47 protein-coding genes, 2 tRNA genes and 1 pseudogene (2 of these 50 only partly in view) are annotated in these 57,671 nt (G+C 61.9%); 23 read left to right on the top strand and 27 right to left on the bottom strand.

All coding sequences use genetic code 11. From position 1 onward, the window contains the following. The 6 genes from AC1Q67_RS20635 to AC1Q67_RS20610 form a co-directional block, all read left to right on the top strand. Positions 1–1,089 carry the 3' portion of a D-alanyl-D-alanine carboxypeptidase family protein gene (locus tag AC1Q67_RS20635; protein WP_492236533.1) on the top strand. Its footprint begins 162 nt before the window's first position, so the window shows 1,089 of its 1,251 coding nt (coding positions 163–1,251); its start codon lies off the left edge, out of view; the stop codon is at positions 1,087–1,089. Position 1,090: 1 nt separating this feature from the next. Then, on the top strand, positions 1,091–1,783 hold the full coding sequence (gene tmk / locus AC1Q67_RS20630) for a dTMP kinase (protein WP_492236534.1): 693 nt from the start codon (positions 1,091–1,093) through the stop codon (positions 1,781–1,783). Continuing rightward, positions 1,780–2,829, top strand: a complete 1,050-nt coding sequence (locus tag AC1Q67_RS20625) for a DNA polymerase III subunit delta' (RefSeq protein WP_492236535.1) — start codon at positions 1,780–1,782, stop codon at positions 2,827–2,829. The genes tmk and AC1Q67_RS20625 overlap by 4 nt, the downstream gene beginning before the upstream one ends. An 83-nt stretch (positions 2,830–2,912) precedes the next feature. Next, the gene (metG, locus tag AC1Q67_RS20620) at positions 2,913–4,856 is read left to right on the top strand and encodes a methionine--tRNA ligase (protein WP_492236536.1); all 1,944 of its coding nucleotides are present in this window, start codon (positions 2,913–2,915) and stop codon (positions 4,854–4,856) included. Positions 4,857–4,861: 5 nt separating this feature from the next. Continuing rightward, entirely contained in the window at positions 4,862–5,656 is a 795-nt protein-coding gene (locus AC1Q67_RS20615) for a TatD family hydrolase (protein ID WP_492236537.1), read from the top strand. Next, the gene (locus tag AC1Q67_RS20610) at positions 5,653–6,453 is read left to right on the top strand and encodes an MBL fold metallo-hydrolase (RefSeq protein ID WP_492236538.1); all 801 of its coding nucleotides are present in this window, start codon (positions 5,653–5,655) and stop codon (positions 6,451–6,453) included. The genes AC1Q67_RS20615 and AC1Q67_RS20610 overlap by 4 nt, the downstream gene beginning before the upstream one ends. A gap of 1 nt (position 6,454) precedes the next feature. Here AC1Q67_RS20610 and AC1Q67_RS20605 read toward each other — a convergent pair whose 3' ends face one another. Then, on the bottom strand, positions 6,455–8,104 hold the full coding sequence (locus tag AC1Q67_RS20605; protein WP_492236539.1) for an acyl-CoA synthetase: 1,650 nt from the start codon (positions 8,102–8,104) through the stop codon (positions 6,455–6,457). A 353-nt stretch (positions 8,105–8,457) separates the two neighbouring features. Beyond that, a complete protein-coding gene (locus AC1Q67_RS20600; RefSeq protein ID WP_492236540.1) occupies positions 8,458–10,050 on the bottom strand; it encodes an alpha-amylase family glycosyl hydrolase in 1,593 nt (530 codons plus the stop codon). Positions 10,051–10,314: 264 nt separating this feature from the next. Between AC1Q67_RS20600 and AC1Q67_RS20595 the strand changes: the two genes are divergently transcribed. Beyond that, positions 10,315–10,818 (top strand): thermonuclease family protein, encoded by a 504-nt coding sequence (locus tag AC1Q67_RS20595; RefSeq protein WP_492236541.1) that lies wholly within the window; start codon positions 10,315–10,317, stop codon positions 10,816–10,818. Between the two features lie 10 nt (positions 10,819–10,828). On the opposite strand, the gene AC1Q67_RS20590 is transcribed toward AC1Q67_RS20595, so the two are convergent. After that, positions 10,829–11,080, bottom strand: a complete 252-nt coding sequence (locus tag AC1Q67_RS20590) for a DUF1272 domain-containing protein (protein ID WP_034473809.1) — start codon at positions 11,078–11,080, stop codon at positions 10,829–10,831. A 136-nt stretch (positions 11,081–11,216) separates the two neighbouring features. On the opposite strand from AC1Q67_RS20590, the gene AC1Q67_RS20585 reads away from it, so the two are divergent. Further along, positions 11,217–12,050, top strand: a complete 834-nt coding sequence (locus tag AC1Q67_RS20585) for an enoyl-CoA hydratase/isomerase family protein (RefSeq protein ID WP_492236542.1) — start codon at positions 11,217–11,219, stop codon at positions 12,048–12,050. A gap of 2 nt (positions 12,051–12,052) precedes the next feature. Here the strand turns inward: AC1Q67_RS20585 and AC1Q67_RS20580 are convergent, their stop codons facing one another. After that, a complete protein-coding gene (locus AC1Q67_RS20580; RefSeq protein WP_024577935.1) occupies positions 12,053–12,610 on the bottom strand; it encodes a VUT family protein in 558 nt (185 codons plus the stop codon). Then, positions 12,610–13,335 carry a 7-cyano-7-deazaguanine synthase QueC gene (gene queC, locus AC1Q67_RS20575; RefSeq protein ID WP_024577934.1) on the bottom strand — a complete coding sequence of 242 codons (726 nt, stop codon included), beginning with the start codon at positions 13,333–13,335 and terminating at the stop codon, positions 12,610–12,612. The genes AC1Q67_RS20580 and queC overlap by 1 nt, the downstream gene beginning before the upstream one ends. 93 nt (positions 13,336–13,428) lie before the next feature. On the opposite strand from queC, the gene mazG reads away from it, so the two are divergent. Continuing rightward, on the top strand, positions 13,429–14,244 hold the full coding sequence (gene mazG / locus AC1Q67_RS20570; RefSeq protein WP_492236543.1) for a nucleoside triphosphate pyrophosphohydrolase: 816 nt from the start codon (positions 13,429–13,431) through the stop codon (positions 14,242–14,244). 4 nt (positions 14,245–14,248) lie between these two features. On the opposite strand, the gene hflX is transcribed toward mazG, so the two are convergent. The 8 genes from hflX to dusB all read right to left on the bottom strand — a co-directional run bounded on the left by hflX (position 14,249) and on the right by dusB (position 24,492). Next, positions 14,249–15,625, bottom strand: a complete 1,377-nt coding sequence (gene hflX, locus AC1Q67_RS20565) for a GTPase HflX (RefSeq protein ID WP_492236544.1) — start codon at positions 15,623–15,625, stop codon at positions 14,249–14,251. Between the two features lie 12 nt (positions 15,626–15,637). Continuing rightward, positions 15,638–15,886: an RNA chaperone Hfq gene (gene hfq, locus AC1Q67_RS20560; protein WP_006020546.1), complete on the bottom strand. Its 249-nt coding sequence runs from the start codon at positions 15,884–15,886 to the stop codon at positions 15,638–15,640. 170 nt (positions 15,887–16,056) lie between these two features. Next, on the bottom strand, positions 16,057–16,914 hold the full coding sequence (locus AC1Q67_RS20555) for a D-amino-acid transaminase (RefSeq protein WP_492236545.1): 858 nt from the start codon (positions 16,912–16,914) through the stop codon (positions 16,057–16,059). 4 nt (positions 16,915–16,918) lie between these two features. Beyond that, positions 16,919–18,289 carry a nitrogen assimilation response regulator NtrX gene (ntrX, locus tag AC1Q67_RS20550; RefSeq protein ID WP_492236546.1) on the bottom strand — a complete coding sequence of 457 codons (1,371 nt, stop codon included), beginning with the start codon at positions 18,287–18,289 and terminating at the stop codon, positions 16,919–16,921. A 17-nt stretch (positions 18,290–18,306) separates the two neighbouring features. After that, a complete protein-coding gene (locus tag AC1Q67_RS20545; protein WP_492236547.1) occupies positions 18,307–20,577 on the bottom strand; it encodes a sensor histidine kinase NtrY-like in 2,271 nt (756 codons plus the stop codon). A gap of 262 nt (positions 20,578–20,839) precedes the next feature. After that, on the bottom strand, positions 20,840–22,282 hold the full coding sequence (gene ntrC, locus AC1Q67_RS20540; protein WP_024577928.1) for a nitrogen regulation protein NR(I): 1,443 nt from the start codon (positions 22,280–22,282) through the stop codon (positions 20,840–20,842). A 6-nt stretch (positions 22,283–22,288) separates the two neighbouring features. After that, positions 22,289–23,470, bottom strand: a complete 1,182-nt coding sequence (locus tag AC1Q67_RS20535; RefSeq protein WP_492236548.1) for a two-component system sensor histidine kinase NtrB — start codon at positions 23,468–23,470, stop codon at positions 22,289–22,291. Continuing rightward, the gene (dusB, locus tag AC1Q67_RS20530) at positions 23,467–24,492 is read right to left on the bottom strand and encodes a tRNA dihydrouridine synthase DusB (RefSeq protein ID WP_492237148.1); all 1,026 of its coding nucleotides are present in this window, start codon (positions 24,490–24,492) and stop codon (positions 23,467–23,469) included. Before dusB ends, AC1Q67_RS20535 begins: the two co-directional genes overlap by 4 nt. A 257-nt stretch (positions 24,493–24,749) precedes the next feature. Between dusB and AC1Q67_RS20525 the strand changes: the two genes are divergently transcribed. Then, positions 24,750–25,955: a bifunctional 2-C-methyl-D-erythritol 4-phosphate cytidylyltransferase/2-C-methyl-D-erythritol 2,4-cyclodiphosphate synthase gene (locus AC1Q67_RS20525; RefSeq protein ID WP_492236549.1), complete on the top strand. Its 1,206-nt coding sequence runs from the start codon at positions 24,750–24,752 to the stop codon at positions 25,953–25,955. Beyond that, a pseudogene (locus AC1Q67_RS20520) lies at positions 25,952–26,422 on the top strand (CinA family protein); the annotation flags it as partial. The gene AC1Q67_RS20525 and the pseudogene AC1Q67_RS20520, both read left to right, overlap by 4 nt. 34 nt (positions 26,423–26,456) lie before the next feature. Here the strand turns inward: AC1Q67_RS20520 and AC1Q67_RS20515 are convergent. Further along, the gene (locus AC1Q67_RS20515) at positions 26,457–26,927 is read right to left on the bottom strand and encodes a type II toxin-antitoxin system RatA family toxin (RefSeq protein ID WP_024919242.1); all 471 of its coding nucleotides are present in this window, start codon (positions 26,925–26,927) and stop codon (positions 26,457–26,459) included. Positions 26,928–27,066: 139 nt separating this feature from the next. Beyond that, positions 27,067–28,026, bottom strand: a complete 960-nt coding sequence (lipA, locus tag AC1Q67_RS20510; protein WP_492236550.1) for a lipoyl synthase — start codon at positions 28,024–28,026, stop codon at positions 27,067–27,069. Between the two features lie 139 nt (positions 28,027–28,165). Between lipA and AC1Q67_RS20505 the strand changes: the two genes are divergently transcribed. Further along, complete coding sequence (locus AC1Q67_RS20505) at positions 28,166–28,762, top strand: DNA-3-methyladenine glycosylase (protein WP_492236551.1); 597 nt, start codon at positions 28,166–28,168, stop codon at positions 28,760–28,762. Between the two features lie 230 nt (positions 28,763–28,992). Here AC1Q67_RS20505 and AC1Q67_RS20500 read toward each other — a convergent pair whose 3' ends face one another. The 5 genes from AC1Q67_RS20500 to AC1Q67_RS20480 all read right to left on the bottom strand — a co-directional run bounded on the left by AC1Q67_RS20500 (position 28,993) and on the right by AC1Q67_RS20480 (position 36,569). Next, positions 28,993–30,162 (bottom strand): MFS transporter, encoded by a 1,170-nt coding sequence (locus AC1Q67_RS20500; protein WP_492236552.1) that lies wholly within the window; start codon positions 30,160–30,162, stop codon positions 28,993–28,995. Next, positions 30,159–33,017 (bottom strand): valine--tRNA ligase, encoded by a 2,859-nt coding sequence (locus AC1Q67_RS20495; RefSeq protein ID WP_492237149.1) that lies wholly within the window; start codon positions 33,015–33,017, stop codon positions 30,159–30,161. Before AC1Q67_RS20495 ends, AC1Q67_RS20500 begins: the two co-directional genes overlap by 4 nt. A 235-nt stretch (positions 33,018–33,252) precedes the next feature. Further along, positions 33,253–34,047, bottom strand: coding sequence for a PopZ family protein (locus AC1Q67_RS20490; protein WP_492236553.1), 795 nt, complete (start codon positions 34,045–34,047; stop codon positions 33,253–33,255). 250 nt (positions 34,048–34,297) lie between these two features. Further along, complete coding sequence (locus tag AC1Q67_RS20485; RefSeq protein WP_492236554.1) at positions 34,298–35,710, bottom strand: TolC family outer membrane protein; 1,413 nt, start codon at positions 35,708–35,710, stop codon at positions 34,298–34,300. 193 nt (positions 35,711–35,903) lie between these two features. Then, positions 35,904–36,569, bottom strand: a complete 666-nt coding sequence (locus tag AC1Q67_RS20480) for a protein-L-isoaspartate O-methyltransferase family protein (RefSeq protein WP_492236555.1) — start codon at positions 36,567–36,569, stop codon at positions 35,904–35,906. A gap of 198 nt (positions 36,570–36,767) precedes the next feature. On the opposite strand from AC1Q67_RS20480, the gene AC1Q67_RS20475 reads away from it, so the two are divergent. The 7 genes from AC1Q67_RS20475 (at position 36,768) to AC1Q67_RS20445 (ending at position 40,329) form a co-directional block, all read left to right on the top strand. Beyond that, entirely contained in the window at positions 36,768–37,415 is a 648-nt protein-coding gene (locus AC1Q67_RS20475) for a hypothetical protein (RefSeq protein WP_492236556.1), read from the top strand. 80 nt (positions 37,416–37,495) lie between these two features. Then, positions 37,496–37,675, top strand: coding sequence for a hypothetical protein (locus AC1Q67_RS20470; RefSeq protein WP_492236557.1), 180 nt, complete (start codon positions 37,496–37,498; stop codon positions 37,673–37,675). Between the two features lie 125 nt (positions 37,676–37,800). Beyond that, a tRNA-Cys gene (locus AC1Q67_RS20465) sits at positions 37,801–37,874 on the top strand. Positions 37,875–37,980: 106 nt separating this feature from the next. Next, positions 37,981–38,055 (top strand) — tRNA-Asn (locus tag AC1Q67_RS20460). A 121-nt stretch (positions 38,056–38,176) separates the two neighbouring features. Further along, positions 38,177–38,473: a hypothetical protein gene (locus AC1Q67_RS20455; RefSeq protein WP_492236558.1), complete on the top strand. Its 297-nt coding sequence runs from the start codon at positions 38,177–38,179 to the stop codon at positions 38,471–38,473. A 28-nt stretch (positions 38,474–38,501) separates the two neighbouring features. Further along, a complete protein-coding gene (locus tag AC1Q67_RS20450) occupies positions 38,502–38,663 on the top strand; it encodes a hypothetical protein (protein WP_492236559.1) in 162 nt (53 codons plus the stop codon). Between the two features lie 130 nt (positions 38,664–38,793). Then, entirely contained in the window at positions 38,794–40,329 is a 1,536-nt protein-coding gene (locus AC1Q67_RS20445; RefSeq protein WP_492236560.1) for a porin, read from the top strand. 46 nt (positions 40,330–40,375) lie between these two features. Here the strand turns inward: AC1Q67_RS20445 and AC1Q67_RS20440 are convergent, their stop codons facing one another. The 6 genes from AC1Q67_RS20440 to AC1Q67_RS20415 all read right to left on the bottom strand — a co-directional run bounded on the left by AC1Q67_RS20440 (position 40,376) and on the right by AC1Q67_RS20415 (position 52,351). Beyond that, positions 40,376–41,131, bottom strand: coding sequence for a tRNA-uridine aminocarboxypropyltransferase (locus AC1Q67_RS20440; RefSeq protein ID WP_492236561.1), 756 nt, complete (start codon positions 41,129–41,131; stop codon positions 40,376–40,378). Between the two features lie 68 nt (positions 41,132–41,199). Next, entirely contained in the window at positions 41,200–43,131 is a 1,932-nt protein-coding gene (locus tag AC1Q67_RS20435) for an ABC transporter ATP-binding protein/permease (RefSeq protein ID WP_492236562.1), read from the bottom strand. A 58-nt stretch (positions 43,132–43,189) separates the two neighbouring features. Continuing rightward, positions 43,190–46,297: an efflux RND transporter permease subunit gene (locus tag AC1Q67_RS20430; protein WP_492236563.1), complete on the bottom strand. Its 3,108-nt coding sequence runs from the start codon at positions 46,295–46,297 to the stop codon at positions 43,190–43,192. After that, positions 46,297–49,449 (bottom strand): efflux RND transporter permease subunit, encoded by a 3,153-nt coding sequence (locus AC1Q67_RS20425; protein WP_492236564.1) that lies wholly within the window; start codon positions 49,447–49,449, stop codon positions 46,297–46,299. Before AC1Q67_RS20425 ends, AC1Q67_RS20430 begins: the two co-directional genes overlap by 1 nt. A 165-nt stretch (positions 49,450–49,614) precedes the next feature. After that, complete coding sequence (locus AC1Q67_RS20420; RefSeq protein WP_492236565.1) at positions 49,615–50,967, bottom strand: efflux RND transporter periplasmic adaptor subunit; 1,353 nt, start codon at positions 50,965–50,967, stop codon at positions 49,615–49,617. Continuing rightward, complete coding sequence (locus AC1Q67_RS20415; protein ID WP_492237150.1) at positions 50,957–52,351, bottom strand: efflux transporter outer membrane subunit; 1,395 nt, start codon at positions 52,349–52,351, stop codon at positions 50,957–50,959. The genes AC1Q67_RS20420 and AC1Q67_RS20415 overlap by 11 nt, the downstream gene beginning before the upstream one ends. A 361-nt stretch (positions 52,352–52,712) precedes the next feature. Between AC1Q67_RS20415 and AC1Q67_RS20410 the strand changes: the two genes are divergently transcribed. The 4 genes from AC1Q67_RS20410 (at position 52,713) to AC1Q67_RS20395 (ending at position 57,312) form a co-directional block, all read left to right on the top strand. Continuing rightward, positions 52,713–54,026, top strand: coding sequence for an NAD(P)/FAD-dependent oxidoreductase (locus AC1Q67_RS20410; RefSeq protein ID WP_492236566.1), 1,314 nt, complete (start codon positions 52,713–52,715; stop codon positions 54,024–54,026). A gap of 2 nt (positions 54,027–54,028) precedes the next feature. After that, positions 54,029–54,880, top strand: coding sequence for a DUF1365 domain-containing protein (locus AC1Q67_RS20405; RefSeq protein ID WP_029659574.1), 852 nt, complete (start codon positions 54,029–54,031; stop codon positions 54,878–54,880). Between the two features lie 12 nt (positions 54,881–54,892). After that, the gene (locus AC1Q67_RS20400; RefSeq protein ID WP_492236567.1) at positions 54,893–56,122 is read left to right on the top strand and encodes a class I SAM-dependent methyltransferase; all 1,230 of its coding nucleotides are present in this window, start codon (positions 54,893–54,895) and stop codon (positions 56,120–56,122) included. A 149-nt stretch (positions 56,123–56,271) separates the two neighbouring features. Further along, positions 56,272–57,312: a cysteine synthase A gene (locus tag AC1Q67_RS20395; protein WP_492236568.1), complete on the top strand. Its 1,041-nt coding sequence runs from the start codon at positions 56,272–56,274 to the stop codon at positions 57,310–57,312. Between the two features lie 147 nt (positions 57,313–57,459). On the opposite strand, the gene AC1Q67_RS20390 is transcribed toward AC1Q67_RS20395, so the two are convergent. After that, positions 57,460–57,671 carry the final stretch of an amino acid ABC transporter ATP-binding protein gene (locus AC1Q67_RS20390; protein ID WP_492236569.1) on the bottom strand. The gene runs 529 nt beyond the window's last position, so only the last 212 of its 741 coding nucleotides appear in the window; its start codon lies off the right edge, out of view; the stop codon is at positions 57,460–57,462.

Below are 57,671 nucleotides of genomic sequence, written 5' to 3'. Positions count from 1 at the left end.
GATGCGCCGACTGCGATCCTGATCGAGGCGAAGTCCGGCAGCATCCTGTTCGAGAAAAACCCCGACGAACTCCGCGCGCCCTCCAGCATGATGAAGCTGATGACGGCGGAGGTTGTTTTCAACGCGCTGAAGAAGGGCGACATCAAGCCCACCGATGAGTACCGCATCAGCGAATATGCCTGGCGAAAGGGTGGCGCGCCGTCCGGCGGTTCGACCATGTTCGCGGCAATCAACAGCAAGGTCAGCGTCGACGATCTTCTGCGCGGTGCGCTGATCCAGAGCGGCAACGATTCCTGCATTGCGCTGGCGGAAGGCATGGCGGGCAGCGAGCGCGACTTCGTTGCGATGATGACCAAACGCGCACGAGAGCTTGGCCTGACGAAATCCACGTTCGGAAACTCCAACGGCCTGCCGGATCCCGTCAACAAGATGACCGTGCGCGAACTGGGCATGCTGGCCCGGCACATCATTCTGACCTATCCGGACAACTACAAGCTGTTCGGCGAGCGCGAATTCACCTGGAACAAGATCCGGCAGCAGAACCGTAATCCGCTGCTGACGATGCTCGAAGGCGCGGACGGACTGAAGACCGGTTACACCAAGGAGGGCGGCTTCGGCATGGTCGGCTCGGCGGTGCAGAACGGCATGCGGCTGATCGTGGTGGTCAACGGACTTGAAGATGCCGATGATCGTGCAGCCGAGGCCAAGAAGCTGCTCGAATGGGGGTTCCGTAATTTCGAGGCGCGGACGCTGTTCGCCAAGGATCAGACGGTCGGCTATGCAAAGGTGTTCGGCGGCAGCGCGCGTTCCGTCAAACTGGCAAGCCCGGAGCCCATCAAGGTCATGGTGCAGCGGAACGGCAACGACAAGTTGCTTGCTCGAATTGTTTACACAGGGCCGGTGCGCGCACCGATCCAGCCGGGTCAACGGATTGGGACGCTCAAGGTCTGGCGCGGCAGCAACATCGCACTGGAATCTCCGTTGGTCGCGGCGGAAGCGATCGAGACAGGTTCGACAACCCGCCGCGCGTTCGACGGCGCCAGCGAGCTCGTCATTGGCCTGTTCCGCGCCGGCGCGGAGAAGCTTTGACATGAGTGACGCTGTCAGACCGAGACAGCCGCCGCGCGGCCGCTTCATCACTTTTGAGGGCGGAGAAGGTTCCGGTAAATCGACGCAAATCCAGCTGCTGGCGGATCGTCTCAACGCAGCCAAACTGCGAACGATCACAACGCGCGAACCTGGCGGTTCGCCCGGTGCGGAAATCGTGCGGCATCTGCTGCTCTCGGGAATGGCCAAGGCATTCGGTCCCGAGACGGAGTCCTTGCTGTTTGCTGCCGCACGCGACGATCATGTCAGTCAGGTAATTGAACCGGCGCTTGCGCAGGGACTCTGGGTGGTGTGCGACCGGTTCACGGATTCGACACGCGTCTATCAGGGCGAATTGGGCAAGGTCGATCCGACACTGATCCGGGCGATGGAGCGTGTCACCATCGGAAACCTCAAGCCCGATCTTACGATCATTCTGGACGTTCCTGTTGCAGTCGGGATGGAGCGCGCGCTCAAACGGCGAGGGACCGCCGTACCAGATCGTTTCGAAGGTGAGGGCGTGAGCTTCCATGAGAAGCTGCGAGAAGCCTATCGCAAGATAGCCGAAGGCGATCCGCAGCGCTGCGCGCTGGTTGACGCAGATGCCGATCCCAAGATTGTCGCGGAGCGGGTCTGGAAAGCGCTGCGCGATCACCTGTTCTCCGTAGCGACCGTTCGCGAGACCACCAAGGCATGAGCGCTCGCGCGGCTGAATCCGAGACATCAATTCCGGCGCCGCGCGAAACGACGGCGCTGTTCGGTCATCGCGATGCCGAGCAGACATTGCTGATGGCCTATCGCAGCGGACGCATTCCTCATGCGTGGCTGATCGGCGGTGCGCAGGGCATCGGCAAGGCGACCCTGGCCTATCGCATGGCGCGGTTCGTGCTCGCACATTCCGATTCCTCCGCACGATCCGTGCAGGATGCGGATAGTCTGTACGTTGATCAGGATCATCCGGTGGCGCGCCAGGTCGCGAACGCCAGTCACGGCGGATTGCTGACGCTGGAGCGCACCGCGAACGAGAAGGGCACGATGCGAACCGTCATCACGGTTGACGAGTCGCGCGAAACCATTGGATTCTTCGGCTCGACCGCAGCTTCTGTCGGTGGCTGGCGTGTCTGTGTGGTCGACACCGTCGACGAACTCAACGCCAATGCCTCCAATGCGCTGCTCAAGATTCTTGAAGAACCGCCAGCGAGGTCGCTGTTTCTTCTCATCAGTCATGCTCCCGCGCGTGTGCTCGCCACCATCCAGTCCCGTTGCCGGAAACTCCCATTGCGGCCTCTGGCGACGCAGGATGTGATTCAAGCAGCAGCTGAGGCCGCCGGATTAACCCGCGGCGATACCGCACTTGCCGAGGCAGCAGACGCAGCTGAGGGGAGCGTAGCACGCGCGCTTACGTTGCTCGGCGGCCAATCGCTCGGGCTGCACCAGCGCACGCTCGAATTGCTGAATCGCCTGCCGCAGCTCGATCAGCGCGCGCTTCATGCTCTCGGTGATGCGTTGCCGCTGAATGATCGCGTCGGACTGAAAGCTTTCGTCGACACCATTGACCGTTGGCTCACAGGGCATCTGCATGCCCCCGATGCAGGCGCAAATCTGCCCCGCCTTGCACGACTTGCCGAGGTATGGGAAAAGATCAACAGTGCCGCGCGCGACACAGAAAGCTTCAATCTGGAACGGAAGCCGCTGGTTTTCTCAGTGTTCGGTATGCTCTCAGAAGCCACCGCAACTCGCTGACCGGGCAATCCCAGCGGTCTCGCAGACCACATCACGAATGAGTGCGCGCACGTCAGCGCTGTTTTGAATTTCAAGGAAGCCTAATGGCCACCAGGAAGACCGCCGTTAAGAAGAAAAAGAAAGCAACCAAGAAGGCCGTCAAGTCGGCACGCAAGGCTGCGGCCCGGCGCGCATCTGCTTCGTCGAAGAAAGGACGCAAGGCGGTTGCGAAAAAGACGGCCAGGAAACCCGGAAAGAAAGTTGCCAAGAAAACGGCAAAGAAGGCCGTAAAGAAGGCTGCGACCAAGCGCGCCGGCAAGAAGGCCGCTGGCAAGAAGAGCGGCGCGAAGGAGAGCGCTGTCAGGAAATCCGCGGTAAAGAAACCTGCCACCAAACCGACCGTTGTGACGACCGCGCCGGACGTCAAGCCGGTAACAAAAAAGGCGCCGCCGAAGCCGGCCAAGGTGGCTGCCGTGCCGCAGAGTGTTGCAAGCGCGCGCGCGAAGAACTCATTCTACATCACAACCGCCATCGCTTATCCCAACGGCGCGCCGCATATCGGCCACGCCTATGAGGCGATCGCGACCGATGCGCTGGCGCGATTCCAGCGTCTCGACGGCAAGGACGTGTTCTTCCTGACCGGCACCGACGAGCATGGCCAGAAGATGATCCAGACGGCGCAGAAGGAAAACATGACGCCCCTGGATCTGGCGACACGAAACGCCGCGCGTTTCAAGGAGATGGACCAGCGCCTGAATATTTCGTTCGATCGCTTCATACGCACGTCCGAGAAGCAGCACCATGAGTCGACACAGGAAATCTGGAAGCGGATGGTCGCGAACGGCGACATCTATCTCGACAGCTACGCCGGCTGGTATTCCGTGCGCGACGAAGCTTATTACGCCGAGGACGAAACCGTTGTCGGCGAGGATAACGTGCGGCGAGGGCCGCAGGGGACACCTGTCGAGTGGGTCGAGGAAAAGAGCTATTTCTTCGAACTCTCGGCCTATCAGGACAAGCTGCTTGCGCTGTACGAAAGTCAGCCGGACTTCATCGGGCCGGACTCGCGCAAGAACGAAATCATCAGCTTCGTTAAAAGCGGTCTGAAAGACTTGTCTATCTCGCGCACCACGTTCGACTGGGGCGTGAAGGTGCCGGGTGACGAAAAACACGTGATGTATGTCTGGGTTGACGCACTGACCAACTACATCACCGGCGTTGGCTTCCCGGACGAGGGCGACAAGAACTGGAAGTACTGGCCGGCGGACGTGCACATCATCGGCAAGGACATCATCCGTTTTCATGCGGTTTACTGGCCGGCGTTCCTGATGTCGGCGGGCATCCCGGTGCAGAAGCGTGTGTTCGCGCACGGCTTCCTGTTCAACCGCGGCGAGAAGATGTCGAAGTCTGTCGGCAACGTGGTCGATCCGTTCAGCCTCGCCGATGCCTATGGCGTTGATCAGCTTCGCTACTTCTTCCTGCGGGAGGTGCCGTTCGGTCAGGACGGCAACTACAATCATGAAGCCATCGTGGCGCGCACCAATGCCGATCTCGCCAACGACTTCGGCAACCTGGCGCAGCGCTCGCTGTCGATGATCGCCAAGCAGCATCAGGGCGTGCTGCCGGACCCCGGCGAGTTCAGTGACAACGACAAGGCTATCCTTGCAATGGCGGACGGCATGCTCGAGCAGGCACGTACCGCCATGGCCACGCAACAGATTCATCAGGCGCTCAACGCGATCTGGGCCGTGGTGGCGGAGGCCAACCGCTATTTCGCGGGCGAGGCGCCGTGGGCGCTGGCCAAAACCGATCCAGCGCGCCAGAAGACGGTTCTGTATGTTACCGCTGAAGTCGTCCGTCAGATTGCGATCCTTGCGCAGCCGGCTATGCCGGATGCTTGTGCCAAGCTGCTCGACATTCTGGGAATTGCGCCGGACGCGCGCGATTTCGCCGCGCTCAGTAACCGGATCAAAGGCGGCTCGCAATTGCCGCCGCCTGCGCCGGTTTTCCCGCGTTATGTCGAACCAAAAGACGACGCGGTGAGTTAAGCCAGATGCTTGTCGACAGTCACTGCCATCTCGACTTTCCGGACTTTGCGGACGATCTCGATGCGATCGTCAAGCGCGCTGAGGCCGCAGGCGTTGGCCGTATTGTCACCATCTCCACGCGGGTGCGGAAGGTCGATGGATTATTGAGCATCGCGGCGCGGTTTCCGAATGTCTATTGTTCCGTAGGCACTCATCCGCACAACGCGGATGAGGAGGACGGCATCACCCCTGACGAACTGATAGCGCTCACAAGGCATCCAAAGGTGGTGGCGCTGGGCGAAGCGGGGCTCGACAATTTCTACAAGGATGGATCGCCTGAAGCGCAGGAGCGGGGCTTTCGTGCTCACATCGCGGCGGCGCGCGCGACCGGATTGCCGCTGGTGATCCACACCCGCGAGGCCGATGAGGCCTGCGGCCGCATTCTTGAGGATGAAATCGCGAAGGGGCCGTTCAAAGCCGTGCTGCATTGTTACACAGGCGGACGCGAACTTGCGATGAAGGCTATCGGGCTTGGGTTGTCAATTTCCTTCACCGGAATCCTGACGTTCAAGAACTCGCAAGCGATCCGTGACATCGCTGCCGAACTGCCCGCGGACCGCATCATGGTGGAAACCGATGCGCCATACCTCGCACCGGGGAAATTCCGCGGCAAGCGCAATGAGCCGTCCTTTGTCACGGAGACTGCAAGGGTGCTGGCGGAAACACGCGGCGTTTCACTCGACGAGATCGCGCACCAGACCACGGAAAATTTCTTCCGGCTGTTCGATAAAGTGCCGCGCCCGGACGCAAAAGCTGCATGACGGTGATACTGACAATCCTCGGCTCCGGATCGTCCGCCGGCGTGCCGCGCCCCGCGCTTGGTTGGGGCGCATGTGACCCGAACAATCCGAAGAACCGCCGCCGCCGTTGTTCGCTGCTGGCCGAAAAGGGTGGCGCCAACGGCCTGACGCGCGTCCTGATCGATACCTCGCCGGATCTGCGCGAGCAGTTGATCGATGCCAACGTGGATCATCTCGAAGCGACGTTCCTGACCCACGAACATGCCGACCAGACCCACGGCATCGACGACCTGCGTTCCGTCGTCCTGCATCAGCGCAAGCGGATTCCTGTCTACCTGAACAAATCAACGGCCAAGGATATCCTGAGGCGCTTTGCCTATTGCTTCGAGCAGGCGCCCGGCAGTGACTATCCGGCGATCCTGGAAAAGCGATCAATCGAGGCCGGTGAAACCGAGCGCGTCGAGGGGAAGGGCGGCTCCCTCGCCCTGACCGCGTTCCTGGTTCAGCACGGCAACATACCGGCGCTCGGTTACCGCATCGGCAATGCCGCCTATACGCCTGATCTCCACGACATTCCGCCGGAGAGCTTTCCCGCGCTGGAAAACCTAGATCTGTGGATCATCGATGCCCTGCGCTATGCGCCGCATCCGAGTCATCTCAGTCTCGACGACGCGCTGTCGTGGATTGCGAAATTCAAGCCGCGCCGCGCGGTTCTGACCAACCTGCATTCGGATCTGGACTACGACGTGCTGCAAGCCAAATTGCCGCCGGGTATCGAGGCGGGCTATGACGGCATGCGGCTGGCGATCGAAGCATAAGCTACGCCGAAATCGCCTTTGCCGAATTGGCCTGATCGCGCAGCGCGAATTTCTGGATCTTGCCGGTCGACGTCTTCGGGATCGCGCCGAACACCACTGACTTCGGTGATTTAAATCCCGGCAATATGCCCTTGCAGTAGCTCAGGATTTCCGCCTCGGTTGCGCTGGCGCCTTCCTTGAGTTCGACGAAAGCGCAGGGCACCTCACCCCATTTCGGGTCCGGCTTGGCAACCACGGCTGCGAACAGCACGGCCGGATGCTTATACAGGACGTCCTCGACCTCGACCGACGAGATGTTTTCACCGCCCGAGATGATGATGTCCTTGGAGCGGTCCTTGATGATGACGTAGCCGTCCTTGTCGAGCACGCCGAGGTCGCCCGTATGAAACCAGCCGCCCTCGAAGGCTTCCCTGGTCGCCTTCTCGTTCTTCAAGTAGCCCTTCATGACGATGTTGCCACGGAACATGACCTCGCCGATGGTTTCGCCATCGCGCGGCACCTCGCGCATCGTTTCCGGATCGAGCACCGTGACGGCTTCCTGAAGCGGATAGGGCACGCCCTGCCGGCGCTTCAGCTGGGCGCGCTGGTCTGCCGGAAGCTCGTCCCAGCCGGGTTGTTCGGCGCAAACGGAGGCGGGGCCGTAGACCTCTGTGAGGCCGTAGACATGGGTCAGCTTGATGCCGATGCTCTCGGCGCCCTCAAGCACGGCTACCGGCGGCGCCGCACCCGCAATCAGTCCCACGACGGGCTTCGCCGACTTGCCCTTGGGAGCATCCGGCGCATTGATCAGCGTGTTGTAGACGATTGGCGCGCCGCACATGTGGGTCACGCCGTGAGCCTTGATCAGCTCGAAAATCTTGGCCGGATCGACCTTGCGCAAGCAGACGTTGATCCCGGCAGACGCCGCGATGGTCCACGGAAAGCACCAGCCGTTGCAATGAAACATTGGCAACGTCCAGAGATAGATCGGATGCGTACCGAGATTGCCCGCGAGGATGTTGCTGACGGCGTTGAGATAGGCGCCCCGATAATGCGTGACGACGCCCTTGGGATTGCCCGTGGTGCCGGACGTATAGCCGAGCGCGATGGCGTCCCATTCGTCGTCCGGCGTCAGCCACGCGAACTCCGGGTCACCGGACGCGACCGCCGCCTCATACTCGAGTTCGCCAATGCGCTTGCCACCGGCAAACGCAGCGTCGTCGACATCGATCACCAGCGGCCTCGGGCCTTTCATCAAGCCCAGTGCATCCGAGATCACGCCGCCGAACTCAGGGTCGACCAAAATAATCTTGGCGCCGCCGTGATCGAGCTGGAATGCGATCGAGGCCGCATCGAGCCGGATATTGAGCGCGTTGAGAACGCCGCCGGCCATCGGTACGGCAAAATGCGCTTCGTTCATCGCCGGGATATTCGGCAGCATAGCCGCCACGGTATCGCCACGCTGAATGCCGCGCTTGGCAAGAAACGACGCAAACCGCTTGCAGCGCTCATAGGTCTGCGACCAGGTGAACCTGCGGCCTTCATAGACCGCGCTGGTGTGATTTGGATACACGCTGGCGCTGCGGGCCAGGAAGCTCAGCGGCGACAACGGGACATAGTTGGCGGCGGTTTTGTCCAGACCGGTGCTGTATTGGCCCTGATCGCTGCTCATGTCCCTGACTCCTTGATTTGTCCGACGCGGTGAGCACCAACGGCGTCTGCCGGTCAGACACGTGCATCGTTCTACAATGACAGTTCACGCGGTCAATCATCTGGCCGATGTCTGACGCGGATGAACCTCACGGGCCTGCCTGACGCCAGGCGAAGAGGCCGGGACAGCCGCATGCACCGGAGAGGAATGACTGGCCGTTACGCGGAATTTTTCAGATGTAACCCGACATACCTTGACCATTTTATCGAATATTTGATCAATCACACTGGAATTGCTGATATATAATATATTCCATAATATACCTTATGCGAATCGGAGGTGTGGTTTGATCTATGGCGCTCGAGACCGCCCGGTTATCCTAGCAATCCTACGACAAGCCCCTCTGAGGCCCGGAGAGCCAATCTTTTGGGTATGGCCTCGCCTTGGCGATCCATAAACGTCGACAGCAGAATTTGCCCGTGCAGACCAGCGGCATCGAATTCTGCAGACACACACCCGAAGTTCAGCGCAACGAGAGACCGCTGATCCTGATGCTCGCGCTCGAACACCAATAGCGCCTCAGCGATACTCACGAGCTTGTATGTACCGAGCGCAAGCTCGGGCCGTTCGCGGCGTAACCTGATCAGCGCCCGATACAGGCTGAGCATGGATCCGGTATCATGGCGCTCAATGGCAACGTTGTCAGCGCCAAAATTCCGGTCCAACGGCAGCCAAGGCGCGGCAGTGCTAAAGCCGGCATATGGCGTCGAATCCCATTGCATGGGCGTACGGCAACCGTCGCGGCCGACTCCGAGGCCGGGTACATTTTTCTCCCAGGGATCCCTCACCTGATCCGGTCGGATTTCGACCTGCGGCATGCCGATCTCGTCGCCGTAGTACAGCGTAGGCGTCCCGCGGAGCGTCAGCAGCAGCATTGCCGCGATGCGCGCCTGATCGCCGCCCACGCGGCTGGCGATGCGCTGGCGGTCGTGATTGCCAAGTACCCAGTTCGGCCATGCACCTGCCGGCAGCGCGGCTTCGTAGTCGCCGACGAGTTTGGCAATGGTGCGCGCATTCCACGGCGTCGAGATCAGCGCGAAGTTGAACGGCAGATGCGCACCAGCCAGATCACGGCCATAGTAGGTTACGAGCTTGTCCAGTGGCAGATAGATTTCGCCGATCAGAACCCGGTCGTCGAACTCGTCGATGACCCTGCGCATCTCAGCCACGATCTCGTGGACTTCGGGCCTGTCGGCCGAATACAGCGGGATCAGCTGCTGATAAGGCTGCTGCCCCGAAATGAAGTCTGGGTTTGGCGGATTATCACGCAGCAGATCATCCTTGATCAGATGCCACATCACATCGACGCGAAATCCGTCGACGCCACGCCGCAGCCAGAAGCGCATGACGTCATGCATCGCACGGCGGACGTCGTGATTGCGCCAGTTCAGATCGGGCTGGCTACGCAGGAACGCGTGATAATAATACTGTCCGGTATCCGCATCGAATTCCCATGTGCTGCCGCCGAATTCGGAAAGCCAGTTGTTGGGTGGGCCGCCCTCACCCTTGGGGTCGCGCCAGATGTACCAGTCGCGTTTCGCGTTGGCTCTCGAACTGCGGCTTTCAATGAACCAAGGATGCCGGTCGGAAGTATGGTTGGGCACAAGATCGAGAACGATCTTCAGTCCAAGATCATGCGCGGCCACAACCAGTGCATCGAAATCGTTGAGAGAGCCGAACACCGGATCGATCCCGGTATAGTCTGCGATATCGTAGCCGAAGTCTTCCATCGGCGACGGAAAGATCGGCGACAGCCACAGCGCGTCGACGCCCAGTTCACGCAAGTAAGGCAGCCGCTCGATAACGCCGCGGAGATCGCCGACGCCATCGCCGTTCGAGTCCTGAAACGAGCGCGGATAGATCTGATAGAGGATTCCAGACCTCCACCAGGCGAAGTTTTCATGCATAGGTCACGCCGAAGGGGTCGATGTTCAGGGCTATCTGCAATCTCCACATAGTCTCAAGGGAAAGTGGCTGGCAACATTGCTTGAACCCGACTCAGCTAATGCCGATAATTCAGTTGATGAATCGCGTGATGGGGTCGGCGTGACATAAAACTCTCACATTGAGATTCGCTTGCCACTGAGGCGCTCGAGTAGAAGTACAGGATGTCACAGCGGCAACCACGCAGAGCAGTACAGTTCACCCCGGATACGCGGCGCTGGACTGTCATGGTAATCGTCCTGATCGGCTCGCTCGGCGTTTACGCCGTCGAACGCTGGATGCGGGCACCGGACGCCCCGGTCTCGGGCAATGCATTCGTGGCCGATGGCGACACCCTGACGATCGCCGGCACGCGGATTCGTCTCATTGACATCGATGCCCCTGAACTGGATCAGACCTGCACCGATGCTCAAGGACGCGACTGGCCATGTGGACGGCAGTCATCTGCCCAACTGCGCAGCCGTATCCGCGGCCACAATCTCACTTGTCAGCCGAAATCGATCGACAAGTTTGGGCGCACGCTGGCGACCTGCGCCCTTCCGGACGGCACCGACATCAACGGCTGGATGGTCCAGCAAGGCTGGGCTGTCACATCCAGCTTCGCGAACGTCTATGGCGCGCAGCAGGACGACGCGAAATCTGCCAAACGCGGACTTTGGGCTGGCACATTCACACCGCCGCGCGAATGGCGTCACCAGCATCCGCGCACGGACGACCGTCGCAAGGATTAGTCAGTGCGTCTCAGCTCGCTTTCGCGAGGCACGGCTGCTCCCGCAAATGCCGCTCGGTCGAAGCCGGATACTTCCGCAACATCGCTGCCGGTCTGACCGGCCGCGGGACGAAATTGCCGCCGCAGTTCGGGCATGCGCCGCCGAATACGGTATCAGCGCAGGTTTTGCAGAATGTGCATTCGAATGTGCAGATCACTGCCTCACTGCTCTCCGGCGGCAGGTCCTTGTCGCAGCATTCGCAATTCGGCTTGAGTTTCATCATCTGACGTCTCCCGGTGCGCGGCCCGTCGAGCCTATTCGGCTGCTGGATCTGGTGCAAGGCAGCCGAGCGGCAGCGGCTGCTTGCGCCCTATCGGCTTTTCATCTTACCTGCGACGAGAAAATGTGAGGAAGCCCAAATGTCGAATGTCGAAAGAGTACAGGACGCCCGCGCCGCCGAGCCGGAAGTGCTCTATGCGGTCGACGGCAACATCGCCACGATTACGCTGAATCGCCCGGAGAGGTTGAATACGATCTCTCGCCCGATGCTGGCGCAGCTCGGCCAACTGCTCCTGCAAGCTGACAACGATCCCGACGTGCGTGCCGTCATTCTCACGGCGACCGGGCGCGCCTTCTGCGCCGGACTGGATGTGGGCAGTGCATCGAGCGGCACTGGCATCGGCTCGCAGAGTGACGCCGACGGCGCGCGTACAACGCTTGACCTCAAGACCGCGCCTCCAACGATCCTTTTCAATATGGAGAAGCCGACGATCTGCGCGCTCAATGGCGCTGCGGCCGGTTACGGCATGGACACTGCGCTGGGTTGCGATATCCGCATCATGGCCGAGAGCGCAAAGTTCGCTGCCGCGTTCGTCAAGCGTGGCATCGTGCCGGAGTCAGGCGGGACATGGTTTCTGCCGCGCATGCTGGGCTGGGCCAAGGCCGCAGAGATCATCTTCACCGGCCGCACGCTCTCGGCGAAGGAAAGCCTTGAGATGGGTTTGACCAATCACGTCGTCCCGGACGCCGAACTGATGCCGCGCGCTCGCGCCCTCGCCGCCGAGATCGCCGCCAATGCGCCGCTCGCGGTTCAATCGGCCAAGCGCATGATGCGTGTCGGCCTCTCGGAAAACTTCAACGATCATGTCCATCACGTCTTCCTGCAACTGCTGCCCCTGATGCGCACTCAGGATTTCCGTGAGGGTCTGGCCTCCTTTCTCGAAAAGCGGCCAGCCGACTTCAAGGGACGCTGAAGCTACGTCACGCCCAATCGCTGGTCCCTGTCGCGCAGCCAGCGGATCGCAGGCAGCGTCAGCAGCACCATCACGGCTTTGCCGACGATCTGGCCTGCGAGAAACTGAAGGCTGCCGAAAGCGAGCCACAGAAAGAGCAGCGAGTCCGCAACAAGTCCGACAAGGCTGCTCGCCGCTACGGCGAGCACAAGCCCGCGCTTTTGCAGCGGTGTGTAGACCGCGAAATCCGCAAGTTCCGACAGGAGAAACGCGACTGCCGATGCGACCACCAGCGGCGCCGGTGCGAACGCCGCAGAGAGCACTGTCCCTGCTCCAATCGCCGCCAATCCATAAGTCACGCCGAGCCGCCTCTGCACAAGATCGCGCAGCACCAGTGCAAGACCCGCCATCAGCACACCGCTTGGCGCCATCAGGCCGGGTGCCACTGGAATAAGACATGGCCCGTCCGGCGGGCACAGCGTGCCGACGTGCTGGATCAACCAATTGGCGACCGGAATGCAGGCGATATAGGCCGATAGAAATATCAGGCCTTCCGTGCGAAACCGTTGCGCGAGCGTCATCACGTTTCGGTCTTGGCTTTCGCGGCGTATGTCGTCCAGCCCTTGGCGCGCAGGCTGCATGCCGGGCACTCGCCGCAGCCGTAACCCCAGTCGTGCCGCGCGCCGCGCTCACCGAGGTAACAGGTGTGGGAGTGTTCAACGATCAAATCGACCAATCCCCGGCCGCCGAGTTCTTCCGCCAGCGCCCATGTGTCACCCTTGTCGCGCCACATCAGCGGTGTGTGCAATTCGAATGGACGCGCCATCCCGAGATTGAGCGCCACATTGAGCGCCTTGATGGTCTCGTCCCGGCAATCGGGATAGCCGGAGAAATCCGTTTCGCACATGCCGCCTACGATGTGGGTGATGCCCCGCCGATAGGCCAGCGCAGCGGCAAAAGTGAGAAACACCAGATTGCGGCCCGGCACGAACGTATTGGGCAGGCCACCCTCACCCATCGCGATTGCGGTGTCGCGGGTCAGCGCGGTTTCGGAAATGTCGCCGAGGGTCGGAATGTCCAGTGTATGGCTTTCGCCGAGTCTGGCCGCCCACTCGGGCCGAAGCCTCATCATCCCGTCGATCAGCTTTGCACGGCTTTCAAGCTCAACGGCATGCCGCTGGCCATACGAAAATCCGATGGTCTCCACGCGCTCAAAGCGAGTCAATGCCCACGCGAGGCAGGTGGCGGAATCCTGCCCGCCGGAGAAAAGCACAAGAGCTGCGTTGTTTTGGCCTAATTCCGTCATGGCACTGCACTTAGCACCCGAACACCGCGCCGCCAATTGTCTCGGGGCCGTCGTTACGGCATAGAGGGAAGCTCCTCATGCCCATGGTGCGCCATGCCTGCTTCCCATGACATCTCCAAACTCCTCGACATCATGGCGGCGCTGCGTACGCCGAAGACCGGGTGTCCGTGGGATCTGGAACAGACCTTTGCGACGATTGCCCCCTACACCATCGAGGAGGCCTATGAGGTGGCCGAGGCGATTTCCCGTCACGACCTTGATGACCTGAAGGAAGAACTTGGCGATCTGCTGCTTCAGGTTGTGTTTCATTCACGGATGGCCGAGGAAAAAGGCGCCTTCGCGTTCGGCGATGTGGTAAACGCCATCACGACCAAGATGATCCGGCGGCATCCGCATGTATTCGGGGAGAAAGCCGGGCGTATGACACCCGAAGAGGTGAAGGGTCTGTGGCACAGCATCAAGGCCGAGGAAAAAGCCGAACGCGCGACTTTGCGCGGGGAAGTTCCTGACGCAAAGCCCGGCCTGCTGGAGAAGGTGAAAAAGAGCCAGCCCGCTCTCGCTCGCGCGATGGACTTGCAACGCACCGCTTCGACCGTCGGCTTCGACTGGAACGACCCACGTGCGGTACTCGCCAAAATTCGCGAGGAAGCGGATGAAATCGAGGCCGCGCTGGATAGCCGCGACCAAGCGCATGTTGCCGAGGAGACCGGCGATCTTCTGTTCGCTGTGGTCAACCTGGCGCGTCACGCCGATGCCGATCCGGAAATGGCCTTGCGCGCGACCAACGCGAAATTCGAGCGGCGCTTTGCCTATATCGAGCGAACGCTCGCATCGCGCGGTTCATCGCTCGAAGAGGCGACGCTGGCGGAGATGGACGCGTTGTGGAACGAAGCGAAGACTGAAAAATAACGTCTCAGTGCGTGCTGGGTACCGCGCCGAACTTGGCAATGGTGATGTCACGCTTGGTCTCATCGACGCGCACAGTCATGGCAAAGCGGCCATTCTCCATGTGCTTGTCGAGCACCTCCGCATTCCGGTGCAGCCAGCTGATGCCGGCACCATCAGATGCATCGATGAACAGATCGAGCGTCACGCGCGTCGCAGCCAGGCGATCCTCAATGGCAGCAAGCAGAGCATCGATACCCTCCCCGGTCTCGGCCGACACCGGAAAGCACGGCCGCTCGGGCGGACGCCGCGCGGCAATGTTCATAAGGTTGTCGCGGCCTTCCTCATCGAAGCGGTCGATCTTGTTCCAGACCTCCACGATGCGCTGACCGCTGTCCGGGTCGATTCCGAGCTGTCTCAATACGCCTTCGACATCACGCTGCTGAGCCTCGGCATCTTCATGCGAGATGTCGCGCACATGCAGGATGACATCAGCCTCGATGACTTCCTCGAGCGTGGCGCGGAACGCCGCCACCAGCATGGTCGGCAAGTCCGAGATGAACCCGACGGTATCCGACAGCATGGCCGTGCCGCCGTGCGGTAGTGTCAGCGCGCGCAGGGTCGGATCGAGTGTTGCGAACAGCATGTCAGCCGCTTGAACGTCGGCGCGGGTCAGCCGGTTGAACAGCGTGGATTTTCCGGCGTTGGTGTAGCCGACCAGTGCAACGACGCGGTAGGGGACGCGCTGACGCCCCGCGCGGTGCAGCCGGCGCGTTGCCTGAACCTTCTTGAGTTCTGCTTCGATGCGGGAGATGCGATCGCCGATCATGCGCCGGTCCGCCTCGATCTGGGTTTCGCCGGGGCCGCCCATGAATCCGAAACCGCCGCGCTGGCGTTCGAGATGGGTCCATGACCGGACGAGACGGCTGCGCTGATAATTCAGATGCGCGAGTTCGACCTGCAGCGTGCCTTCCCGGGTCTTCGCGCGGCGGCCAAAGATTTCCAGAATGAGGCCGGTGCGGTCGAGCACCTTCGCGTTCCATTCCTTTTCGAGGTTGCGTTGCTGGACCGGCGAGAGCGCACAATCCATCACGACCAGATCGACCTCATTGGCCTTGATCAGGCCGATCATCTCCTCGACCTTGCCTTTGCCGAGATAGGTCGCCGGCCGGATTTCGCTCAGCGGCGCCAGGATCGCTTCCGCCACGGTGAGATCGATGGCGCGCGCCAGCCCCGCGGCTTCTTCAAGCCGCGCCTCCGGATTGCGTATTCCATGAGCTACCGCCGTCGCGTCGGGGTCGCCCCGCCGCACGCGCTTGTAAGGACCGATGACCAGCACCCGTCCTGTATCGCCCCGCGCCGCCCTTGGCCGGTCGGCGCCCCCGTCGAAGTCTCGGGATTCCAAACTAGTTCAATCTCAAGCTGGCGCGTCCTCGCCGCCTTCGAACAACTGGATGGGAGCGCCCGGCATGATCGTCGAGATCGCATGCTTGTAGACAAGCTGCGAGTGACCGTCGCGCCGAAGCAGCAGACAGAAATTGTCGAACCAGGTGACAATGCCCTGCAGCTTCACTCCATTGACCAGAAAGATCGTCAGTGGCGTTTTGGTTTTGCGAACGTGATTGAGAAACGTGTCTTGTAGGTTTTGTGCGCGGTCTGCCGCCATTTTCTTATCCCGCATTCTTGTTTTTGGGCCCGACCTGCCCTCTTCGGGGCGTGGTCTGGCTGCCGGCGTCCCTGAGATCCCCCTCCGGGTGCTGCAGCGCGATTAAAGGACACGCCCGGTTGTTAGGCAAGGCCGCGGTACCGGGCTAAGCCGCCAAAGGGCCGAAAATCTTACGAAAATGCTGAATACCGGTGGAATTCTTCCCGCAATCGCATGGAAATCGAGCCCGGCTTGCCATCCCCGATGTTCCGGCCGTCGATCCTGACCACCGGCATGACGATCTGGCTGGATGCGGTGACGAACGCCTCGGCGGCCTCATAAGCCTCCGCAGGGGTGAATGGGCGCTCCTCAAGCTTGATCTGGAGCGCTGCCAGCACCTCGGTCAGCACCGACCGCGTGATGCCGGCGAGAATGCCGCTCTCGGCCGACCGGGTCACGACCCTGCCATCTCTGGTCACGATCCATGCATTGCTCGATGAACCTTCAGTGACATGGCCATCGCCGTCGACGTACCACGCCTCGTAGGCGTTGTTCTCACGTGCCTGCTGCTTCGCCAGCACGTTGGGCAACAGGGAAACGGACTTGATGTCGACGCGCGGCCAGCGATTTTCGGGAACGGTGATGACGCCGATCCCCTTTGCTGCGGTCTCCTGATTTTTCTGGAAGTTGAGACTGCGCGCCGTAACCACCACAGCCGGCTTGACAGGCTTGACCGGAAACGCGTGATCGCGCCGGGCCACGCCGCGAGTCACTTGCAGGTAAACGATCCCGTACGTCACGCGATTGCGTCGCACGGTCTCGTGAATCACGATCTCAAGCGCGGCCAGCGGCATCGGCATATCGATGCGCAATTCGCGGAGAGAGCGCTGCAAGCGCGTCAGGTGGCGTGGCATGTCCACGACCTTGCCGCCCCTGATCTCGCAGACTTCGTAGACGCCATCGGAAAACTGATAGCCGCGGTCCTCGATATTCACATTGGCGTCCCGCATGTCGCGGTACTGGCCGTTCACATAGGCAATGCGGGACATGAACTTAACCGACCCCCAGTGCCTTGAGCTTGCGATGCAGCGCCGAACGCTCCATTCCCACAAACTCGGCCGTGCGCGAAATGTTGCCCGAGAACCGGCTGATCTGCGCAATCAGATAGTCGCGCTCAAATACTTCGCGGGCCTCCCGCAGCGGCAGGCCCATGATGTGCTCGCCGTTGTTGCCTGTGGGCATGGCCGGGATCATCGAGCCGACGTCCTGAGGCAGCATGTCAGCGGTAATCGCAGCATCAGGGTCACCACCCGCCAGGATCATCACGCGCTCGACGTTGTTACGCAATTGCCGGACATTGCCCGGCCAGACGTGCGATTGCAGCACCGCCATGGCGTCCTCCCCGATCCGCCGTTTCGGCAGTCCGGTCGCGGATGAAATCTGGTCCATGAAGTATTCAACGAGGTCGGGAATATCCTCCCGGCGCTCTGACAATGGCGGGATACGGATCGGAACAACCGACAGGCGATGGTAGAGATCTTCCCGGAATTTCCCCTCTGCGATCTCGGCCTCAAGATTGCGCGCGGTCGAGGACACGATTCGAACGTCCACGCTCACCTTCGTGGTACCGCCTGCCCGCTGGAACGTCTGATCGACCAGCACCCGCAAGATCCTGTTCTGGGTTTCGCGCGGCATATCGGCGATCTCGTCGATGAACAACGTGCCGCCGTGAGCCTCCTCAAGCGCACCGGGCTTGCGGCCGGTTTCGCCGTCGGACAATTCAACCCCGAACAATTCGACTTCCATCCGCTCCGGCGTGATAGCGGCAGCATTGATGACAACAAAAGGCCCATCCGCGCGGCTGGACATAGCGTGCAACGTCCGCGCGGCAAGCTCCTTGCCGCCCCCCGACGGGCCGACGATCATGATGCGGCTGTTGGCCTTGGCCGCACGGTCGATGGTCTGCCGCAACTGGTTCATGCACGGTGAACGGCCGATCAGCGTACCGGACGACGGCGCATGCTGCTTGAGTTCGCGCACCTCGCGCTTGAGGCGCGACGTTTCCAGTGCACGGTTTGCGACCAGAATCAGCCGGTCCGCCTTAAAGGGTTTCTCAATGAAATCGTAAGCGCCGCGCTTGATCGCCGCGACCGCCGTCTCGATGTTGCCGTGGCCGGAAATCATCACGACCGGCACTTCGGGGTGATTCAGCTTGATCTGTTCGAGCAACTGCAGACCATCCAGCTTGCTGCCCTGAAGCCAGATGTCGAGGAAGATGAGGTTCGGTCGGCGGCTCGAAATTTCCGCCAGTGCGGAGTCGCTGTCACGCGCGGTCCGCGTCTTGAAACCCTCGTCGTCGAGAATGCCCGCGACAAGATCCCGAATATCAGCTTCGTCATCGACGATCAAAATATCATTCGCCATGAATCACGCCCGCTCTATCAATCGCCGGTTACGGCTTCGGTCTTTGCTTCGTGTTTTTCCTCGGCTGCGGCGTCCTTCGCCTGGCCGAAGACAGAAAATCTCATCCGCACCCACGCGCCCCGTGCACCGGGGCGAAGGGCGGATGCGTCATTCAGTTCGATACGTCCGCCGTGATCTTCGAGGACGCGGCCAACGATCGCGAGACCAAGGCCGGTACCCTTTTCGCGGGTGGTCACATACGGCTCAAGCAGCCGCGCGCGGCTTTCTTTGGGCAGCCCGATTCCGTTGTCCACAATATCGATCACGATATCGTCGTTTTCACGCGCGGCGATGACATCGATATGCCCACGCTCGATCTCTCCCGAAGGAACTGCGCTGATGGCTTCCGTGGCGTTCTTGATGATGTTGGTCAGTCCCTGCGAAATCAGGCGCCGGTCGAATTTCGCCAGCATCGGCTCCTGCTTGATGTCGACATCGATATCGATATCGGGATAGCCGACGCGCATCAGGAACACCGTCTGACGAACCGTATCTGCGACATCCTCGCCCTCTATCACGGGCTTCGGCATGCGCGCGAACTTCGAGAACTCATCCACCATCCTGCGGATATCATCGACCTGTCGGATAATCGTGTCCGTGCACTGGTCGAAGACCGGCCGATCCTCGGTGATGACCTTGCCGAACTTGCGGCGAATGCGCTCCGCCGACAGCTGGATCGGGGTCAGCGGGTTCTTGATCTCATGTGCGATGCGTCGGGCGACGTCGGCCCACGCGGATGTCCGCTGCGCGGTCACCAGTTCAGTAATATCGTCGAGGGTGATGATGTAGCTCTCGTTCGATTGTCCAGTCTGTTCTGAACTGACCCGCACCGACAGGTTGCGTTCGACGTTGTCGCGGCTGATCTCGATCTGCCCCTGCAGCAACCTTTGCGCGCTGCTGCGGGCCGTCGTCATCAACTCATTAAGTTCCGGAACAATCTCGGATAGTGGCTTGCTCAAAACCTCCGATTCCGAATGACCGATCAGCTTTTCCGCCGAGCGATTCAGAACGGCGATCTTGCCGGCGCCATCGACACCGATAATGCCGGCGCTCGCTGATGAAAGAACCGCCTCGATAAACCGGCGGCGGCTGTCGATAAGACCGCTCGCATTCACAAGATCGTCGCGCTGCGTGCGCAATTCCTGCGTCATCTTATTGAATGTCTCGCCGAGATTGGCGAGATCGCCCTCGGACTTGATCACGGGGACCTGAACATGCAGATCGCCTGTGGACACGAGATTGGCCGCGCTCATCAAACGGCGGATCGGCGCGACAAGCCAGTTGGCGAAATTAAGCCCGATCAGCACCGATGACATGAGCACGGTGAGCGCGATCACCGTGAACATCAGCGCGAAGGCGACCTGAATTCCCAGTCGCCGCGACTCGAGTTCGGCGTATTCCTTCACGCTCGCCTGGGTCTGCTGCAACTGCGCGACGACGCGCGGATCGAGAATGCGGGCCACGTAAAGGAACGTATCCTGAAACGCGCGCAACCGAATCACCGCGGCGACGTAGTTCTGTTCGATAAAGACACCGATCTGGGGTTCATCCTCGGTGACGTTCTTCAGAAAATCCCCTGCGGGAGTCTGAAAATCCTGCCGGATTCCGGTGGCAGCCGTCTCAAGGATGTTCCGATCCTTGTCGATGATCATGGCGCCAGGCAGATTGCGCGAGGTCGCACTCGACGTCAGCACGTTGCGGAAGGTCTGCCGGTCCTGATCGAACAATGGCCGTGCACGCGCGATGTCGTTCGACATCCCGATGATGTCCCCGCGAATGAGCTGCGCGTGTTCATAAACATAGGCGTTGGCAACGATCAGCGAATTTTCGATCACCGCGCGGGTGCGGACGGAAAACAGCCGATCCAGGCCGCGATCGATGGTGACATTCGCCACGATCGACACCAGCACCGCCGGCAAAACCGCGATCACTGAAAACAGGCTGACAATCTGGACGTGCAAGCGCGCAGCAGCGCGGCCACGGCGGCGGGCCTGAACCACCTGCCAGACCTCGCGGGCGATAATCGCCAGCAGCAGCAGGATGGTCGCGCCGTTAATCAGGAGGAAAGTAATAACGACGCTGTGGACGGGGGCGATCGGCGTTAATCCGGTCAGCACCACGAACGTCAGGAACGCAGACAGCAGCGAAATGCCAACGGCGAACGGCGCCAATAGTCGATGCCATGGCCGGCCGGAAGGCTCGGCAACCGACGGGTCGAGGGTTTGGGCCGACGCCTCTGCTGCGCTCATGCGGGATCGTGTCAGGCCAATTTTGCCAGGTGCGAGGCGGATGCCCCGACCAGTGATGCATTCATATCACAATGTTGCTGAATTGCGACATTTCCTAGGCGCATGTCCGTGACGAATTGCGCGCCTTCAACGGTTTCTAATCGAGCCGGGACACCCGAAATCCGGCCCCGTCACCGGAATGCCACTGCGCTGAGCCTGAAACTAGAGACTAGCCCCTTCGCCGGTCTGCCGTAATCCGCTTCCGCAGGAGCCGAAAACACGTCTAGCCGCCGCTTCGGTAGACCTGAATGTCGAGATCCCGAATCTTCTTGCGCAGGGTATTCCGGTTCAGCCCGAGGAGATCGGCCGCCCTAATCTGGTTGCCGCGATTGGCCGCCAGCGCCGCCGTCAGCAGCGGAACTTCGATCTCCTTCAGGATGCGGTGATAAAGCCCTGGTGGCGGCAGACCGTTCGGGAACCCGGCAAAATGCGATGCGAGATACATCTCCACCGCCCCTCCGAGATTGTCCACGCTTTGCGGCATGCTGCCGCCAGACACCACGGCAGGCGGCGCCAGTTCGCCTTCGATCACCGAACCGGTGATAACGTCCTGCGGGTAAAGCGCCGCAAGGCGGCGCGCGAGGTTTTCAAGCTCGCGTACGTTGCCCGGCCAGCGATGCTGCTTGAGCCTTTCAAGCGCCTGTGCATCGAGCTTCTTCGGCGGCAAGCCGTCCTTTTCCGCCAGCGCAAAGAAGTGCCGGATCAGGTCAGGCAAATCCTCAATCCGCTCGCGCAGCGGCGGCAGGCGCAGCGGGACCACGTTGAGGCGGAAGAACAGGTCTTCACGGAACAGACCCTGCTGAATGAGAATGCGGAGGTCCTTGTTGCTGGCCGCCACGATCCGCACGTCGGTCTTGATCGGTGTGCGCCCGCCGACCGTTGTGTATTCGCCCTGCTGCAAAACGCGCAGCAGGCGGGTCTGCGCCTCCATCGGCATATCGCCGATTTCGTCGAGGAACAGCGTGCCACCTTCGGCCTGCTCGAACCGGCCGGTCGCGCGGGCATTCGCGCCGGTGAACGCGCCGCGCTCGTGCCCGAACAGTTCGGACTCGATCAAATCGCGCGGAATAGCCGCCATGTTGACCGCGACGAACGGGCCGTTGCGGCGTTTGCCGTAGTCATGCAGCGCTCGCGCGACCAGTTCCTTGCCGGTGCCGGATTCGCCGGAGATCATGACGGTCAGATCGGTCTGCATCAGGCGCGCGAGCACGCGGTAGATTTCCTGCATCGCAGGCGAGCGGCCGACCAGCGGAATGGAGTCGAACTCGCCCTCGTCCTTGACTGTCGCCGGGCGCTCCTTCGGCTCGGACAGGGCGCGGCCGACGATCGCGATCAGTTCCTTGAGATCGAATGGCTTCGGCAGATATTCGTAGGCGCCGCGCTCCGATGCCCTGATCGCGGTCATGAACGTGTTCTGCGCACTCATGACGATGACCGGCAGATTCGGGCGCATCTTCTTGATACGCGGCAACAGGTCGAACGCATTCTCATCCGGCATCACAACGTCGGTGATGACGAGATCGCCCTCGCCCTGGCTTACCCAACGCCAGAGCGTGGCGGCATTGCCCGTCAGCCGCACCTCATATCCGGCGCGGGACAGTGCCTGATTGAGCACGGTACGGATGGCGGTGTCGTCGTCAGCGACAAGTATGCTACCTGCGGGCATTGTTATTTATTCCTCATCTGCGGTCTGTGAGGCATGCGAGAGCGTTCCCGGGCGCCCGTCGCTATTGCTGTGGCTGTTGTTCTTTGTTGGATTGAACATCGGCAGCAGCACGCGAAAGACAGTTTTTCGTGGCTGGGATTCACATTCGATAATGCCGCCATGATCGTTCACGATCTTGGCGACGAGCGCGAGGCCGAGACCGCTGCCGGTCGGCTTGGTGGTCACGAACGGATCGAACAGATTTGGCAGTAAATCGTCCGGCACGCCGGGGCCGTTGTCCTTCACACAGAATTCAAGCGGCAGCGAAACGCGTGATTTTTTGCCGGGCACCGAGAGACGCACACCTGGCCGGAATGCCGTGGTCAACTGAATCTCGCCGTCTGTCCCGAGATCCGCGACGGCCTCGGCCGCGTTCTTCACGAGATTCAGGAACACCTGAATAAGCTGATCCTGATTGGCCAGCACAGGCGGCAACGAAGGATCGTACTCTTCGATGAATTTGATGTTACGGGCGAAGCCGGACTGGGCAAGCCGTTTCACATGATCGAACACGGAATGGATGTTCACCGGGCCGCGCGCCACGGGGCGCTCGTCGCCGAAAACCTCCATGCGATCGACAAGCGTCACAATGCGATCCGCCTCATCACAGATCAGGCGTGTCAGTGTGCGGTCTTCCGGCGATGCGGCCTGCTCCAGCAACTGTGCGGCGCCGCGAATGCCCGACAGCGGATTTTTGATCTCATGCGCCAGCATCGCGGCCAGCGCGATCACCGAGCGGGCGGCGCTGCGATGAGTTAGTTGACGATCCATCTTGTCGGCGATGGTGCGTTCCTGAAGCATCACCACGATATGACCGGGATGCTCGCTGAGCGGAGCAACATGAAGATCGACCTGGCGGTCACCTCCGATACGAGGCGTGCCGAGATCGACCTTGTATTCGTTCACAGCCGATCCGGTACGGCGTACCTGATCGATAAGCGCAAGCAGCGGGCTGCCGAACGGCACCAATTCGCGCAGCATCTGCCGCTGCAAGTGCGGAATCGAGGTCTCAAAAAACGATTCCGCTGCAATGTTCGCGTCGAGGATCTTGCCGTCCGGAGCCACAAGCATGACCGGATTGGGCAGCGCGTTCAGAATTGCATCGCTATTGGCGAGTTGTGGAACGCGTTTTTCAGCGGCATTGCTCATGCGGCGGCGCTCCAGGAGAATTCGCCAAAGGCATCGTGAAGCGAGCGGCGAACATGCGCCGGATCTGTCGCCGTCAGGATCGTCTGGCGCCAGCGCTTGAGAGCATCCGCAGATGCGGCACTGCCTTTTGCCGCGACATCAAGAGCCCAGCCCAGATGCTTGCGCGCATGACGTGAGCCGACACGGGCGCCGTAGTGCTCGACGACCTGATCGTAGAGCTTGCAAACATGCTCGAGTTGCTCGCTGAGATGCGGCTCGGACTCCGGTGATCCGCCATCGAGACGGCGTGCAATCTGTCCCGGCAGCCAAGGCTGTCCTTGCGCACCCCGCCCGATCATCACGGCATCTGCCCCCGATGCCTCAAGCGCAAGCGCGGCCTGCTCGAACGACGTAATGTCGCCGTTCACGACAACCGGTACGGTCACTGCGTCCTTGACCGGCCGCACGGCGGCCCAGTCGGCGCTTCCCTTGTAGAACTGGCAGCGGGTTCGGCCATGAACGGTGATCATCTTGACGCCTGCCGCCTCGGCGCGACGTGCTAGCTCCGGTGCATTGAGAGACTTGTCGTCCCAGCCCAGCCGCATCTTCAACGTCACCGGCACGGAGACGGCAGAGACGGTGGCGTCGATGAGGCGGAGCGCATGATCGAGGTCGCGCATCAGCGCAGAGCCAGACTGACCGCCGGTGACATGACGCGCGGGGCAGCCCATGTTGATATCGATAATATCGGCGCCGGCAGCTTCTGCGATCCTCGCGCCTTCGGTCATCCAGCGCGTTTCGCAGCCGGCGAGCTGAACGACGTGCGGGCCGACACCGGCGGCCTCGCAGCGCAGGACCGACATCGGGCGGCCTCGGGCAAGGTCATCGCTGGCTGTCATTTCCGAGACGACAAGCCCGGCTCCCAGCTCAGCGGCGATACGGCGGAACGGCGCATCGGTCACGCCGGACATCGGTGCCAGAAGGACGCGATTTGCGACTTCAATATCGCCAATGGTCAGCGCTGCCTGACGTTCCGGAGCCATACCGATCACTGTAATTCTCGTTTTTCGCCAAACCCCGCCTCATTGCGGAGAATGCATAGCTTAATTTCTGAGCATATCGAAGCCATGCCTACACTTTAGCCAATTCCGGGCGGCTTGCAAGTGCGGCGCAACAATTCTTCCAAATTCCTCACAGGGTTGCGGAATCGTGCTGTTCCCTGCCCGAATATGGTAAGTGCAGCACCCAAACCTGCCAACAATCGGCTCAGCCACCCTGCTCGGACGTTCGTCAAATAATCATGCCAACCCAAAAACGGACTGCGGCCATTATCGTTGCTGCCGGTCGCGGACTTCGCGCCGGGACCGGAGGCCCTAAGCAATACCGATCCATCGGCGGCAAAACCGTCCTTTCGAGGGCGATGGAGCCGTTTTGTACCCATCCGGCTGTGTTTGCCGTCCAGCCGGTCCGCAACCCGGACGATGCCGATATTTTCGACCAGGCTGTGGCCCATCTTAAGTATCAGACGCCGGTCAATGGCGGCGCGACGCGTCAGGCGTCTGTGCGCGCGGGGCTCGAAGCGCTGGCCAGCGAAGCACCAGACATCGTGCTCATTCACGACGCGGCGCGCGCGTTCGTCACCGACAAGGTCATCTCGCGCGCCATCGATGCCGCCCTGATCACGGGAGCGGCGATTCCCGTCGTGCCGGTCACAGACACCATCAAGGTCGTCGATAGATCCGGCGCCATCCAGGCGACACCGGATCGTGCGAATTTGCGAATCGCGCAAACACCGCAGGCGTTTCGCTTCGACACCATTCTCGAAGCCCATCGCCGCGCGGCGCGCGAGGGCCGCGACGATTTCACAGACGACGCGGCGATCGCGGAATGGGCGGGATTGACCGTCGCAACCTTTGAAGGCGATGCTGCCAACATGAAACTGACCACACCGGAAGACTTTGCACGCGAGGAGGCGCGCCTCGGCGCCATGCTGGGCGACATCCGCACCGGCACCGGCTACGACGTGCATGCGCTGACCGACGGCGATCACCTGATGCTGTGCGGCGTGCGCGTGCCGTTCAATCGCGGTTTCCTTGCTCATTCCGATGGCGATGTCGGATTGCATGCGATTGTCGATGCCATCCTCGGCGCACTGGCCGATGGCGACATCGGCTCACACTTCCCGCCGAGCGATCCGAAGTGGAAGGGCGCAGCGTCCGATCAATTCCTGAAACATGCGGTCGGTCTGGTGCATCAGCGCGGCGGCCGTATCGCAAACCTCGAAGTGACAATGATCTGCGAAGCGCCGAAAATCGGCCCGCTGCGCGAGGCCATGCGCGCGAAGATCGCGGAGATCACCGGACTGCCGCAGTCACGCGTGGCTGTAAAGGCGACAACTAGCGAACGTCTCGGCTTCACCGGACGTCAGGAGGGTATCGCGGCGACGGCAGCCGCAACGATCCGCCTGCCCTGGGACGAATCCCTGAGCGCCGGGCCATCCGCATGAGCGCCAGCGTCATCCGCGCCCTCTCCCGCTCGCTGCTGGATCTGTGCCGGATGCGCAAGCTGACCATTGCGACCGCCGAGTCCTGCACGGGTGGTCTGGTCGCAGCGGCACTGACCGAAATTCCCGGTTCCTCCGACGTCGTCGATCGTGGCTTCATCACATATTCCAACGAAGCCAAGCACGCGATGCTCGGCGTCGAAACCTCGACGCTGGAAACCTTCGGCGCAGTCAGCAAGGAAACCGCAACCGCGATGGCGTTCGGCGCACTGGAACATGCCGACGTCGATCTGGCGGTTTCGATCACCGGCATCGCCGGACCGGGCGGCGCGACACCCGGAAAGCCTGTCGGGCTGGTGCATCTGGCTGTCGCCGCGCGCGATGGCCGCATCGCGCACAAGGAATGCCGCTTCGGCGCGGTCGGCCGCAGCAATGTCCGCGAGCAGTCAGTGGTCGAAGCGCTGAAAATGCTGACGGAGATGGCCCGCGGACCACAGCCCCCGATCAAGAAGCGGCCACGCGCGGCGGCCCATAGACCGCATCCGCGCGTTTCTCGAACGCCGCGGCGAAGCGCTGGAAAGCGGCGTCGAACATCGCGCCCATCAGCACCGCGAGCATCCGACTCTTGAACTCGTAGGCGATGAAGAAGCCGACATCGCAGGCGTTTTCCGACTTCGCCTCGAAGGTCCAGCGGTTCTCAAGCTTGCTGAACGGACCCTGCAAGTATTCGACCAGGATTTTCAAATTCGGCTTATCCAGCGTGACGCGGCTGGTGAAGGTCTCGCGCACGACCTGAAACGACACGGTCATGTCGGCGACAATGACTTCGGTACCGTCCGGCTTTTGCGTGCGCTGGCGCACCTTCAGCGCCTGGCACATCGGCACGAACTCGGGATAGCGTTCGACATCGGCGACGAGGTCGAACATCTTCTCTGCGCTGTGACGCACGCGGCGCTTGTTGGAAAACTGCGGCATCGAAAACCAAAAGTGGCGATCTAAGGTTGTTGACGGTTATGTACCGTCATCGCGAGGAGCGTAAGCGACGAAGCAATCCATATCTTCTCTTGCAGCCAAAGATGGATTGCTTCGCTTCGCTCGCAATGACGATTGTATCTTAGCGGTTGGCCGCGTCGCGCGCCGCCTGCAGCTTGGCGAAATCCTCGCCGGCGTGATGGGACGAGCGCGTCAGCGGGCTCGCCGACACCATCAGGAAGCCCTTGGTATAGGCGACCTTCTCGTAGCCGCCGAATTCGTCCGGCGTCACATAGCGCATCACCGCATGATGCTTGAGGCTCGGCTGCAGGTACTGCCCGATGGTGAGGAAATCGACATCCGCCGAACGCAAGTCGTCCATCACCTGCAGTACTTCATGACGTTCCTCACCAAGACCAACCATGATACCGGATTTGGTGAAGATGCTCGGGTCCATTTCCTTGACCCGTTGCAGCAGCCGGATGGAATGGAAATAACGCGCGCCGGGCCGCACCGTCAGATACCGCGACGGCACGGTTTCCAGGTTGTGGTTGAACACGTCGGGCTTGGCTGCGACCACCTGCTCCAGCGCCCCCTCTTTACGCAGAAAATCCGGGGTGAGGATTTCAATAGTCGTCGTCGGGCAACTGGCGCGAATGGCGCGGATGGTTTTCGCAAAATGATTTGCACCGCCGTCGGCGAGATCGTCGCGGTCTACTGAGGTGATGACCACATGATGCAGGCCGAGCTTCTGCACGGCGAGCGCGACATGCTCCGGCTCGGACGCGTCGAGCGCGTTGGGCAGGCCAGTCTTGACGTTGCAGAAGGCGCAGGCGCGGGTGCAGGTGTCACCCATGATCATGAAGGTGGCGTGCTTCTTGTCCCAGCACTCACCGATGTTCGGGCAGCCCGCCTCCTCGCACACCGTGACGAGACCGTTTTCCTTGACGATGTTGCGGGTGTTGGCATAGCCGCGCGAATTCGGCGCGCGCACGCGAATCCAGTCGGGCTTGGCCGGCGACTTGGCGTCGGGCCGGTTGACCTTCTCCGGATGACGTGGGCGCACCTGATTTGGCGACACCGTATCGATCAAAGTGACCATGAAAAGTCCGCGATTTCCTTAGACTTACCTAAGCCCGCCAATGTCTTGGCGCAAGCCGTCCGCATCGTGCTACCTTGGAATGACTATCACGTTTCCAACCGGTCCTGCATGGCCCTGCACGCCTATCCCCTGCCCATAAATGGCTGAACTCCAGTCCCAAGCCCCTGCCGGACGGCTGCTGACGCGTAAATTCTTCGCGCGCAGCGTCCATGATGTGGCGCCTGACCTGATCGGCGCGACGCTGCTGGTGGATGGCGTCGGTGGCATCATCGTCGAGGTCGAGGCCTATCATCACACCGAGCCGGCAGCGCATTCGTTCAACGGACCAACCCCGCGCAACATGGTGATGTTCGGCCCGCCAGGATTTCTCTACGTCTATCGCTCCTACGGCATTCACTGGTGCATGAACTTCGTTTGCGAGAAGGAAGGCTCCGCCAGTGCAGTGCTGATCCGTGCGATCGAGCCGACCCACAGCATCCCGGCGATGCGACGCCGCCGCGGATTGCACGACGAACGAACACTGTGTTCGGGGCCGGGCAAGCTTTGCGAGGCGATGGCTGTGACCGGCAAGCACAACGGTCTCGCCCTCGATACGCCGCCGATTGCGATTTACGCACGCACGCGCAAACCGCAGATCGTCAGCGGCCTTCGCATCGGCATCACCAAGGCGGTGGAGCTGCCGTGGCGCTACGGACTGAAGGGCTCGAAATTCATGAGCAAGCCGTTTCCGGCATAAGGCGAAACAGTGACGAACTTCGCTGCAAAAGGAGGAATAGTGACGTAGCGGCGGCGCTTGGAGATTTTGGCTGTTTGCCTCGCGGCAACATGGCGATCGACAGCTCGTGCACGTGTCATGCGTCGCCTGCATAACCAGAAAAGCGTGACAGCCTCACCAAAGAGCATCCATCAAAACGCAGGCAGCCGAGCCATGCGCTCCTGGCTGGACTCAAATTCACCAGCAGCCGTTCAGGCCCGGCGTGTCGAGAAGTCCGTTCTCAGCGTGAAGAAAATGAGCGGCAACATCCACACCGCGATCGGGACAAACGCAAACGCAGCATTCCCGGTGATATCCCACACGATGCCGCCAAGAACCGAGATCGTCATCGCAAGGCCATAGCCCATCGTGAAGATCCCCGCCGACATTCGCGGCACATCGTCCGGTGCAACCAGCAGTGCGGGCAATGCCAGCACGAGAGTCAGTGTGATGGCGCAGGCAAAGCCGATCATCGCCGCCGATCCGATCAGACTCCACGCGTGTCCGGACACCAGAATGCCGGCGATACCTGCAATCCCGAGCGCAGCCGCAGAGAGCAAGGGCCATTTCCTGCGCTCCCATCGGCTCGCCATGACCAGCAGAAGAAACGACGCGGGCAACTGGCCGACATTCAGCGCTGTGAGCGCCGGGCCGATCAGGTCGGTGCGGTCCGTGTGCAGCAGGTAACCGGGAAGAAAAGCATTGGTGCAGAAGTAGAGCTGGTTGGGCGCGCTCATGATGAGGCCCAGCTTCCAGAGCAACGGATCGCGCCAGTCCGGCATCCAGAGACGATGGCGCGAGACCGGCGCATCCTTTCCGCCCGGCTGAAACAGGAAAATGATGAGCGCAATCGCGACGAGCGGAATCGACCAGAGCACCAGACTCGCGCGCCAGCTTCCGGCGAGAAGCGGCACGATAAAAGCTGCGAGCATCACCGGGAAGATTTCTCCGCACAGAAGGCCGTTGGTGTAGACCGCTGTGGCAAAGCCGATGCGGTCCGGCGCCCACTGACGCACGATCGGCGGAAGTGACGGCTGCATCACCGCGATCCCCGCCGCCATGACGATCGTCGTGATGTAGAGCAACCATGGATCGGATGCGAAACCGCGCAGCGCCGAACCCGCTGCCGCGATCAGAAGTCCGATGATGAGCGCAGGCACGGCACCCACGCGCGCGATCAGCAGCGAGCCAGGTACGGCGACCAGCGCGAACAGGAAAACCGGAATCGCATTCAGGATTCCGACCTCGGTGCCGGACAGCCTGAGGTCCAGAATGATGAGCGCCAGCACTGGCGGCACGGCAAGCAGCGTCAGCCGCAGGCCGTTTCCCGCGAGCCAGAGAAGCAGGAGCGCGTTGAACGAGGATGACCGCTGCAGGGTCATTCCGCGCCCTTGAGACGCTCCAAAGCTTCGAGGATTTTCGCCTTGCGGCTTTCGGCTTCCTCGCGCTTCTCGCGCTGTTCTTCGATGACTTCTTCCGGTGCGTTGGCGACGAACTTCTCGTTGCCGAGCTTGGCGTCGACACGCTTGATGTCGGCATCGGCCTTGGCCAGTTCCTTGTCGAGGCGCACCTTCTCGGCCGCAAGATCGATCACGCCCTTGAGCGGAATCGCAGCCACCTCGCCGCGCACCAGCAACTGCACGGAACCGTCCGGCGCGCGATCGGCAAACGAAATTTCACCGAGACGCGCAAGGCGCTTCATCACATCGCTCCAGCGTTCCGCGCGGGCCTTGATGTCGGCGGACGCGCCGACCAGCACCAGCGGAAACAGCGTCGCGGGCGGAATGTTCATTTCCGCGCGCATCGAGCGGATTGCCGAGATGAGCTCGATCAGCCAGCCGATTTCGGATTCAGCCGCAGGATCGCTGAACGGCTCAAGCTCTGGCGCTGGCAGGACGACGATGGGCATCGCCAGCGGATCGGCGGAGATTGCCGGTTCAATGATCGGCGCGGCCGGGGCTTTCAGCGGCCACTCGGCGAGGGCAAGGAGTCCGTCACGCCTGGCCGTTACGCCCCAAAGCTCCTCGGTGAGGAATGGCATGAACGGATGCAGCAGCTTGAGGATCTCGTCGCGCGCCCAGGCGATGCTGGCCTGCGTCTCCGCCTTGGTCGGTGAGTCCGGACCCATCAGCACAGGCTTGGCGAGTTCGAGGTACCAGTCGCAGTAGATGTTCCAGACGAAGCGGTACATGATGCCCGCCGCGTCGTTGAACCGATAGGCCTGAATGGCTTCGGTGACGTCGTGCGTGGCGCGCGCGGTCTCATGCGCGATCCAGCGGTTGAGCGTTTCCTTCGTCTTCGCCGGATCGAATCCATCGGCCAGCGCGCAGCCGTTCATTTCGGCAAAGCGCGAGGCGTTCCACAGCTTGGTCGCGAAGTTGCGGTAGCCTTCGACACGCTGGGTCGAGAGCTTGATATCGCGGCCCTGCGCCGCCATCGCCGCCAGCGTGAAGCGCAGCGCGTCGGCGCCGTAGTCGTCGATCAGGTGCAGCGGATCGATGACGTTGCCTTTCGACTTCGACATCTTGGCGCCCTTCTCGTCGCGGACGAGGGCGTGGATGTAGACGGTCGGGAACGGCACGTCCTTCATGAAATGGATGCCCATCATCATCATCCGGGCGACCCAGAAGAAAATGATGTCGAAACCCGTGACGAGAACGTTGGTCGGGTAGTAGCGCTTCACATCGACGTCGGTGTCGGGCCAGCCGAGCGTCGAGAATGGCCACAGCGCCGACGAGAACCAGGTGTCGAGCACGTCCTCGTCGCGGGTAATGAAGCCTTCGCGCTTCGCCGGATCGAGCGCCATGTCATGGCCCTGCTCCGCCGTGATGACTTCCTGCTCGACGTAGTAGCCGAGCGCCTTGCCGACCGCTTCATCCTCGGTCTCGGCGACGAACACCTTGCCGTCCGGTCCGTACCACGCCGGGATCTGGTGCCCCCACCAGAGCTGGCGCGAGATGCACCACGGCTGGATGTTCTCCATCCACTCGAAGTAGGTCTTCTCCCAGTTCTTCGGCACGAACGCGGTCTCGCCGCTGCGCACGGCCGCAATCGCAGGCGCGGCCAGCGTCTTGGCGTCGACATACCACTGGTCGGTCAGATACGGCTCGATGACCACGCCGGAGCGGTCGCCGTGCGGTACCATGTGCGTGTTGGGTTCGATCTTCTCCAGGAAGCCCGCCTCTTCCAGCTTCGCGACAATCAGTTTGCGCGCGGCGAAGCGATCCTTGCCGTGGAGTTCTTCGGCAAAGATCAACGCGGCTTCAGGCAAGCCGCGCAGATAGTCCTCGTTGGCGGACAGCGACATACGCGCTTCCTGATCGAGCACGCTGATCGACGGAAGATTGTGACGGCGGCCGACCTCGAAGTCGTTGAAGTCGTGGGCCGGGGTGATCTTCACCGCGCCCGAACCCTTCTCGGGATCGGAGTAATCGTCGGCGACGATCGGAATAACACGGCCGACCAGCGGCAGCACGGCGTGCTTGCCGACCAGATGCTTATAGCGCTCGTCATCGGGATTCACGGCGACGGCCGTGTCGCCCAGCATGGTTTCGGGCCGCGTGGTCGCGACCACGATGAAGGTGGACGGGTCCTCGGGATTGAACTCCTTGCCTTCGAGCGGATAGCGCAGATGCCAGAGGCTGCCCTTGACCTCGATCTGCTGCACTTCGAGATCGGAAATCGCGGTCAGCAGCTTCGGGTCCCAGTTGACCAGACGCTTGTCCTTGTAGATCAGGCCCTGTGCGTAGAGTTCGACGAACACCTTGGCGACTGCGCGTGACAGTCCCTCGTCCATGGTGAAGCGTTCGCGCGACCAGTCGCACGATGCACCGAGGCGCTTGAGCTGATTGACGATGGTGCCGCCGGATTCGGCCTTCCACTGCCACACACGCTCGAGGAATTTCGCACGGCCCATGTCGCGGCGGCCAGGCTCCTGCCGCTCCATCAACTGCCGCTCGACAACCATCTGCGTGGCGATACCCGCGTGGTCCGTTCCCGGCTGCCACAACACGTCGCGGCCGCGCATGCGCTCGAACCGGCACAGGATGTCCTGCAGCGTGTTGTTGAGCGCGTGACCCATATGCAGCGAGCCGGTGACGTTCGGCGGCGGAATGACGATCGTGAACGGCTCGGCGTCGCGCCGCTCCGGCCGTCCGGCCTTGAACGCGCCGGCGTCTTCCCACGCACGGGCAATACGGTCTTCGATCTCGGCTGGCTGGTAGTTTTTCTCGATCATCACACTGCAATCAAAAGGAGTGGATCAGGGCTGGAACATTGCCGTCATTGCGAGCGAAGCGAAGCAATCCAGACAGGATTGCGCTGGGCAAAGGAAGCTGGATTGCTTCGTCGCTGGCGCTCCTCGCAATGACGAAATCGCGGTCCAATCCGATTTCATCGCGCCCTAGAAAGCCCCCGGCGCGGCTCAAGTCAACCACTCGGAATATGGAGGATTTAGGCCTAAATCGCCGAAATCACCGGCCGCGGGAGACCCGTTCGATCTCGGCCTTGACGATCCGCTCCACCAGATTGGGCAGATTGTCGTCCAGCCAGGATTTCAGCATCGGCCGCAGCATCTCCTTGACGAGATCCTCAAGGGTCCGGGCGTTGTTGCTGAGTACCGTATTCGCCAGCGTGTTGAACGCGGATTCCACCGCCGAGACCGTCGAACCCGATAGAATCTGCTGCGTCGGCATCTCACGCTGCGTCGGCATCTCGCGCTGTGGCGGCGCCCGTTCGGTGAACGTGGGCGCTTCCATCGCCGGAGCGCGTTGAGGTGAAGTTTGAACCATCGGCGACTCGGTGAACTCCAGATCGTCCTCGGGTTCGATCTTGTTGAATGTCGGCGGCGGCTCGGGCACCGCCATCTGCTCGGTCAATTCGAATACGTCGGCGTCTTCCTCCGGCTCCGCAGCTTTCGCCGGGGACGCAGGCGCATCGAAGCTCGCCATCATCGCGTCGATTTCGGCCTGGCTGTTCTTTGCCGCGGGTGCCGGTGCGGGCGCAGGAGCAGGAGCAGGCACCGGTCTGGCGGGAGCGAGCTTGGACGGCGGAATGCCGGTCATCACGGGCCGCGCAGGCGCAGGCCGCGACATCTCCGCTTTGGGAACTTCGGTTTTCGGCGGCGCTGCCGGGGCAGGAGCAGACGCGGCTGGCGCTGCGGCAGCAGCTCCCGCCGCAGGCTTGGCCTCGTCATCGGAGATGATGCGCCTGATCGACGCGAGAATCTCCTCCATCGAGGGCTCCTGCGCCTTTGCCGGTTGCGTCATCTTGGACTCCACCCCATCGGCTGCAAGGTCAAATCGAGGGACCTGCCATAGCCGCACACCACCGTCACGAATCGTTTCGCGATCCTTCAGAACGGTATGTCATGGCAACAATTGATTGCAAGCAACGGGCGAAAAACTCGGCCGGTTGATCACAGCGCTAATGAGAGAAGGTTAACCGGCGATCCGGCGAACTGATTTCGACATTCGCGCCGGGCCCGGATGTGGGGCACGGCGCGAATACCAATTCAAGTTAGCGGCCGTCGGGCGTGCGTACGCCGAACCAGCTGTCGCGAACCTGGTGATAGTGGACGCTCGGATCGTAGACGTTGGTGGCGAGCTTCAAGACGCTCGGCGACAGACGTCCGACCGAGTTCAGCACGCTGTACGACGCAACGACGCGGTCATGCTGCGCCGTCACGAGCGCGACGCGCGCGTTGACCAGCGCCTGCTGCGCGTTGAGGACGTCGAGCGTGGTGCGCTGCCCGACCCTCGCCTCTTCGCGGACGCCGTTCAGGGCGATTTCAGACGCCGTGACCTGCGACTGCGCCGACTGCACCTGCGCCTTGCCGGCGACGAGCTGGCCCCAGGCCTGCGCGACGGTGGCGCGGGTCTGGTCGCGAACCTGTTCGAGGTTCAGACGTTGCTGGGCCAGTGTTTCCTTCGACTGACGGATCAGCGAGTATTCCGCGCCGCCCTGATAGACGGGCACGGTCAACTGGGCGACGGCGGATGCGCCGAACGCCTTGTAGGTCGCCATCGTGCTTTCATAGGACTGCTGCACGCTGCCCTGAAGGGTCACCGTCGGGAACAGCGCGCCTTCGCTGACCTTCACCTGAAGGAAGCTGACGTCGATGCCGTACATCGCGGCGGTAACGTTCGGATTCTCGAGAAGGCTGAGATCGACCGCACCCGCCAGCGTGGGCGGCAGGAAACGATCGACGGGCGATCCGGCTGCAAGGTTTGAAGGCTCGTTGCCGATGATGCGGCGAAAGTTCGCGCGCGTCGTCGTCAGGTTGGATTCTGCGGTCAGCAACTGGGTGCGGCCCGCAGCGAGCTGTGCTTCGGACTGAGCGACGTCGGTGCGCGTCACTTCGCCGACATTGAAACGGTCGCGAGTCTGTTTGAGAGTCTGTTCGAGCACGCGGACGTTGCTCTTCTGCACTTCGACGATGGCCGAGTCGCGCAGGTAGTCCATGTAGACCGTCGCAGCCGAGAACAGCACGGTCTGTTCGAGCACGCGCAGGCCTTCACGCGCCGCCGACACCTGACTTTCGGCCGCACGGGTGCGGTTGCCGGTCTGGCCGCCGTTGTACAGCGTCTGGCTGATGGTCGCGCCGACCGAGCGCGGCGCATTGACGCCGCGAAGTCCGATTTCGCTGAGCCGGCCGCTGACCTGGGTGTTGGTCTGGGTTTCGGTGTACTGGGTACCGGCGCTGGCGGTTACGGCAACGCGCGGACGATATCCGGAAAGCGCCTGTGGGACGCTTTCGTCGGTGGCGCGCACCGAGGCGCGCTGCGCATTCAATTGCGGGTTGTTCTGATAGGCACGAACCAGTGCGGCCTCGATTGTGTCAGCCATAACCGGGACAGTCATGACCGGGCACAACAGGAGGGTCGCCAGAGCGACACCCGCACCGAGTTTCTTCCGATATCTAGCTTGCATTACGTCTATCCCCAAACCGGCTCTACACTCGCCATCAGGGCGCGCGAAAACCGGGTCTCTGAGTCGCCTGTGCCCGTTCCGCGTAAGTCTATGCATCGCCAAGCCGGGGTGAAACCCTTTCGGCCCGGCCGCCGCCGAAACAGTTCGGCTGGGACATTGTAGCCACACTTGCGGATTTTGAAGGAACGTAGTCCTAGAAAACGAACGCGGGGCGGCGCTCCAGGCCCGGCAAAACCGGTGCCGAGGCATCAAAAAGCACGCGGCTGCCGAAATCGGCCGGTGACCGGGCAACCAATGTGGCACGCGGCGGCTGGCTGGTAGCGAACACCCCGACGAGCCGCCCGCCCATCTTCAACTGCTCATACAGCCCGTGCGGCTCGAGTTCCGTCGCCCCGTCCATGACGATGACATCGTACGGCGCATGAGCCTTGTCGCCGTCGGCCGGTTCGCCCGTGCTGACCGTCACATTGGAGAGGCCGATATCCGCCAGCCTTCTCGCCGCTCCGGCCGCCAGTGCCGAATCAGGCTCAGTGGCAAACACCTGCCCCGCAAGATGAGCCACGACAGCCGCCGAATACCCGGTGGCGCAGCCGACCACGAGGACACGGTCGGTTTCGGTGATCGCTGCGGCCTGAAGCATTTTCGCGAGCACCGCCGGCTTGATCAGGCAGCGCTTCGGCTGACCGTCCGCCGCGACGTCGATGTCGAGATCCAGATAGGCAATGAGGCGCTTGCTCTCCGGCACGAAATTCTCGCGCGGCACGGCCAGCATCGCATCGATGATCCTCAGATCGGTCACATCGCTCGGCCGTACCTGACAGTCGACCATGTTCTGCCGAGAGGCCGTAAAATCAGTCATGGGATAACCTCAAGACAGGGACACCGAATGGATCGCAGGTCCATCGATCCCGCGCCAGCATGGCACATATTTGCTGCAAGGCCGCATACGATGCAAGCCTGCCCGGTGCAAGTCTGCTAAGGCCAATCCTGTCTATGGTATGAGACCGTCAATTGTAACGATACTTGATGCGATTTATGCGGGGCCATGACAAACAGAGTGACAAGACACCCTCTCCGCTCCGGGCTGTACCTGCCGCTGGCCGCTCTGCTGATTTTTGCGAGCATGGTCCCGGCACCTGCGCAGACCGCTGCCACGACGCCGACAACCGCGGATCAGCAGGCGCCCAAGCGCAAGAAGATGCTCGAGCGCGCAGCCGCCGTCCTCAAGGCGCTCGGCAATGCGTCCGCAAAGCCCGGCCAGAAGCTCCCGGCGCTGGCGGATTACTACGCCGCCAAGGCCGATCTCGCGTCGATCGACTCCACAGCTCCGGAAGCCCCGCGCGCGAAGAAGCTGCTGGCGGCGATGCAGAAGAACGAGCGCGATTATGTCCGCAAGCACGGCGCAACCAACGTCAGCGACCGGCTCGATTCGCTGTCCGGGAATGTCGATGGCCGCAAGCAGTTCGCAGTCACGACCGGCAAACAGATGTTGCGCCGGGGACTTGCGATGGACATCAGCACATCCGGCGATCACGAGACGGTGCTGAACTACAAGTATTTCAAGATGGACCGGCCGACGGTCCTTAACCTTGCAAGATCAGGGAATATCTTCAACAAGGCGCGCGATCTTGGATTTCGCTCGGTGATCTTCACCAACGGACGCCTGATCTGGACCTACGACGTGGCAGCCAACACATTCAAATGAAGCAGGATCGAACAACGCCAGCGGGCAAATCCGCACCCGGTTCCGAGCCGGGAGAGCTGTCTGCGAGCAGGCTGTCAACCATGCGGCGGCAGATGGACGAGTTCGACGATCTGCCGGCCGAAGTGCGCGCGGCCCTGATGTCCGCGAACGAGCCGAGCGACCAGATGATCGATGTGCTCTGCGCCATGAACCGGGGCGGATTTCCCGTCGCCGACATGATGAAGGTGATCGCGGCCAGCAACGCCAAAAGCGGCGGCTGAAGCTTCCGCAGCACCGAATTCACCATCGGACGCGGATTCGGTGGCCAAATGGCCGCAATGGACCTGTTCCCGCACGGGACGGATTGCATAAGCGCCTGTGCCCTTGTAACTAGTCCGGCCTGTGAGGCCACGTGGCGGAGTGGTTACGCAACGGTCTGCAAAACCGTGTACACCAGTTCAATTCTGGTCGTGGCCTCCAATACTCTCTTAATCGACCCGTCTGACCGCTGTCATTTTTCAGCGATTGGGCTTTGCAAGACTCGGGGCCTTTGTTATATGCGGCCCCATTGCTGCTTCAGCAGTATTCCTCGGTAGCTCAGCGGTAGAGCATTCGACTGTTAATCGAATGGTCGCTGGTTCGAATCCAGCCCGGGGAGCCAATCAAATCAATCACTTACCAGCCTACCCGCCTCGCGCAGCTTGCGCGGGATGACCCGCGTATATAGCTCAGCCCTGTGACGGGCCGCGGGGCGCTCCCGGAATGGAACAGGCAGGCTGAAGGTGAGCGCAGAAGCAAGGGCCGAACTCGACCGTCATTTTGACTGGATCGCATCACGGCTCCCCGAAAAAGGCGCCCGCTTTGTGCGCTGGGTACGCGAGCCGTCGTCGCGGTGGGTGCGCATCCCGCTCGCCCTGCTGCTGGTCATTGGCGGCATTTTCGGCTTCCTGCCGATTCTGGGCCTCTGGATGCTGCCGCTCGGCCTTTTGCTGATCGCTCAGGACATCCCGTTCCTTCAGCTGCCGCTCGCCAATGCGCTCGGCTGGGTTGAACGCAAATGGATGGGGCGGAAAGCCTGATGGCGCCGCGCGCGATGGAAAGCCGCAAATGAGCACACCCCTCGACATCATTGTTCCGGTCCTGATGGGCGCGGCGCTGCTGTGGTGGATCGGCCGCGGCATGGGCGGACGCGCGATGCTGATGGCGACCGCAGCCACGCTGGCGGTGATCGTGGGCGTGCTGCTGTTCCAGAACGCGGGATGGCGCTGAGCCGGCCTGCGCCCGATTATGACAAAAATGTCGCAACTGCCCGGCCATGTAATCCGTAAGGGTTTCCAGTCTTGCTCCCGAAACCTTCGTTGGTAACAATCCTCGAATGTTACCGCTGGGGGCCGAGTCGATGGGAATCTCTGGTAAGGCCGGACAATCCGGAAAAACTGCATCCGTCATCGGAACGTTTTTCCTCGGCGCTGCGGCCAGCCTCGCAACGGTGGCGAGCGCATCGGCAGCGGACCTTCCGGTCAAGGCCAAGGCCGTTCAGTACGTCAAGATCTGTTCATTGTATGGGGTCGGCTATTACTACATCCCCGGCACCGATACCTGCATCAAGCTCAGCGGCTACATGCGGGCCGACTGGAGCATCAACGGCGGCAACTACAACAAGCCCGGCTGGGATCAGACGAGCGCCGAAGGCACCAAGTCGCGCGACCGCGACTACTTCGTGACCCGCGTGCGCACCGAATTTCAGATCGATACCCGCACCCAGACCGAATACGGCGTGGTGCGCACCTACATGAATCCGCGCTTCCAGTTCGATTCAGGCGCTCTGCCGGAAACCGGCGTGCTGACGCTGGACTACGGCTTCATTCAGTTCGCCGGCTTCACCTTCGGCAAAGCCGTGTCGATTTTCCAGACACCGTGGGGCGCCACCGGCGGCAACACGCTGACGTCGTTCATGCTCGGCGGCTACGACAACGTTAATGGCATCACGCAGGTGGCCTACACCTGGCAGTTCGGTAACGGCGTGTCGGCCTCGGTCGCGGTCGAAGACAACCGCGTCATCAATCGCGCGCAACTGCTCAATGCCAGCCTGACGCAGCCGGCGACCAGCGCATTCAACGGCGCCTTCACCAATTCCTACGGCGGGAATGTCACGCCTGATTTCGTCGGCAACATCCGGGTCGAGCAGACCGCTTTCACCGCGCAGCTCTCGGGCGGCGTGCATAACATCCGCGCCAACTACTATGCCGGCCCAGGAGGGATCACCCCGGTCGAACCGAACGGACATCCAAGCGATGCATGGGGCTTTGCCGTGCTCGGCGGCCTGCAACTGAAGAACCTGCCGACTGGCCCCGGCGACAAGTTTTCGATCGATGCATCCTATGTGAATGGAGCCACCAAGTATCTGATCGGCGGCGTGACAGGAACCGCTTTCGATGCGTTTGGCGGCGGCACGCCCAACTTCGCGGGCAGCTATCAGACCATGGCGGTGCTGTCGTTGACGGACGGCGTCTACACCACGGGCAGCAAGATCGAGAAGACTTCGGGATGGGGAGTCCGGGCCGCTTTCGTGCACAACTGGTCGCCAACATGGGAGACCGGAATCGTCGGCACCTATTCCCGCATCGAGTACAATACGAACGGCGCGGCGGCATTCTGTGCCGCGTTCACGGCTCTGTCGCCGAAGCTGAACGGTTATTCCTGTAATCCGAACTTCAGCATCTGGCAGGTCGGCCAGCGCACGGCATGGACTCCGGTCAAAAACCTGACCTTCTCGGCCGAAGTGCTCTACTCCTATCTCGATCAGTCGCATACCGGCTCACAGGCCTTGACCAATCCCGGCCAGTTGACCGGCACCTTCAAGCCGACCGGTGTCTATGACTTCAAGGATCAGGGTGTCTGGTCCGGTCTGCTCGGCGTCCGCCGCACGTTCTGACCGGTGGCCGCATTCAGAAAACGCCGCCGCTTACGGCGGCGTTTTTTTATGACTGCAACGATTTCTTGCCGCGACGATTTTCCGGACGGCGGTAGTCGCGCTTCTTCGGCTTCGGCGCCAGTTCCGGCATGTCGGCCTGCACCGCACGATATTGTTTCAGCATCCGCTGGAAGGTCGCATTGAGTTCGGTCTCGATATCCGGCCGCCGCTCAAGCCTGCTGAGCACCATGCCCGCAGCCTCGATGGTCGAGAGGCCGTCGCGTCGCGGCTCCTTGCGCAGCTTGCCGTAGAGCGAGGGATTTGCCGGCCCCAGGATCACGCGCTGGCATTTCAGCATCCACGCGTTGCGCCACCACAGCGCCTTGGCCTGGCTCCACGTTCCATCGAGCAGCACCACGCCCTCAATGTCTTCCAGGATGGCGCGCTGATGATCCTCGATTTCGCCCTTGCGATTGATCGCAACCAGATCGCGATCGGTGGCGAGATCGGCAACCTTGGCCGACCCGAGATACAGGATGGCCCAGCGCTGCGGGTCCACGCTCCGCCCGAGCGCCTTGGAAAGGCTCGGCCACGACAGGCCGATCTTGAGAGTGGCGTTCTCGAAATGCTGAGCGGTCAGCCGCGCGGTGCCCAGCGCCCTGTCCTGCTCCTGCGGATGTTGCAGGATCAGAAGTTCGATCTTGTTGCGGATCGGCGTGACGCTGTCGCAGATGCACAGCGGCATCGGCTTGCCGCAGCGGGTGCACTCTTCGATCTCTTCGGGCGCATCGGCGGCCGGACCGGCTTTGGGAGCTTTTGACATGGGTCCGGCTATACGCTGCGCACCCTATCACGGCAACCTGTCAAACCCGAACCGAAGGGACAATTCCGTCAGGCCGCCTTGCGAGGCTGTGGCGATCCGCGGCGGCGCAGCCATCCGCCCAGCAAACGCCGCTTGCCGTCGCGCGGGATCAGGTCGATGTCGCTGACGAGCTTCGCACCGCCCTTGCGGCGTTCGAGCGTGATTTTCCGGCTGTGAAACTCTTCCAGTTCGGTGCGATGGGCGACGCTGATGATCGTGGCATCCTTCAGTTCGTCGTGAAGCAGCTTCATGAGGTTGTCCTGTCCGGTGTCATCCAGCGCGGATGTCGCCTCATCGAGAACGATGATGTCCGGCCGGTGCAGAAGGAGCCGCGCGAACGCCAGCCGCTGCTTTTCGCCGCCCGACAATGTCTGATCCCACGGAGCATCCTCTTCGATCTTCTCCTTCAGATGCGCGAGTCCGACCTTCTCCAGCGTCTCGGCCATCTGCTCGACCGTCCAGTCCTCGGCAGCTCCGGGATAGGCGATCGCGCGCCGCAGCGTCCCCGTCGGGACATACGGTTTCTGCGGCAGCATGAAAATTCGCCGATCCGGATGGAAGTCGACGCTGCCGCCGCCCCACGGCCACAGCCCGGCGATAGCGCGCACCAGCGTGCTCTTGCCGGAGCCGGATTCACCGGCAACAAGGACACGTTCGCCGGGTTCAATCACCACTTCGGACTCTCCGACAACGGCAGTCCCGTCATTCAGCGTCACCGACAGTTCGTTCAGGCGCACCATGGCGTCGTCCTTTGTCTCTCCGCGCTCGATGCGGTTGACCCCCTCGCCGGTCTCGGCGCGCTCAAGGCCGTCGAGCGACATCATCAGCGATGCAATGCGCCGCGCACCGGCATTCCATTCGGCAAGGCGCGGATAATTGTCCACCAGCCAGCCGAAAGCCGCCTGCACGATGGTGAAAGCCGAAGCCGCCTGCATCACCTGCCCCAGCGACATGCTCCCTTCGAGAAATTTCGGGGCGCAGAGCAGGATCGGTATAACCGGTGCGATCAGGCTCGATCCCTGCGACACAACGGTCGTACGCATGTGCTGACCGCACAGCTTCGCCCATTGCCGCAAAACATTTCCGAACGACTTGTCTATTCCTGAGCGTTCTTCCTCCTCGCCGCCGAGCAGCGCGATGCTTTCGCCATTCTCGCGCACGCGGGTCAGGGCATAACGGTATTCCGCCTCCGCCTGGTTCTTGCCCTCGGACACCGACACGAAGTTCCGGCCGATGATGACCATCGAGCCGCTGGCAATGGCCGCATACACAACGGCCGCAATGACAAGGAAGCCCGGAATGGTGACGGTGCTGCCGCCGATCGACAGTGTCAGCGCGCCGCCGATGGTCCACAGCACGACAATGAACGTTGTCGCCGAGAGAAACGCCTGCGTGACACCGGCCGCAAAATCGACTGGCGCATCGGTCGCGACCCGCAGATCCTCGGCGATCCGGTATTCGGGATTCTGGTGATCGCCGTCGACCAGATTGAGCTGATAGTAGCGGCCGTTGGTCAGCCATCGCGACACCACGGCATTTGTCAGCCACGCGCGCCAGCGCCGCTGGATGTTCATGCGGGCGAAGACCTGTACGACGCCAAGACCAACGCTGCCGATCGCGAGCGGAAAGAATATTCCGGTCAGATAGAAAACCTTCGCGGAGTCCTTCTTCTCGATGGCGTCGAAGATCGACCTGTTCCAGACGTTGATGCCGTACTGAAACGTGATTTGCAGGACGATCAAAGCGAGCAGCCCGATGCTCAAAACCCATGCCAAGCGGCCGCCGCCGCGGCCCCAGAAGCCCCGGGCGCTGATCCAGAAACGGGTCAGCAGGTAATCGCGTTTGAGCTGTTCGAGTTCCTCAGGAGAGAGCCCGGGTTCGGGCTCAACCATTTCGGGCGGGGGCGCTTCCACCGGTTCACCGGTCTCTGCGACAACTTCTTGAATCGGCGGTCTATTCATACCGGCACAACGCAAGCGGAACCGGGAAGTTCCACCGCAAGGTACAGCGCCGTAAAGGCTATTCGGCAGGCGAGGCTTGCGGTTGGGGCCGCGGCGTTTCCCGTCCGCGCAGCCTGTCGATCAGCAGATAGATCACCGGTGTGGTGTAGAGCGTCAGTATCTGGGACACGATCAGGCCGCCGATGATGGTGATGCCGAGCGGCCTGCGCAGCTCCGTCCCCGGCCCGGTCGCGATCACCAGCGGGACCGCGGCGAGCAGCGCCGCCATCGTGGTCATGATGATCGGCCTGAACCGCGCGATGCTCGCCTCGAAGATCGCCTCCTCCGACGACAGACCGCGCTGCCGTTCGCCTTCAAGGGCGAAGTCGACAATCATGATGCCGTTCTTCTTCACGATGCCGATCAGCAAAATGATTCCGATAAAGGCGATCACCGTGAGCGGCGTGTTGGTGATCTGCAACGCGAGCAGTGCGCCAAGTCCCGCCGGCGGCAGTGTCGAGATGATTGTCAGCGGATGGGCAAGGCTCTCGTACAGCACGCCCAGAACGATATAGACGGCGATCAGCGCACCGAGGATGAGGAGCGGCTGGCGGTTCGCGGTCTTCTGGCTGTCGGCGGCGTTGCCGGCAAACTCGCCGCGAATGCCCTCCGGCATATGCAGTTCCTCGACCGCGCGCAGGATGTTGTCGGTCGCGGTTTGCAGCGGGACGCCATCGGGGACGTTGAACGAGATCGTGTTCGATGGGAACGACGCCTGATGATAGACCGACAACGGCGACAGGCCGCGCTCCATCCGCACCACTGCCGACAGCGGCACCTGCGCATCGCCCGCCCCTGCGACATAGATTTTCTCGAGCGCGGTCGGATCGCCCTGCAATCGCGGATCGACCTCCAGAATGATCTTGTACTGGTTGCGCTGGGTATAGATGGTCGAGATCTGCCGCTGCGAGAATGCGTTGTTCAGGGCGTTGTCGATATCCTGAACCTGCACGCCGAGACTGGCGGCGGTCTTGCGGTCGATCGACAGGTTCAGCGCCAGACCGGCGGCGTCGCGGTCGCTGGAAATATCGGTGATGCCTTCGACGGTCTCCAATCTCTTGGCCACGATCGGAGCCCATTTCGACAGCAGATCGAGATCCGAACTGATCAGCGTGTACTGGTAGTTGGAGTCGCTCTGGCGTCCGCCCGCGCGCAGGTCCTGCGCCGCGAACATGAACAGGCGGATGCCCGGCACGGCACTGAGATTCCGCCGGAGACGGTCGATCACCTGCGTGGTGGTCAGACCGCCACGCTGGTCGAGATCCTTCAGGCTGATGAACATGCGGCCCGTGTTGGAGCCTCCGCCCGGCCCGCCACTGCCGCCGAGGCTCGAACCGACGCCTGCGACGGCGGGATCGGCCATCACGATATCCGCGATCCGCTGCTGAAGACCGAGCATGGCCTGGAACGAGACATCGGGCGATGCACGCGTCGCCCCGATCACGAGGCCGCTGTCGTCGGTCGGGAAATAGCCCTTCGGCGTCTTGATGTAGAGCGTCACCGTCACTGCGATGGTCGCGACGAACACCAGCAGGGTGAGGATTGGAAAGCGCAATACGACGTGCAGCGTCCGCTCGTAAAATCTTATAATGCGCGACAGGCTGCCTTCGACCAGCCGGTCGAACCAGGTCGCGTCCGGCGAAACCGGAGTCTTGATGTAGTGCGCGCAGATCATCGGCGTCACGGTGAGCGACACCACCATCGACACCAGAATGGCGAAGGTCAGCGTCAGCGAAAATTCGCGGAACAGCCGACCGATGATGCCTTCCATGAAGATCAGCGGCGTGAACGCCGCCACCAGCGAAATGCTGATCGACAGCACCGTGAAGCCGATCTGCTTCGCTCCCAACAGCGCCGCCTGATAGGGCTTCATGCCCTCCTCGAGATTGCGGTACATGTTCTCGATCATGACGATGGCATCGTCGACCACGAAGCCGACCGAGACCGCCAGCGCCATCAGCGACAGGTTGTTGATCGAAAAGCCCGCGACCCACATCAGGGCGCAGGTCCCCGCCAGCGCCAGCGGCACGGAAATGCCGGCCGCAATGGTCGGCGTCATCCGCCGCACGAACACGAACACCACGAGCATGACCAGAACGGCGGTCGCCCCCAGCGTCCATTCCATGTCGTCGACATTGGCGCGGATGGTTCCGGTCCGATCCGAAAGAATCGAAATATCCACGCCGCCCGGAATCCATTGCTTCAGTTCCGGCAGCAGCGCCTTGACCCGGTCCACGGTCTCGATGACGTTGGCGTCCTGCTGCTTGGTGATCAGGATCAGAACGGCGGGCTGCTTGTTGAACCATGCGATGGAGCGGCTGTTGCGTGTCGCATCGAGCACGGTGGCGACATCGGCAAGCTTCACAAAATTTCCGCTGGAAGACTTGATCACGATATCGCGGAACTGGGCCGCCGTGCGCATCTGCGGGTTCGCCGCAAGCGTCTCGCCAAGAACCGGGCCGTTGAAGGCGCCGACCGGGCCAATCGCGTTGGCGTTGATGATGGCATTGCGGACATCGTCACTGGCGATTCCCGCCGTCGCCAGCGCGCCGGGATTGAGCTGAACGCGGATAGCCGGCTGGTCCGCGCCGCTCACCGTCGCTTCTCCCACGCCCGGCACCTGCGAGATGCGCTGGGCAATCACCGTGTCCGCGACGTCATAGATCGCGCTCGGCAGCATCGTCTTCGACGTCAGCGCGATGATCAGCACCGGCGCCGCGGCGGGATTGGCCTTGCGGAAATTCGGCAGTGTCGGCAGGTCGGTCGGCAGATCGGCGAGCGATGCATTGATCGCCGCCTGCACATCGCGCGCGGCGCGGTCGATGTTGCGGCCGATGGCGAACTGAAGCGAGATGCTGGTGGTGCCGAGCGAACTGGTCGATGTGATCTGGTCGATGCCGGCGATTTCACCGAGCCGCCGCTCCAGAGGCGCGGCGACGGTGGACGACATGATCGTCGGATCGGCGCCGGGACGCGATGCCGAGACCCGGATCGAGGGAAAATCGACCGACGGAATGCTCGCGACCGGCAAGAAGTGGTAGGCGACCGCTCCGACCAGAAACAGACCGATCGCCATCAGCGTGGTGCCGACAGGTCTGCGGATGAATGGTTCGGAGAGTGACGCCATTATTGGACGCCCTCCGTGGCTCCCGCGATCGGCGGCGACGGCTTGCCGGAATCATCCGGCGGCACCGCGGCTTCGATCCGGCGGTTGATCCGGTCGAGTGCGAGGTAGATGACCGGCGTCGTATAAAGCGTCAGGATTTGCGAGACGATCAAACCGCCGATGATCGATACGCCCAGCGGGAATCGCAGTTCCGATCCGGTGCCGCTTTCAAGCGCCAGCGGCAGCGCGCCGAACAGCGCGGCCAGCGTGGTCATCATGATCGGGCGAAAACGCAGCAGACACGCCTTCACGATGGCGTCGTAGGCGGACAGGCCCTGATGCCGCTCTGCTTCCAGCGCGAAGTCGATCATCATGATCGCGTTCTTCTTCACGATGCCCATCAGAAGGATGATGCCGATGAGGCCGATCACCGACAGGTCCTGCCCGCAGAGGATCAGCGCCAGGATCGCGCCGACGCCCGCCGACGGCAGCGTCGAGAGAATGGTGATCGGGTGGATGTAGCTCTCGTACAGCACGCCCAGCACGATGTAGATCGTCACCAGTGCCGCGAGGATCAGCCACGGCTGGCCGGACAACGATTTGGAAAACTCTGCGGCGTCACCCGAATACACGCCGACGATGTTGCCGGGCATACCGATGCGTTTTTCGATCTCGGCCACCCGCTCCACCGCGTTGCCGAGGGCTTCGCCCGGCGCGAGATTGAACGACAGCGAGACCGCAGGGAATTGCGACTGATGGGCGATCGACAATGGCGCCGTGGTCCGGATCACGGTGGCCACAGCATCGATCGGCACCTGCGCGGTCGGCGCGCCTGACGCACCGGCAGCGCCCGGAACATACAGCTTCGACAGCACCGAGGGATCGCGCTGATACTCAGGCAGCGCTTCGAGAACGACACGGTACTGATTGGCCTGACCGAAGATCGTTGAAATCTGGCGCTGTGCAAAAGCGTCGTTCAGCGTGTCGTTGACCGCCTGCACCGAGACGCCAAGCTGGCCGGCGCGCTGGCGATCGACATTGACCAGCGCCCGAAGACCGCCCTCCTGCCCGTCCGACGAGACGTCGCGGAACAGCGGATCGCGCCGCATTTCCTGGACAAGCTTGTTCGACCATTCGACCACGGAAGGCGCGTCAGTGGCGGTCAGTGTGTACTGATACTGCGACCGGCTTGATCGTGTGCTGATCTGAACGTCCTGCACCGCCTGGAAGTAGACCGTCATGCCGGGAACGGCGGCGACGCGCTGCTTCAGGCGGTCGACGACCTCAGCGATATCCGTCTTGCGTTCGCCGCGCGGCTTCAGCGTCATCACGAGGCGTCCGACATTCGTGGTCGGGTTCACCGAGCCAGCGCCGATCACCGAGACGACACCGACAATATCGGGATCGGCCTTGATGGCATCGGCGACCTGGGTCTGCCGCAACTTCATGTCGGTGAAGGACACCTCGGTGCCGGCCTCGGTGACCGCGGTGATCGATGCCGTATCCTGCAACGGCAGGAATCCCTTCGGCGCGACCACATAGAGCGCCAGTGTCGCAATGATCGTCAGAAGGGTGACGACCAGTGTCGCGCGCTGATGCTGCAGCACCCAGAGCAGCGTACGCTCGTAAAAGGCGACCATCCGATCGATCCAGCCGCTGATCGTCTTCAGGCCCGGAACCTGGAACTCCTGGTCATGCCGCTTCAGCAGCCGCGAGCACATCATGGGCGTCAGGGTCAGCGACACCACGGCGGATGTCACAACCGCAATCGTCAGCGTCAGCGCGAACTCCCGGAACATCCGTCCGACGAGGCCGGACATGAACAGCAGCGGGATGAACACGGCGATCAGCGAGACCGTCAGCGATATCACCGTGAAACCGATTTCGCTGGCGCCGCGCAGCGCGGCGTCCATCACACCCTCGCCGTCCTCCATGTGCCGGACGATGTTCTCGATCATCACGATGGCGTCGTCGACCACAAAGCCGGTGCCGATGGTCAGCGCCATCAGCGACAGGTTGTCGAGGCTGAAGCCGGCGAAATACATCACGCCGAAGCTGGTAATGAGCGACAGCGGCAGCGCGACGCCCGCGATCAGTGTGGCGCGCAGCGAGCGCAAAAAGATCAGAACGACGAGTGTCACCAGCACGACGCTGAGCACCAGCGTGAACTGGACGTCGCGGACGGACGCCTTGATGGTGACGGTGCGGTCGCTGACCACGGTGAGGTCCACGCCTGCTGGAACAGCCTTTTGAAGTTTGGGAATCTCTTCGCGGATCTGCCGCACCACCTCGATCACGTTGGCGCCCGGTTGGCGCTGGATCTCGATGACGACCGCGGGCTTGCCCTGATACCAGGCGCCGGTCTTCTCGTTCTCGAGTCCATCGACAATGCGGGCGACGTCGCCGATGGTGACGGGCGAACCGTTGCGGTAGGCAATGATGATCGGCCGGTAGGCGTCGGCGGTGGCGATCTGGTCGTTGGCCGCGATGGTGTAGGCCTGCTGCGCGCCGTCAAGCGATCCCTTCGGGCCGGATACGTTCGCGCCGGCAATCGCGGTCCGCAGGTCCTCCATGGAGATGCCGTAAGCGGCGAGCCGGGCAAGATCGGCCTGCACGCGAACCGCAGGCTTCAGTCCGCCGAGAATGGAGACGCGGCCGACGCCGGAAATCTGTGCGAGGCGCTGCGCCATCATGGTGTCGGCGAGATCGCTCATCGCGCGCAGCGGCGACGTCTCCGACGTCATCGCCAGCGTCAGCACCGGCGCATCCGCCGGGTTAACCTTCGCATAGGTCGGCGGATATGGCAGATTTTTCGGCAACACACCTGCCGCGGCATTGATCGCGGCCTGCACGTCCTGCGTCGCGCCGTCGATGTCGCGGTTGAGATCGAACTGAAGCGATATCTGGCTGACGCCGAATGAACTGGTCGAAGTCATCGAGACCAGCGACGGGATCTGCCCGAGCTGACGCTCCAGCGGCGCGGTGATCAGCGATGCAGCGACATCGGGACTGGCGCCGGGCAACTGGGTCGTGACCTGCACGGTCGGGAAATCGACCTGCGGCAGCGCCGACACCGGCAGCGCCCAGTATCCGAGCGCGCCGCCGATCAGCAGCGCCACGCCGAGCAGCGAGGTCGCAATCGGCCGATGGATGAATGGCTCAGAGACGCTCATCGACGCGCGCTCACGGGTTGGACTCTAGAACATCATCAAGTCGCGGATTTCCCATCGTCATTGCGAGCGAAGCGAAGCAATCCATCTTTTGGATATGAGAAGCTGGATTGCTTCGTCGCTTTGCTCCTCGCAATGACGGTGAGAAATCCTGTTTCGATCGAAGGCTCACTGCGGCGCTTTCGTGCCGCCGCCCTGTTGTCCGCTTTGCGGTGCAGCTCCCTGCTCCCTCGCGCCGCGCCGTTCGCCCTTCTCACCGCGCTGGCCGCCGCCCGGCCCGCCCGATCCCTTTTGCCTGCGCGGCGCAAGGTCCGGCGTCGGAGCCTGATAGTCCTTGCTGATGCTGACCTTCGCGCCTTCGGACAGATTGGCAAAGCCGGTCGTCACAACCTGATCCTCGACCGTGACACCGGTCGCGATGACGGCGATGGTTTCGTTCTGCAATGTCACAGTGACGGGGCGCGCGGCAACGGTATTGTCCTGACCGATGACGTAGACGAACGTGCCCGCGGGTCCGCGCTGCACCGCAGCCGTCGGGACCACGATGGCCTTGTCGAGGGTATTCACCTTCAGGCGCACGTTGACGAACTGTCCGGGCCAGAGCTGGAAATTCTGGTTGGGAAATTCCGCCTTGATCTTCACGGTGCCAGTGGTCTGATCGACCTGATTGTCGATGCCAGCCACCTTGCCGGTGTCGACAACGGTCTTGCCGTCATTGCCGAACACATCCACCGACAACGGCCCCTTCGCTGAAGCGGCGTTGACGCGGACGATCTGCTGTTGCGGCAGGCTGAACTGAATGGCGATTGGCTGAAGCTGCGTGATCACCACAACGCCCGTCGCGTCCGAGGTCTGGACGATGTTGCCCTGATCGACCTGACGAAGTCCGGCGCGTCCGGACAACGGCGCGATGATCTTTGTGTAGCCGAGCGTGGCCTGCGCATTGTCGATCGCCGCCTGATCCGACTTCACCAGCGCTTCGAGTTGCGCAACCAGCGCCTTCTGGGTGTCCGCCTGCTGTGCGGAGCCTGCCTTGGATGCTGCCAACTGCTGATAGCGAACCAGATCCATGCGCGCGTTGGCGAGGGTGGCTTCGTCCTGCGCCTTCTTGGCGACGGCCTGATCGTACTGCGCCTGGTAAATCACCGGATCGATCTCTGCCAGGACGTCTCCTTTCTTGACGTCCTGACCTTCCTTGAAATTCACCGACAGCAGTTTGCCGTTCACCTGCGCGCGCACGGTCACGTTGTTCAGCGCGCGGACGGTGCCGACACCGTCGAGATAGACCGGAACGTCTTCGACGCGGGGCATCGTGGCCAGCACGGGGATCGCGAAATCGGGTCTTGTGCGGGTCGCGGTCTCGGTCTTCTTGAAATAGGTCCAGCCGAGATAGCCAAGACCGCCGATGATGAGCAGCCACACGGCAATCGAGACGGTTCGCCTCCGTGCACCCGAGGCCACGCGCGCGACTCCCTCGCCAGCCGCTTTGGCCTTGTCATTCAGATCGGGCTTAAAGAGCATTCGCCGGCCCTTCCGTCCTTGGCGACCAACCACCGCCCAATGCCTGATAGAGAGTTACGACCGCCAGCAGCCGGGCGAGTTGGAACTGCGCCAGCGAATCTTCAGCCTGAAATAGCGTCAATTGCGTGTTTAGCACAGTCACGATGTCGGCTGTGCCGGCGCGAAGCTGCCGCTCGGACAGCTCGAACGCCCTTCGGGAGGATGCCACGACGATGCGCTGAAGCCGCAGCCGCTCGTTGGCCTGCTTGAGGGTCGAGAGTGCCGTGTCCACGTCGGCAAAGGCCGAGACCACGGTCTTGCGATAGGTTTGCAACAACTCGTCCTGACGTGCCTGCTGCAGGTCGAAATTGGCCTGAATTCGCCCCGCGTCGAAGATCGGCTGCGTCAGTCCGGCGGCCACATTGAAGAAGGCCGACTGCGGGGTGAACAGCATCGCCAGTTGCGCGCTCTGGTAGCCGCCCTGTCCCGTCAACTGAATGCTGGGGAAGAACTGCGCGCGCGCGCTGCCGACATTGGCGGTCGCTGACGCCAACTGGTTTTCCTGACGCCGGATGTCGGGCCGCTGCGTCAACAGATCGGATGGAATCCCCGGCGTGACGCGAGGAATCGCAAGGCTTCCCAGCGACCCGCCGGTCAGCCGCACCCGCTCCGGCGGGCGCGCGACCAGCGTCGCGAGAATGTTGGAATTCTGATCCAGCGCCTGCCGCAGCGGCGGCACCGACGCCTTCTGGTTGGCCAGCAGGCTCTCCTGCTGCGCGAGATCGAGATCGGAGCCCGTGCCTGCATCGACCCGCGCCTTGATCGCGTCGTAGATGCGCTGCGCGCTGGCGATATTGCGCGTTGCGATGTTGATGCGCTCCTGCGCGGCCACCACGTTGAAATAGGCATTGGCGACGCTCACCAGCGCCGTGAGCGCAACCACGTCGCGATCGAAGCGGTTGGCGTTGGCAGTCTCTTCGGCGGCCAGCAGGGCGTCGCGGTTCTTGCCCCAGAAATCGATCTCGTAGCTGGCGCTGAGCGATGCGGTGTGGTTCGTGACTTCGCCCCGTCCCGTGAGCGGGGTTGCGCTTGTGACCGTGCCTGTCGTTCTCGACGAGCGCGACCGCGAACCGGAGAAAGTGCCGGTCAGACTCGGCAGCAACGCAGCGCCCGCGGTCTGGGCCAGCGCATCCGCCTGCCGGATGCGGGCAACCGCGGCGGCAATGTCGAGGTTGACGGTCTGGGCCTCCTCCATGAGGACGGTCAGTTCACGCGAACGGAAACCGCGCCACCAGTCCAGCGTCGGCGGCTTGCTCTCGGTGTCACCCGACGCTGCCTTGTAGGCCGCTGGTACGTCCAGCGCCGGGTCCGGCAGGTCGGCCGTGAGGATGCAGCCGCCAGACATGGCCGCCAAAGCCAGCGCCGCGCCCAGCGCGAGCGAAGGCCGCGGAAACGCTCCACGTCGCAACTTGAAAGGCAGCTCAAACACCGGCGTAAGCACTCTCCAACGGGCCAGAATCCCATTCTACAGGGCAGTTCTGGCGGCGGACAGGGATGTTCCATTGCGCTCCCCAAGACAAGGGCGACCTGTGCCTCCCGGGTATCAGGTCCCGAATCCGAGTTATCCCCATAAACAAAGGGTTTCCTGCATTCATCGGCCTAAACGGCGAAAAGCCTTACCAAGATTTCATGTGAAGCTAGAGCAATATGAAACCTTAACAGGACTCCTCCGTATCTCGGACAGTGGTTGATCACGGGGACCTGGAATGCGAGTCGCGATTATTGGAACGGGAATCGCCGGCAATGCCGCCGCATGGGCCTTGTCGCAGCGATACCCGGTCACCGTGTATGAACGCGAGCTTCGCCCCGGCGGTCACAGTCACACGGTCAATATCGATTATGACGGAACGCCGGTCGCGGTGGATACCGGGTTCATCGTCTACAATGAAGTGAACTATCCCGGCTTCACGGCATTGCTGGCGCATCTCGGCATTGCAACAGTCGAGAGTTGCATGAGCTTCGCGGTGACCGCCGACGCCGGACGCTTCGAATGGAAGGGCGGCGGCGATACCTGGCCGGAAACCGCCAGAGGCCTGTTTGCACAGCCACGCAATTTGCTCTCCCCGTCGTACCTCTGGATGCTGCGCGATATCCTCGTCTTTAACGAGACAAGCGTGAAGGATCATGCGGACGGTACACTGACCGGTTTGTCGCTCGGTTCCTATTTCAAGATGCGCGGATTTGCGCCTCGCCTGCTGTCGGACTATCTCGCGCCGATGGCGGCGGCGATCTGGTCCGCGCCGACCGATCGCATTCTCGAATTTCCGGCAGAGAACTTCGTCGCGTTCTTCAGCAATCACCGGCTTCTGCAATACGACCGCCCCAAGTGGCGCTCGGTCCAGGGTGGAAGCCAGGTCTATGTCGACAAGCTGACGGCGGCATTCCGCGACCGACTGCGACTCGGCTGTGCCGTCACATCCATCGAACGTACCGGCCATGGCGTTGTCGTTAAAGACAGTCTCGGCCACACCGACATCTACGATCACGTGGTGATCGCGGCGCACAGCGATCAGGCATTGAAGATGCTTGCCGACGCCGACGGGAACGAACACAGCGTGCTCGGCGATATCCGTTACGCTCCCAACACCGTCTATCTGCACCGCGATCCGCGGCTGATGCCAAAACGCAGGAATGCGTGGGCGTCGTGGAATTTCCTGCGCTGGAAGCGAGACGGCGCACCGGTCAACGATGTCGCGGTGACCTACTGGATGAACCCGCTTCAGGGGCTCGACCATGCTCATCCGCTGTTCGTCAGCCTCAATCCACCGTTCGCACCCGATCCGGACCTGACATTCGGCCGCTACCTGTGCGACCATCCGCAGTACGATACGGCGGCCTTCGCTGCGCAAAAGCGTCTGCCGGACATTCAGGGCAAGCGTCACACCTGGTTTTGCGGCGCATGGACCGGATACGGATTCCACGAAGACGGATTGCAGTCAGGGCTCGCGATCGCGGAAGCGCTGGGCGCATCCGTGCCGTGGCGTGCGCCGCCGGATGAACTCGCGCAAGCAGCGGAGTGACCATGCCGGACAAGATTGCCAGCTTGCAGGTGACGTCCGAAGAGGCAGCATCGCTGTATCTCGGCGAGGTCATGCATGCGCGGCTCCGACCGATGGGACACCGATTCAGCTACAAGGTCATGAGCCTGCTGATCGACCTCGACCGGCTGGACGACGCCGACCGGCAGTCGCATCTGTTCGGCGTCAACCGCGCGGCGCTCTACAGCTTCCATGAATCCGATCACGGCGAACGGAACGGTTGTTCATTGCGCGATTACATTCAGCGCCGCGCCGCCGGGCACCGCATCGACCTGACCGGCGGCAAGGTGTTGCTGCTGTGTTATCCGAGGTTGCTCGGCTACACCTTCAATCCGCTGTCGGTGTACTTTTGTCATCGCGCCGATGGCACGCTGGCGATGCTCGTCTACGAGGTCCGCAACACATTCGGCGAAATCCATTCATATGCGCTGCCTGTGACGCCGGACCAGATCAGCAACGCCGGCATCCGGCAGGAGCAGGACAAGCAGTTCTATGTCTCCCCGTTCATCGACATGGCCATGCGGTATCATTTCCGGATCGTGCCGCCGGGCGACAGCGTCAAGCTGCGCATTCTGGAATCCGGTCCGGACGGCCCGCTTCTGGCGGCGGCCTTCAACGGCAAACGGCGGCGACTGACCTCGGCAGCGCTAATCCGGACCTTCTTTGCGCTGCCGTTGGTGACCTTTAAAATCATGGCGGCGATTCATTGGGAGGCCTTGCGTCTTTGGCTAAAGGGCGCAAGAATTGTGGCAAGACCAACAGCGAAGGACAGTTCGGCGAATAAACGGCCGGCACACGCGAGCAGAAGATTTGGACGCAGAGCCACATCACACTGACGGAATTGCGCGATGTCTGACCTGATCATTCTGACCCCCGACACTGTCGAGGCGTCGTTGCCGGATGTACCCAAACTGGTCCGACTCGCCATCAAGTTCGCATCCAACCTGCGGCGCGGCACGCTTGACGTCACCCTGCCTGACGGTCGGACAGTGCGCTGCGGCGGGCTGGAGCCCGGCCCTGCCGCGCAAATGACGATTTACAACTACGGATTCGCGTGGCGGCTTGCGCGGGGCGGCGACATCGGCATTGCCGAAGCCTATCTGCGCCGCGAGTGGGATACGCCCAATCTGACGCAGTTCCTCTACATCTTCTGCGTCAATCACGATCTGATCCAGACGATGCTCGGCGGCAAACCGGTCGCACGGTTCGTGCAGTCGCTCCGCCACTGGTTCAACCGCAACACCAGGCGGCAGGCCCGCCGCAACATCTACGCGCACTACGACATCGGAAATTCGTTTTATTCGGCGTGGCTTGATCCGAGCATGACCTATTCGTCGGCGCTGTTCGAGGACGGCACCAACGACCTCACTGCTGCGCAGCACAACAAGTACCGGCGGCTTGCCGAAGCGATCAATCTTCAACCCGGACAGCGCGTGCTGGAGATTGGCTGCGGCTGGGGCGGCTTCGCCGAATACGTCGCCAAGAACTACGATGCGAAGGTCGTCGGACTAACCATCAGCACCGAGCAGCGCGATTTCGCACAGAAGCGGATGCAGGCCGCCGGGCTCAGCGACAAGGTCGAGATCAGGTTTCAGGATTACCGCGATGAGCGCGGACGATATGACCGGATTGCCTCTATCGAAATGATCGAGGCCGTCGGCGAACAGTTCTGGCCGCAATATTTCAGCCAGCTCCGTGACCGCCTTGCCCCCGGCGGTTTCGCGGGCATTCAGGCGATTACCATCCAGGACAGATTTTTCAACGCGTACCGGCGCGAGGTTGATTTCATCCAGCGCTACGTTTTCCCCGGCGGCATGCTGCCATCGCCGCAGGTGCTGAAGTCGCTCGGCGAGAAGTTCGGTGTACCTGTTATCCGCGAGCGTATTTTTGGAGAAGATTATGCCAAGACGCTCGCCACATGGAGAGACAATTTCCGCGCGGCATGGCCGAACCTGATGCCTCTCGGTTTCGACGAGCGCTTTCGGCGCCTTTGGGAATACTACCTCGCCTACTGCGAGGCCGGATTCCTCTCCGGCAACATCGATGTGCGTCAGGTCGTATTCGCCAAATCAGGTTAGACGGCTGCCTCAACTTCCTCAAAAAGCGAGCAGATCACGCCTGCAAGCGCTGCCCTTGTCGGAACGGCGGGCGGCCTCTAGGTTGAACGATGAACCTGCCGCTTTTCCCCTTGCCTTCTGACACATTCGGTCCCGGGTCCTTCAATATCATGCACATTCGCAAAGACGTCATCGATGCCATCGGCAACACTCCGCTCATCAAGCTGAAACGCGCGTCCGAAGAGACCGGCTGCACCATTCTCGGCAAGGCCGAGTTCATGAATCCCGGCCAGTCGGTGAAGGACCGCGCCGGCAAGCAGATGATCCTGGAGGCGGAGAAGCGTGGTGACCTGCGGCCTGGCGGTCTGGTCGTCGAGAGCACCGCGGGCAACACCGGCATTGGTCTCGCGCTCGTCGCCGCCGCGCGCGGCTATCGCACCATCATCGTGATTCCGGAAACGCAGAGCCAGGAAAAGAAGGACGTGCTGCGTCTGCTCGGTGCGGAACTGGTCGAAGTGCCGGCCCTGCCCTTCAGCAACCCGAACAATTACCAGCATGTCGGCCGGCGTCTTGCAGATGAGTTGCGCAAGACCGAAAAGAACGGCGTCATCTTTGCCGACCAGTGGAACAACCTCGACAACCGCAAGGCGCATTACGTCTCGACCGGTCCCGAAATCTGGGACCAGACCGAGGGCAAGGTCGACGGCTTCATCTGCTCGATCGGCAGCGGCGGCACGCTCGCGGGCACGGCGACGTTCCTGCGCGAGAAGAAGAAGGACATCAAGATCGGCGTCGCCGATCCGCGCGGCGCTGCGATGTACAATTACTTCGATCACGGCGAGGTCAAATCGACCGAAGGCGGATCGATCACCGAAGGCATCGGCCTCGGCCGCATCACCCCGATCATCGAGGACGTCAAGGTCGACAAGGCCTATCTCATCGAAGATAGCGAGGCGGTGCCGATCGTGTTCGACCTTCTCGAACATGAAGGCATCTGCGTCGGCGGGTCGTCGGGCGTGAATATCGCAGGCGCCATCCGTCTGGCGAAGGATCTCGGGCCCGGCCACACCATCGTGACCATCCTGTGCGACTACGGCACGCGCTATCAGTCGAAGCTGTTCAATCCGGAATTCCTGCGCTCGAAGAACCTGCCGGTGCCGGCATGGCTTGAGCGCAAAAGCACGATCAAGCCGCCATTCGAGAAGGTGTGAGATTGCGTGATCTCAACAGGGTCATCCCGGCGAAAGCCGGGATCCACAACCCCTGGCCTTTCAGCTCATCGAGATCATTGAAGCGCTCTTCACAACACGGACGACAGGGGTGATGGGTCCCGGCCTGCGCCGGGACGACCACATCCCTCACCTCAAAATCTGGCTGAGGAATAGCTTGGTCCGCGCGTGCTGCGGATTCGAGAAGAACTTGTCCGGCGTATTCGCCTCGACGATCTGACCGGCGTCCATGAACACAACCCGGTCGGCGACCTCGCGCGCGAAACCCATCTCGTGCGTGACCACCAGCATGGTCATGCCCTCTTTCGCCAGATCGACCATGGTGTCGAGCACTTCCTTGA

It is taken from the genome of Afipia sp. GW823-FHT06G09 (assembly GCF_058794875.1).
The sequence above is the reverse complement of the archived record's forward strand: the minus strand, read 5'-3'. Positions and strand labels throughout refer to the sequence as shown.

Coding starts and splice junctions, on each gene's coding strand:
- tmk (WP_492236534.1), top strand. CDS start 1,091: ATGAGTGACGCTGTCAGACCGAGACAGCCGCCGCGCGGCCGCTTCATC.
- AC1Q67_RS20625 (WP_492236535.1), top strand. CDS start 1,780: ATGAGCGCTCGCGCGGCTGAATCCGAGACATCAATTCCGGCGCCGCGC.
- metG (WP_492236536.1), top strand. CDS start 2,913: ATGGCCACCAGGAAGACCGCCGTTAAGAAGAAAAAGAAAGCAACCAAG.
- AC1Q67_RS20615 (WP_492236537.1), top strand. CDS start 4,862: ATGCTTGTCGACAGTCACTGCCATCTCGACTTTCCGGACTTTGCGGAC.
- AC1Q67_RS20610 (WP_492236538.1), top strand. CDS start 5,653: ATGACGGTGATACTGACAATCCTCGGCTCCGGATCGTCCGCCGGCGTG.
- AC1Q67_RS20605 (WP_492236539.1), bottom strand. CDS start 8,104: ATGAGCAGCGATCAGGGCCAATACAGCACCGGTCTGGACAAAACCGCC.
- AC1Q67_RS20600 (WP_492236540.1), bottom strand. CDS start 10,050: ATGCATGAAAACTTCGCCTGGTGGAGGTCTGGAATCCTCTATCAGATC.
- AC1Q67_RS20595 (WP_492236541.1), top strand. CDS start 10,315: ATGGTAATCGTCCTGATCGGCTCGCTCGGCGTTTACGCCGTCGAACGC.
- AC1Q67_RS20590 (WP_034473809.1), bottom strand. CDS start 11,080: ATGATGAAACTCAAGCCGAATTGCGAATGCTGCGACAAGGACCTGCCG.
- AC1Q67_RS20585 (WP_492236542.1), top strand. CDS start 11,217: ATGTCGAATGTCGAAAGAGTACAGGACGCCCGCGCCGCCGAGCCGGAA.
- AC1Q67_RS20580 (WP_024577935.1), bottom strand. CDS start 12,610: ATGACGCTCGCGCAACGGTTTCGCACGGAAGGCCTGATATTTCTATCG.
- queC (WP_024577934.1), bottom strand. CDS start 13,335: ATGACGGAATTAGGCCAAAACAACGCAGCTCTTGTGCTTTTCTCCGGC.
- mazG (WP_492236543.1), top strand. CDS start 13,429: ATGCCTGCTTCCCATGACATCTCCAAACTCCTCGACATCATGGCGGCG.
- hfq (WP_006020546.1), bottom strand. CDS start 15,886: ATGGCGGCAGACCGCGCACAAAACCTACAAGACACGTTTCTCAATCAC.
- AC1Q67_RS20555 (WP_492236545.1), bottom strand. CDS start 16,914: ATGTCCCGCATTGCCTATGTGAACGGCCAGTACCGCGACATGCGGGAC.
- ntrX (WP_492236546.1), bottom strand. CDS start 18,289: ATGGCGAATGATATTTTGATCGTCGATGACGAAGCTGATATTCGGGAT.
- AC1Q67_RS20545 (WP_492236547.1), bottom strand. CDS start 20,577: ATGAGCGCAGCAGAGGCGTCGGCCCAAACCCTCGACCCGTCGGTTGCC.
- ntrC (WP_024577928.1), bottom strand. CDS start 22,282: ATGCCCGCAGGTAGCATACTTGTCGCTGACGACGACACCGCCATCCGT.
- AC1Q67_RS20535 (WP_492236548.1), bottom strand. CDS start 23,470: ATGAGCAATGCCGCTGAAAAACGCGTTCCACAACTCGCCAATAGCGAT.
- dusB (WP_492237148.1), bottom strand. CDS start 24,492: ATGGCTCCGGAACGTCAGGCAGCGCTGACCATTGGCGATATTGAAGTC.
- AC1Q67_RS20525 (WP_492236549.1), top strand. CDS start 24,750: ATGCCAACCCAAAAACGGACTGCGGCCATTATCGTTGCTGCCGGTCGC.
- AC1Q67_RS20515 (WP_024919242.1), bottom strand. CDS start 26,927: ATGCCGCAGTTTTCCAACAAGCGCCGCGTGCGTCACAGCGCAGAGAAG.
- lipA (WP_492236550.1), bottom strand. CDS start 28,026: ATGGTCACTTTGATCGATACGGTGTCGCCAAATCAGGTGCGCCCACGT.
- AC1Q67_RS20505 (WP_492236551.1), top strand. CDS start 28,166: ATGGCTGAACTCCAGTCCCAAGCCCCTGCCGGACGGCTGCTGACGCGT.
- AC1Q67_RS20500 (WP_492236552.1), bottom strand. CDS start 30,162: ATGACCCTGCAGCGGTCATCCTCGTTCAACGCGCTCCTGCTTCTCTGG.
- AC1Q67_RS20495 (WP_492237149.1), bottom strand. CDS start 33,017: ATGATCGAGAAAAACTACCAGCCAGCCGAGATCGAAGACCGTATTGCC.
- AC1Q67_RS20490 (WP_492236553.1), bottom strand. CDS start 34,047: ATGACGCAACCGGCAAAGGCGCAGGAGCCCTCGATGGAGGAGATTCTC.
- AC1Q67_RS20485 (WP_492236554.1), bottom strand. CDS start 35,710: ATGCAAGCTAGATATCGGAAGAAACTCGGTGCGGGTGTCGCTCTGGCG.
- AC1Q67_RS20480 (WP_492236555.1), bottom strand. CDS start 36,569: ATGACTGATTTTACGGCCTCTCGGCAGAACATGGTCGACTGTCAGGTA.
- AC1Q67_RS20470 (WP_492236557.1), top strand. CDS start 37,496: ATGCGGCGGCAGATGGACGAGTTCGACGATCTGCCGGCCGAAGTGCGC.
- AC1Q67_RS20450 (WP_492236559.1), top strand. CDS start 38,502: ATGAGCACACCCCTCGACATCATTGTTCCGGTCCTGATGGGCGCGGCG.
- AC1Q67_RS20445 (WP_492236560.1), top strand. CDS start 38,794: ATGGGAATCTCTGGTAAGGCCGGACAATCCGGAAAAACTGCATCCGTC.
- AC1Q67_RS20440 (WP_492236561.1), bottom strand. CDS start 41,131: ATGTCAAAAGCTCCCAAAGCCGGTCCGGCCGCCGATGCGCCCGAAGAG.
- AC1Q67_RS20435 (WP_492236562.1), bottom strand. CDS start 43,131: ATGAATAGACCGCCGATTCAAGAAGTTGTCGCAGAGACCGGTGAACCG.
- AC1Q67_RS20430 (WP_492236563.1), bottom strand. CDS start 46,297: ATGGCGTCACTCTCCGAACCATTCATCCGCAGACCTGTCGGCACCACG.
- AC1Q67_RS20425 (WP_492236564.1), bottom strand. CDS start 49,449: ATGAGCGTCTCTGAGCCATTCATCCATCGGCCGATTGCGACCTCGCTG.
- AC1Q67_RS20420 (WP_492236565.1), bottom strand. CDS start 50,967: ATGCTCTTTAAGCCCGATCTGAATGACAAGGCCAAAGCGGCTGGCGAG.
- AC1Q67_RS20415 (WP_492237150.1), bottom strand. CDS start 52,351: ATGTCTGGCGGCTGCATCCTCACGGCCGACCTGCCGGACCCGGCGCTG.
- AC1Q67_RS20410 (WP_492236566.1), top strand. CDS start 52,713: ATGCGAGTCGCGATTATTGGAACGGGAATCGCCGGCAATGCCGCCGCA.
- AC1Q67_RS20405 (WP_029659574.1), top strand. CDS start 54,029: ATGCCGGACAAGATTGCCAGCTTGCAGGTGACGTCCGAAGAGGCAGCA.
- AC1Q67_RS20400 (WP_492236567.1), top strand. CDS start 54,893: ATGTCTGACCTGATCATTCTGACCCCCGACACTGTCGAGGCGTCGTTG.
- AC1Q67_RS20395 (WP_492236568.1), top strand. CDS start 56,272: ATGCACATTCGCAAAGACGTCATCGATGCCATCGGCAACACTCCGCTC.